This window comes from Brevundimonas huaxiensis (assembly GCF_014218725.1).
In the GTDB taxonomy this organism is placed as follows: Bacteria; Pseudomonadota; Alphaproteobacteria; order Caulobacterales; family Caulobacteraceae; genus Brevundimonas; species Brevundimonas huaxiensis.
The window spans coordinates 223,597-279,187 of sequence record NZ_JABBJE010000004.1; the positions used below are offsets into that span (position 1 = coordinate 223,597).

The following is a 55,591-nucleotide window of genomic DNA, read 5'->3' on the forward strand; positions in this document are numbered from 1 at the left end:
GGCCCGGCCCGCGATTGCGCGATCCCAGCCGTGTCGCGACCGCCGCCGAGGGCAGGTTCTCGGGCGCGATGCAGTGGATCACGTCGTCCCACCCCAGCACGTCGAAGGCGTAGTCCATCGTGGCTGCGGCCGCTTCGACCGCATAACCCTTGCCGGTGGCGTCGCGATGCAGGCTCCAGCCCACCTCGCGGCCGGGCCAGCCATAGGGGTGAAGCGGCCCGATGCGGCCGATCCACCGGCCGGTCTCCTTTTCCAGGATGGAGAACATCCCTTCGCCCGTCAGGGCCCACATGCCCGCGACGGTGCAGATCAGGCGCCAGACCTGGGGCGCGGGCTGGACCCCGCCGATGAAGCGGGCGGTCTCGGGATCGGCCATGAACTCAGCCCAGCGCGGAAAGTCCTCAACCGCCGGCGGACGCAGGATCAGTCGTTCCGTCTCCAGCGTCGGCCCCAAGGTCACATGGGGCGGCACGGCGTATGCGGCAGCGTTCACAGCAGATACTCCCGCTCCAGTTCGTAATGGCTGCCGCTGTCGGTCAGGACGCTGGAATACAGGCCGAAGCGGTCGATGCGGATCGGCGGCGAATGCAACAGATTGTGCCCTGACACCCAGGCGCCGAGACGGTCGGGATTGGTCTGGGTTTTCAGATACGCCAGGGTCACATGCGGTTTGTAGGCGCGCGCCTCCATGCCGATCCCGGCCCGTTCCCCCGCGGCCTTGCAGCGCCCGGCGAGAACCGACAGGCGCTCGTTGGGCGTTTCGACCCCAGCCCACAGCGTATGGCTGCGATGGTCGTCGCCGAAACAGCCGACGCCCTTCAGCGCGATCTCGAACGGACCGCCCGTCACGCGCGTCAGTTCCGACGCCAAATCGTCGGCGCGGCGTTCGTCGGTCTCGCCATAGAAGGCGAGCGTGACGTGCAGGGCGTCCAGCGGCCGCCACCGTGCGCCGGGCAGGCCCGATTGCCGTCGTTTCAGCGTCTCTGCGACGTCGGGCGGCAGGGTCAGGGCGGTGAACAGACGAAGCATGCGACCGAAAGTAGCGGCCGGAACACAAGCCTCCAAGTCCGGTTTTCCTTGCAGCGCGGGCCCCGGCTCACGATATTCAAAGCCTGTGACCGGAGAAGCCTCTCCGGCCAATCGGAGAAAGTTTGTCGCCATGAGCGATTTCAACAACGGCTACGCCCGTCCTCTGCCGCAGACGGCCGACATGTCGGTCGACGCCGGCCTGCGCAGCTTCATGCTGGGCGTCTACAACAAGCTGGCCCTGGGCCTCGTGGTCGCCGGCGCCCTGGCCTATGTCACCGGCAATGTGCCGGCGGTGCAGCAGCTGCTGTTCGGCGTGACGCCAGACGGCCGCGTTGGTCTGACGGTGCTGGGCATGATCGTCCAGTTCTCGCCGCTGGTGATGCTGTTCGGCTCGATGTTCTTCATGAAAAACCCGACGGCCAAGGGCGTGAACATGCTCTACTGGGCCGTGGTCGCCACGATCGGCGCGGGCCTGGGCATCCTGTTCCTGCGCTACACGGGCGGTTCGCTGGCCACCACCTTCCTGGTGACGGCGGCGGCCTTCGGCGGTCTTAGCTTGGTGGGCTACACGACCAAGAAGGACCTGACCGGCATGGGCACCTTTCTGATCATGGGCGTGATCGGCCTGATCATCGCCTCGATCGTAAACATGTTCCTGCAGTCCGGGACCTTCTACCTGATCATCTCGGGCCTGGGCGTGCTGATCTTCTCGGGTTTGATCGCCTACGACACCCAGCGTCTGAAGATGACCTACTACGCCTTGGGCGGCGACCAGAATGCGATGGGCGTGGCGACCGGCTTCGGCGCTCTGAGCCTGTTCATCAACTTCGTGAACCTGTTCCAATTCCTGCTGGCCTTCATGGGTGGCAACCGGAACTGACATCGGTCGAAAGACGGATACGGAAAGGGCCCCTCGCGGGGCCCTTTCTTTTTGCGCGCCGCTTGGTGATCCTGTGGGTGGGTTTGGGAGATGATCCGTGAAGGGATTTACGAAAGTCGTCGTCGCTCTGGCGGCTGCAATGCCTCTGACGAGTTGCCTGACTTTAGCGGCCTATCAAAGAGCGGCCGAAGAGCGGGCGTCCGATCGTTTCGGTGAGCCCGGAGCGGCGGAGAAGACCTGGTTTGAAGCCGAGGGATTTCCTGTTTCCGGCACGCTCTCGCTGACCACGCACCTGACTCGTCCCGTTACTGGCGGTATGGGCTACGGTGCGAAGGAAACGCTGACCTGCGAGGGACGAGCCATCCGGTTGATTCCCGATACGCCTCGCAATCGCTGGCTATTGTCGGAACGTCTTGGATGGCCTCTCAAGGCGGAAGGGGTTTGGCGCATAGGCTTTATGGCGCATTGGAATTGGCCGGAGTCGACGACCTTCATTCGAGAAGGAACGTGCGGCGCAGGCGGCGCCTTCCGCTTCGATCAGGCGCCCGATGGTCGCTACTTCGTCATGGCGAAGATTTCCCAGCCAGCCTACGAAACGGCTGACGTGAACATGGACTATGACGTTGTTCTCAAGCCGATCATCGTCGCCGGCGGACCTGCCCGTCCTCAGGTCGACGTCGTCTTGGACGGTGGTTCCTGGCTATCGCCCGTCTTGCGGGAGCAGTGAGACGATCACTCGACCACCTGGAACTTGCGGCCATCGAAGACGCGCAGCACCTGGGCCAGGTCGCGGCCGCGTTTCAGGATCTGGCCGCCCTCGCCGATGACGGCCCACTGGCCCTGGCGGGTCTGGAGGGCGGGGCGCTTTTCGATGCGGTAGAGCGGGGCGTCGCCGCTGCGGCGAAAGACGGCGAACTCGGCGAAGTCCTTGTGCCCGACCATGGCGTAGTCGCGCCATTCGCCCTGCGCGACCATGCGTCCATAGACCCTGAGAATCGGGTCCAGTTCGCGACGGTCGAAGAAGACGGGGCCGGGCGCCGGCGTCGTGTCGTGAGGGGTCAGGCTCATAAGTTCAACTTAGGCCGCTGGAGGCGCAACGCCAGAGGCGGCCAGGAAATCGACGCAGACACGAAATGGCCCCGTTTCGGTCCTTCGCCCGCCCGTATGCGCAACGAAATATCGATCATCGGCTCGTCGGAGTTCGGAAGCGTCCCGGATCCTGAACAGCCCCCCCAGCCCCCCTGGATGTTTCCAGTTTATGGGCTCCGGCGGCCGATGCTTCCTCCAAGCGAGCGCCCGCCCTGCCTTTCCCCTCCCCCTCCCTGGCAAGGCGGGCGTTTCGCTGTCTGGAGCCCGCCAGACAGCGCCACGTCGGCGTCTGACCCCGCCTTAGAGCGACAGGGTCAGGTTCAGGGTCTCTCCATTTCTGAGCACGGTCGCCTCAACCGATCCCGATGCGCTCTGCAGCGCGGTCGCGGCCGCGCGAGCGTCGGCGACGGGCGCGCCGGCGATGGCGGTGATCACATCGCCGGCCGTCAGCTCGGCCTGGGCGGCGGGCGAGCCGGCCGAGACGGCCGTGACCTGGGCGCCGCCGTCCTGGTCTCGCAGGGTCGCCCCATAGGCCAGTACAGACTGGGCGCCGACGATCACGGGCTGATCAGCAGGAGTCTCGACCGCCAGCGACGTGGTCGCCTCGCGGCCGCCGCGCAGATAGGAGACGCTGAGGTCCGAGCCCGGCGCGGCGATGCCGATGGTGGCGTTGACCGAGCCGGCGTTGGCGACGGGGCGGCCCTGGATTCGGGTGATGACGTCGTTGTGGCGCAGGCCGGCGCGCTCGGCCGGCGATCCCGGCGCGACATCGGCGACAACGGCCCCGCGCACGATGCCCAGATGCAGATCGCGCGCGCGTTCGGCGTTCAGCGAGCCGAAGATGGCGCCGGTCGCGCCGCGCTTGACCTCGCCGCTCTTCTTCAACTGGTCGGCGACGTAGAGCATGATCCGCGTCGGCACGGCGAAGGCGATGCCGTCGTTGCCGCCGCCCAGGCCGCCCGACAGGATCGAGGTGTTGATGCCGATCAGCCGGCCCCGGCTGTCCAGCAGCGGTCCGCCGGAGTTGCCCGAGTTCACGGCCGCGTCGGTCTGGATATAGTCCTCGACCGCATCGCCTAGCCCTGAGCGGTTCAGGCCCGAGATGACGCCCATGGTCAGGGTCTGGTCCAGGCCCAGCGGATAACCGACCGCGAAGGCCAGGTCGCCGGTGCGCAGGGTGTCGGAATCCACCGTCTGGACCTGTTTGAGGTTCAGCGGCCGACCGTCGGGCGTGATGCGCAGCACGGCGATGTCGGTCGCCTTGTCCGCCCCGACCAGCACGGCGTCGAACAGGCGGCCGTCCGTCAGATCGACGGTGAACTTTCGCCCGCCCTCGACGACGTGATTGTTGGTGATCACCAACCCCTCGGCCGCATCGACGATGACGCCGGAGCCGGAGGCGTAGGGTTTGGGGTCGGCCGCGTCCGAACTGGGACCACGCGACTGGCCCAGGGTCGTGACCTGAACGACCGCTGGAAGCGAGCCTTCCAGCCCCGACGAGAAGCTGAACACGCCGCGCCGGGCGTCGTAGGGCAGGCCTGCCGTGCCCGATTGCGCCAGCACCGGCGTCGCTGAGGCCAGCAGGGCCAGGGCGACGGCCATGGAAGAGGCGGGCGAAAGGCGGATCGGCATGGGCATTTCCTTGATCGAACGCCGACCCTAGACCGAGTTTTCGTTTCTGACGATGGGTCTGAAGCGAGCGGGGCGCGTGTCGGTCACGTCCAATGAACAGATCGCGATGGGGGTTGCGTCGTCGGCCGTCCGGCGTGACCATGAGGCGACGAAGCAGGGAAGGCCGCCGCCATGAGTCAGACGACGATCGACCGCCGCCGTTCGGGTTCGACCCCGTTCGACCGCCTGTTCCGCGACCACCCGCGCGAGGTCGACGAGACCTATCTGCAGCATATGGCCGCCTCGGCCGGCTTCGGCTTCAAGCTGCTGGGTCTAGCGGGCGCCGCCTTCGCCCACGCGATCGTGCCGGGCGTGCACAAGGCCACCGTCTCGACCGCGATCCGCAGCATGGCCAAGGACATGGGCGGCCGGGCCGAGGAGGCGCGCGAGACCCGGATGCGCGACGCCGGCGTCTGGGACGTGGGCCTCTAGGGCGGTCGAATCCGCCCCGGCCATGCAATCGCCGGGATCCGTGCTATATAGGCCGGCTCAACCTCACGCAGGATCGCCGCCTTGAGCATCACGCTCGATCTTTCGCGCGTCTCTAACGCGCCCGCCGTCAAGGCGCCCGTCAACCTCAGCGGTCTGACGCGCGCCGGCCTGCGCCAGGCCCTGATCGACGCGAACGTCTGTCCGCCCGAGAAGGCCAAGATGCGCGCCAGCCAGGTGTGGAGCTGGATCCACCACTATGGCGTGACCGAGTTTTCGGCCATGAGCAATGTCGCCAAGGACATGCAGGCCAAGCTGGCCGAGCATTTCACCCTGGGCCGCCCCGAGGTCGTCGAGCGCCAGGTGTCCAAGGACGGCACGCGCAAATGGCTGATCCGCACCGCGCCGGGCATCGAGATCGAGACCGTCTATATCCCCGACGTTGGCCGCGCCGGCGCCCTGTGCGTGTCCAGCCAGGTCGGTTGCACCCTGAACTGCACCTTCTGCCACACCGGCACGCAGAAGCTGGTGCGCAACCTGACCGCCGCCGAGATCGTGGCCCAGGTTCAGGTCGCGCGCGACGACCTGGAGGAATGGCCGTCGCCCAAGGAAGACCGGCGCCTGTCCAACATCGTCTTCATGGGCATGGGCGAGCCGCTCTACAATCTGGACCACGTCGCCGACGCCATCGACATCATCTCGGACAATGAGGGCATCGCCCTGTCGCGCCGTCGGATCACGGTCTCGACCTCGGGCGTGGTGCCCCAGCTTCAGGCCTTGGGCGACCGGACGGCGGCCATGCTGGCCATCAGCCTGCACGCCACCAACGATGCGCTTCGCGACGTGCTGGTGCCGCTGAACAAGAAGTATCCGCTGGACCAGTTGATGGCCGCGATCCGCGCCTATCCGGGCCTGTCGAACGCGCGGCGGGTGACGTTCGAATACGTCATGCTGAAGGGCGTCAACGACAGCCCCGAAGAGGCGCGGGCGCTGCTGAAGCTGATCGAGGGCATACCGGCCAAGATCAATCTGATCCCGTTCAATCCCTGGCCCGGCGTCGAATACGAATGCTCGGACTGGAAGACGATCGAACGCTTCGCCGCCATCCTGAACAAGGCCGGCTACGCCTCGCCCATCCGCACCCCCCGCGGCCGCGACATCCTGGCCGCGTGCGGTCAACTGAAGTCCGAAAGCGAGAAGATCAGAGCGTCTGCTCTGCGTAAGGCGGAACAGGCGGCGGCCTGATTCTCGTGTCCTCTCTTGATGAGAGGACACAACCTTCGGACACATAATGTCACGCAGTGTGTCCCCGGCGCGCTTGCGGATTGGGGCGACAATCGGGCAAGGCGTCTGGGCATGGACCCCTCCTTGTCGAACGTCCTTTCCAGCGCCGAGGTGCAGGCTTTCGCCTCGGGCTTCCCGGTCATGGTGATGCACCTGATCGTGACCCTGCTGCTGCTCGCGGCGGGGGCGACGGTCTATGCTCTGCTGACGCCGTGGAAGGAGGTCGCCCTGATCCGTCAGGGCAATGTCGCCGCCGCCATCGCCTTCGCCGGCATTCTGGTGGGGTTGGCGGTGCCGCTGGCGGTGTCGCTGGCGGTGTCGACCTCGGTGCGAGACATCGCCATCTGGGGCGTGGCGACCGTGGTGCTGCAGCTTCTGGCCTTCCGGGTCGTGGACCTGCTGCTGACGGGCCTGCCCGAGCGGATCCGCCACGGCGAGATTTCGGCGGCGGTGGTGCTGCTGGGCGCCAAGCTGGCGACGGCCGTCATCCTGTCCGCCGCGCTGACCGGCTGATTGGCCGGAGCGATGCAGTTTCCCCGCCTGCCGGACTGGGCCATCTACTCAGCGGTGGCGGCCGTGTTTCTGGCGGTGTCCCTGGGGCGACGCGAGAACGCCGATGCGCCGCCGGTCGCGCAGGCCGACGCCGATGTGGCCGAGGGCGCGCTGTTGGGCCCCATCACCCCCTTTGACGCCGCCGTAACCGTCGATGCGGGCGAGGCGCCGTTCAAGCCGTCGTCGGGCACGGCCTTCTCCATCGCAGGACGGGGGCGCTGGGTGACGGCGCGCCATGTCGTCGAAGGGTGCCGCAAGCCGGCGCTGGTGGTCGGCGAGGGGCGGGCGGTCGCAGCCGACGTCCGTCTGGCACCGCGCGCCGACGTCGCCTTGCTGATCACCGACGGCGGTCCCGCAGCGCTGCCGGTGGCGGTCGAGGCGCCGCTGCGCAAGGGTCAGCGCGCCTTCCATCCGGGCTTTCCTCAGGGGCGTCCGGGCGAGGTGACGTCACGCCTGTTGGGGCGCGAAACGCTGAAGGTCTTCGGGCGCGGCGCGCGCGACGAGCCGGTGCTGTCCTGGGCCGAGGTCGGGCGCACCAACGGGCTTGAGGGCACATTGTCGGGCCTGTCCGGCGCGCCGGCCCTTGATGCGCAGGGCCGCGTCGTGGGCGTCACCATCGCCGAGGCGCCGAGACGGGGCCGGATCTATACGACGGCGCCGGAGACGTTCGGGCCGGCCATTCGCGGCGAACAGACGCCGGCCGACGACGCGCGCGGCCAGACCATCACGACCGAGGATTACGGCCAGGTAGCCAACCGGCTGAGACGCGACCTGCGCGTGGCCCAAGTGGTGTGTCTGTCGGTCTAGCGGACGGAAATTGCACCCGACGAAAAGGGTGCAACGGCGTGCAATTCGGCGCCAGGAGACGGAAATCGAAGGGATAAATCTCCGCTCGAATTGCACGCGTGCAATTCTCGAGGCCGGTCGGGCCCGACCTTGAGAATCAAGGACTCGGCGTGGGGATCGCGATGTCAAAGATCGGGGATGGATCATATCCCCGTTCGACGCCCGTATGGATGATTGTCGACGATGGCCCGAAAGTCCCTGAAAAGAGACGACTTCGGTCCTGAAAATAGGACGGCTGGCGGCCGACCCCCTCCTTCGCCGCCAGGGGAAGGAGGGGGCTTGCCGATCCGGCCTTACTTCAGCGAGCCGGTGTTCAGGTTCAGGGCGCCCGCCTCGATGACTTCGAGGTTCGGGTGTTTGGCGCGCAGATCGTCCAGGAACTTGGAGCCGTCGCCGACGATGACCAGGCTGGCGCGGTTGACCGGCAGGTGTTCGGCGAAGGCGGCCTCGACCTGTTCCGGCGTGACGGCGCGGACCCGGCCGGCGTAGTCGGCGAGGTCGCTCATCGGCAGATCATAGAGCGCCAGGTTGGCGACCAAGGCGCCCAGGCCGTCGACCGTCTCCAGCGAGCGGCCGAAGCCGCCGATCAGGGTGGCGCGGCGCGGGGCCAGATCGGCCTGGGTCGGGGTCTCGGTTCCCAGCTTGGCGATCTCGGCCAGGATCAGATCGGCGACCTCGTCGGCGGTTTCGTTCTTGGTCTGGGTCGAGGCGGTGAACAGGCCCGAATCCGCCCGTGCGCCCAGCGACGACGAGGCGCCGTAGGACAGGCCGCGCTTGATGCGGATTTCCTGGTTCAGGCGCGACGAGAAGCCGCCGCCCAGCAGGGTGTTGCCGACCGTCAGCGGGAAGAAGTCCGCATCGGTGCGCGACACGCCGCGAACGGCGGCGACGACCGCGGCCTGACCGGCGCCGGGTTGGTTCACCACGACAATGCGCGGCGCCAGGGGCTGGCCGGCCGGATTGGTCGCAGCGGCCGGGGCCGCGCCGGCCGGACGCCAGTCGCCGAACGCCTGTTGCGCCAGGGCGCGGGCGGCGGCCGGCGTGATGTCGCCCGAGAAGACCAGGGTCGCGTCCGACGGCCGGTAGCGGGCGGCGTGGAAGGCGGCGACGTCGGCCGCCGTGATGGCCGGGACCGTCTGCTGGGTGATCGTCGCGCCATAGGGGGCGTCGCCGTAGATGACGCGGCCGACCGTCATGCCGGCGATGGACGCCGGCTGGCTGAGGGCGACGCGCAGGCCGTCCAGGGTCTGGGCCTGCTGACGTTCAAGCTCTTCGCCGGCGAAGGTGGGGTTCTTCACCAGATCCGCCATCAGGGCGACGGTTGCCGGGAAGGCGTTCGAGGGGGCGTTGGCGTAGACGTTCGAGAAGTCGACCCCGGCCGATGCGCCGACGCTGGCGCCCAGCTGTTCGATCTGGGTGGCGATTTCGGGCGCGGTCCTGGTCTTTGTGCCCTGGGTCAGAAGCGCGGCGGTCATGGCGGCGACGCCGGCCTTGTCCGTCGGGTCATCGGACGAACCGGCGTCGAAGCTGAGGCGGGCGGAAACCAGCGGCACGCCGTCGGTCGGGGCGACCAGGACGCGCAGGCCGTTATCGAGCCGGAAGTCGGCGACGGTCGGCGTCACGGGCGCGACCTCGGCGCCCGGCTGGGGCAGGGGCTTGCGCTCCGCCTCGGGCAGCAGGACGGCGGGCGGACCGGCGGGGGCCAGGTCGGCGACCTTCACGGGGGCGTCCACGTTCATCTTCTGGACCGAGGCGGGGTTCTGGTCGTCGGCGGCCAGGAAGGTGATCGTCGACTGGCGCTGCGGCGTCAGATATTTGCGGGCGACGCGCTGGATGTCGGCGACGGTGACGGCCTGGATCTGAGCGACCTCTTCGTCGGCGGCGGCGGCTGAGCCGGTGTTGATCAGCGAGAAACCCAGGGCGGTCGCGCGGTCATCCACCGTCTCGCGGCTGCGCAGGGCGTCGGCGACCAGTTCGTTCTTGGCCTCGGCCAGTTCCTCGGCGCTGACGGGCGTGTCGCGCAGCTTGCCGATCTCTTCGTTCAGGGCGGCGATGCCTTCCTCGGCCGTGTGACCTTGGGCCATGATCGCCAGGGCGGACAGATTGCCGGCCTGCTGCGAGAAGTCGGGGGTCGAGCCGATCTGGGCCGCGATCTGCTTGTCATAGACCAGCGAGCGATACAGGCGGCTGGATTCGCCGGTGGACAGGATGCCGTCCAGAACGGTCAGGGCGGCGCGGTCGGCGTCGGCGTATTTCACCGTCGGCCAGGCGACGACGGCGGCCGGCAGCGGCACGTTCGGCGCATAGTAGGTGACGTTGCGCGGGCCCGTCGGCTCGGGCTCGACGACATTGTTGGTCGGGATCGGCGTGGTCGGGTTCTTCAGCGGGCCGAAATACTGATCGACCCAGCGGTCCAGTTGGGCCTGATCGAAGTTGCCGGCCACGATCAGATAGGCCGCGTCGGGGCGATAATAGGTGGCGTGGAAGCGGCGCACGTCCTCCAGCGACGAGGCCTCCAGCTCCTCGATCGAGCCGATGCCCGGACGGCGATAGGGGCTGTCCTGATAGATGGTCTCGGGCACGAACAGGCCAAACAGGCGGCCGTAGGGGTTGGCGAGGATTCGCTGGCGATATTCCTCCTTCACCACGTCGCGCTCGGCGACGAAGGTCGGCTCGTCCACAACCAGCGAACCCATGCGGTCGGCCTCGGCGAACAGCATCCGCTCCAGATGGTTGGCGGGCACGGTCTCGAAATAGGCGGTGGTGTCGTCGGCGGTGAAGGCGTTGTTGGAGCCGCCCACGTCCTCGGTCAGCCGGTCGAAGGTCTCGGGCGGCAGGTTGGTGGTCGACTTGAACATCAGGTGTTCGAACAGGTGGGCGAAGCCCGAACGGCCGGCCGGATCGTCCTTGGAGCCGACCTTGTACCAGACCTGGACCGTGACGTTCGAGGTGTCGGCGTCACGCGCCGAATAGACCTCCAGCCCGTTCGCCAGAACGCGCTTGGTGAAGCCCAGCGGGGGCACGGTCACGCCCTGCGGCGCCTGCCCCGTCGATTGAGCGGCGGCCGCGGCGGGCGCGGCGCCCTCTGCGAAGGCGGGGGCGGCGAGGCCGAGAAGGAGGGCCGAGGCGGCGGCTGTGGCGATCAGGCGGGATTTCATGAAAGGCTCCGAAGCCCGGAACGCCGGGCGCCGAGACCGTATCAGCGATTGGGCGTCTTGCACCTTACCGAGCTGTAATGAACCGGATAAGGCGCGGGTCGTTGATGGACAAAACCCCGACGGCGCTCTATTCGCCAATAGGTCGCATCCCAGCGACGACCCAAGCCGAGGACGCGTGCCGAGACGAGCGAAAGCGACTTCTGTCTCCGACGAAAAGATCGCGGTCTGGGCCTTCGTCCTGCAAAATATGGTTACTCCGCCCGCCGTCCTCTACGGCAGCTGGGCGGCCGCCGGGCTGATCCTGGCGGCCCTCGGGCAGCCGTGGGTGGGGCTGGGGTTCGCCCTGGTCGGCATGGCGTTCGACGCCTGGGCGCAGGGGCGCGTCAGGCGATACCAGAAGGCTGAGGCGCCCGTCGCGGGCTGGCCCCCGTTGCTGATGGCCATCGTGGCGATCCGGTTCGCCCTGGGGGTATCCGGGCCGCTGATCGCCTGGCTGATGAACCCCCGCGCCGATGTGATGCTGGTGGTGGTGTTGATCCAGGTCTGGTCGATCGGCGTGGCCTTCGTTCAGTTCAGCGCGGCTCCTCGGCTGTTGGCGCTGGCGGCGGCGCCGATCTGCGCGACCGTGCTGGTCGTGATCTATCCCTCGCTGATCGGGCCGCACGGTCTGGCGGTGGCGGCGGCCTTCGTCATGCTGGCGACAATCCTGTTCATCATCTCGCGCGCGACCCACGCCCTGTGGTGCGACCTGTTCTCGGCGGACCAGCGCAACAAGGCGTTGCTGATGGACGTGCAGGCTGCGCATGAGGCGGCCGTGCGGGATCGCGACGCCGCGCGATGCGCTCGTCAGGAGGCCGACGAAGCCAATGCCGCCAAGTCCCGCTTCCTGGCCAATATGAGCCATGAAATCCGCACCCCTCTGAACGGCGTCATCGGCATGGCGCAGATCATGGCGGGCGACGCGCTGGAGGACCGGCAGAAGACGCGGCTGGAGACTCTGGATCGGTCGGCCCACACCCTGCTGGACCTGATCAACCAGATCCTGGACCTGTCGCGGATCGAGGAGGGGCGGTTGGAGATCGTGCCGCAGCCCATCGATGCGGACGCCCTGGTCCACGAAGTCACAGAGACGCTGCGGCCCTTGGCCGAAAGCAAGGACCTGGCCTTCCACGTCGTGTCGCCGGGCCTAGGCTGGGTCAGCGCCGATCCGGTTCGACTGCGCCAGATCCTGTTCAACCTCTTGTCCAACGCCATCAAGTTCACGACAGAGGGGCAGGTGGCGCTGGATGTCGCGCTGACGGGCGCCGGGGCGGTGTTTTGCGTGTCGGACACCGGGCGGGGCATACCGGCGGACCAGATCGGGCAGCTCTTTACGCGCTTCGCCCAGATCGAGGCGGCGGCCGTCGACCGGCGCGACGGGGCCGGGCTGGGCCTGTCGATCGTGGCGACCCTGGTGGAGCTGATGGGCGGTCGGATCGAGGTGGAGAGCGAGGCGGGCGAAGGGGCGACCTTCGTCGTCACGCTGCCGCTGACGCCAGCGCAGCCCGTGCAGGTCGGTGAGGATGCGCCGGACGCCGAGCCGGAGCGGGCGCTGCGGGTGCTGGTCGCGGAGGACCACCCGGTCAATCAGCAGGTGATCCGGGGCCTTCTGGGCCAGGTCGGGATCGAGGTCGAGATCGTCGATGATGGGCTTCAGGCGGTCGAAGCGACGCAAACGCGCGACTGGGACCTGATCCTGATGGATGTGCAGATGCCGAACATGGACGGACCGACGGCGACCCGGACGATCCGGCAGCGTGAGGCCGACCAGGGGCTGGTGCGTACGCCGATCATCGCCCTGACGGCCAATGCGATGGTGGAGCAGGTCGAGAGCTATCTGGCCGCGGGCATGGATGCCGTGGTCAGCAAGCCCATCGATCTGAAACGGCTGCTGACCACCATTTCCGACGTGATGTCCGCCAAGACCTAGTCGCGGAAGACCTGGACGCCGATCTCGCCGGCGGGCGTCAGCCAGGCGTGCTTCATGCCCTGGCTGTTGAACGGGGCGGCGATGTTTCCGGCGGCGTCCAGGGCGATCATTCCGCCGTCGCCGCCCATCTGACCGATCTCGTCGATGACGGCCTGGGTCGCCTCGGCCAGCGACTGACCGGCGGCGACGCGCCAGGCGACCTGGGCGGAGGCGGCGACGCGGATGAAATATTCGCCCTGGCCGGTGCAGGAGGTCGCGGCGTGGGCGTCGGCCCAGGTTCCGGCGGCGGGGATCGGCGTGTCGCCGACGCGGCCCGGCATCTTGCCGAACACCCCGGCGGTCGAGGTGGCGGCGGCGAGACGGCCCTGGCTGTCCAGCACGCAGGCGCCGACAGTGCCGTGGCTGAGGATGCCGGGCGGATGGTTGTCCTCGCCCTTGCCGGCGCCGGTGAACCAGGCGGCTTCGTCGGCGATGGGCTCCAGCCCCTGGTCGTGGGCGAACAGGGCCGCGCCGTCGCCCACCAGCATGACGTGGGGGGTGCGATCCATCACCGCGCGGGCGGCGACGACGGGATTGCGGAACCCTTGCAGGGCGGCGACGGCGCCGGCGCGTTTCGTCGATCCGTCCATGATGCTGGCGTCCAGCTCATAGGCGCCGGCGAGATTGGGGGACGCGCCCTTGCCGGCGACATAGAGGCCCGAATCCTCCAGCATGACGACGGCGGCGGTGGCGACATCCAGGGCGCTGTCGCCCGCGTCCAGCCGGACCTTCATGGCTTCCACCACTTCGCGCATGTGCACGACCTCGGCGTCGTAGTTGCGTTCGCGCCGGGCGCCGGCGCCGCCGTGGAGGATGAGGGCGGTCATGTCGTCTTCCTGAGCCTTGTCCTTATCGCCTCTTTCAAACGGGCGTGGCGCTCTTTAGCGTCGCGATGAAGGCCGCGCCATGTCGGTCCAAGGGAAAACGGCCTCAAGCAGCGCAAAGCGCGATAGGCCCAGAAAGGAAACTTTGATGCGCGCTGTTCTGTCCAAGACGCCTGGCGGCCCCGAAACCCTGGTCGTGGAGGACGTGCTCGACCCGACGCCCAAGGCGGGCGAGGTGATCATCGAGGTCAAGGCGGTGGGGATCAACTATCCCGACACCCTGATCATCGAGGACAAATACCAGTTCCGGCCCGAGCGGCCCTTCTCGCCGGGCGCCGAGGTCGCGGGCGTGGTCGAGGCGGTGGGCGAGGGCGTCAAGGGCGTACGCAAGGGCGACCGGGTCATCGCCGTGCCGGGCTGGGGCGGACTGGTCGAGCGGCTGGCGGTGCGGGCCGAGACGGTCATCCCCATCCCCGACGTCATGAGCTTCGAAGAGGCGGCGGCCCTGATCATGACCCATGGCACCAGCTACTATGCGCTGAAGGACCGGGCGCAGCTGAAGGCGGGCGAAACCCTCTTGGTGCTGGGCGCGGCCGGGGGCGTGGGCGCCGCCGCCGTCGAACTGGGCAAGGCTATGGGGGCCAAGGTGGTCGCCGCCGCCTCGACCAACGACAAGGTCGAGTTCGCGCTTGAACTGGGCGCCGACAACGGCCTGATCTATCCGTCGGGACCGATGGACAAGGCGGCGCAAAAAGAGCTGTCCGGCGAGTTCAAGCTGGCGACCGGCCGCGACGGGGCGGACGTGGTCTATGACGCGGTCGGCGGCGACTACGCCGATCCGGCGCTGAGGGCCATGGACTGGAACGGGCGCTATCTGGTGGTCGGCTTTCCGGCGGGCATTCCTTCCCTGCCGCTGAACCTGACGCTGCTGAAGTCGGTGTCGGTGATCGGCGTCTTCTGGGGTGCGGCGGTGATGCGCGATCCCAAGGCCCACGCCGCCAACATGGCCGAACTGATGCAGATGTACGCCGACGGCAAGATCAGGCCGCGGGTCTCGAAAACCTTCCCGCTGGAAAAGGCCGGCGAAGCGATCAAGGCGCTGGGCGACCGTCAGGCGCTGGGCAAGATCGTGGTGACAGTCGAGAGCTGAAGGATCAGGCCGACGGGCAGCGGAAGTCCTCGCGCGGAACGCCCGACACCGACGACAGGCGCTCCGCCGGCAGCTTGATCGTCAGGCCGGAACGCTCCAGGTGGAAGTCGTAAATAGCCCCCAAGAGGCCAGCCATCGGGCAGCCCGTGACCCGCGCGCCCTGGGCGTCAAGGCCCAGGGCCAGGCCCTCGCCCATGCTGCCGGTCCAGCGGCCGACCTTGACCCGAACCGCGCCTGAGTGATGGCGGCCGGGGCGGGGCAGCACTTCTTCGATCCACTGGCGCGGCACGCCGGTTTCGCGCTCTTCCGCCATCAGGCGGTGCACCTGATAGGCACGGGCTTCGCTCACGAACCAGCCCATGACCGCGCGTGCGACGACCGTGTTGCCGCCGCTGGGGGTGTCGGTCAGATCCAGGATGATCGTCTCGTTGCGGCGGGCTTGGGTCATGGCGGCGTCGAAGGCCGCGATGGTGCGGTCGTCGCCTAGGGAATCGTTGAAGGTGATCGTCAGGCCGTCCCTTCCGCGCGTGGTCGTGATCGGCCCGGCGCCGGGGCGCGGGGCCGCATAAAGGTTCGACAGCTCCAACTCCCGCTGCAGACCGTCGCCGCGCTGGAGCGTCAGGCGACGCGGGCGGTCGCGGCGTCCGGCCGCCAGCACGCGCACGGCGTAGCTGGCGTCGCCGCCCGACTCTAGGCCCAGATCGCGCCAATAGGCGGCGACGGCCTCGTCCGTCGGGACGCCGTCGATCCGGATCAGCCGGTCGCCCACCGTCACTCCGGCGCCCTGGGCCGGGGATCGGTCGCGTACGGCTGTGATGCGATAGAGGCCGCCCTCGGGTTCGATCCAAAGGTCGGCGTAGCTGGGGACGATGGCCCAGCTGTCGGAGAACGAACTGCCAGTGATGACATGGGCGTCCGCCAGCAGCGCCAGCCGCCGCTCGGCGTAGCGCAGCAAGGTGGCGCTGTCGTGAACCGCATCGGCTTCGGCGCGCAGACGCTCGGTCATGGGCGCCTGGCCAGACGGGAAGCGGTCCAGATAGGCGTAGTTCGCCGCGATCAGCCCGTCGATGGACCGGGCGTCGCTCCTAAAGTCTTCGGCTGTCGGCGCGCTTGTTTGGGACAGGGCGGCAAGCGGCAGGCCGAATGTGGTGAGGGCGACGAACGGCGCCAGGCGCTTCAACAAGGACAGGGCCAAAATTGAGTCTCGCCTGGTCACCAGACAACTGAATAATCGGTAAGCTGAGCTATTTCGCCTTCAGCCGCTGCACCGCGTCCTCGGCCTGGTCGCGGTGGCGGCGTTTGATGTTGGCGCCGACCAAGGCCAGCAGGGCGGTGATGACGGCCGCATCGTCGGTGTAACCGATGCCCGCGAAGATGTCGGGAATGGCGTCCACCGGCATGACGAAATAGGCCAGGCCCGCGAAGATCATGCCCTTGGCCGCCATCGGCGTCTGCGGATCGCGCGCGGCGTACCAGGCGGCCAGGGCCTGGTCCGCAAAGGGGATATGGGCGGCCGTGCGCTGGATCTTGGGCCAGAAGCCCTTGGTCACGCGGGCCTCGTTGATCTTCACGACCGACGGCACGAGCGCCTTTTTCGGGTCCAGGACATCCGACGGATCGGCGGGTTTGGCTTTGGCGGTCATGGCCGCTAAATCCTCAAACGAAACTCAGGTTCACGACAATATAGGAACGATCAGGATGAAACTCGACAACACCATCGCCGCAGTGGTCACCGGCGGCGCCTCGGGCCTGGGCGAAGGCACCGCGCGCGCCATCGCGGCGACGGGGGCCAAGGTCGCCCTGTTCGACCTAAACGCAGAAAAGGGCGAGGCTATCGCCGCCGAGATCGGCGGCGTCTTCTGCCAGGTGGACGTGACTGACGACGCCTCGGTCGCCGCCGCCTTCGAAAAGGCCCGCGCCGCCCATGGCCAGGAGCGCCTGACCGTCAACTGCGCTGGCATCGCCACGGGCCAGAAGACCGTCTCGCGCAAGAAGGACACCGGCGAGATCAAGGCCCACGACATGGCCCAGTTCGAACGGACCGTGCGGGTCAATCTGTTCGGCACCTTCCGCGTCCTGTCGCAGTCGGCGGCGGGCATGGTGACGCTGGAGCCGATGGCGGACGGCGAGCGCGGCCTGATCGTCAACACCGCCTCCGTCGCGGCTCAGGACGGCCAGATCGGCCAGGCGGCCTATTCGGCGTCCAAGGGCGGGGTCTATGCCATGACCCTGCCTATCGCGCGCGATCTGGCCCAGGAAGGGGTGCGCTGCAACACCATCCTGCCCGGCATCATGTGGACGCCGATGATGGCCGGCATGGATCAGAAGATTCAGGACGCCCTGGCCGCCGCCATCCCCTTCCCCAGTCGCCTGGGCACGCCGGCCGACTATGCGTCGCTGGTGCTGGAGCTGGCGCGAAACGTCTACATCAACGGTGAATGCATCCGTCTGGACGGCGCCATTCGTCTGGCGCCGCGCTGACGCGCGGAAGGGCGCTACGCTCGCGACGCGGTCGCTCGCTGCTTGAGCGCAAAAGCGCTTAGGCGGCGAGCAGCAAAGCGTTTCAGCGGCGACCGTAAAGGCAAATATCGGGCTCAAGCAGCGCGAACCGCTATAGCCCGAAAAAACCTCTTGCAGGACCGATCAACCCTCCGCTATACGCCCCCTCCTCGACGGGGAGCGCACCTAGCTCCTACGGAGTGCGGGCGTAGCTCAGTGGTAGAGCACAACCTTGCCAAGGTTGGGGTCGAGAGTTCGAATCTCTTCGCCCGCTCCAAGTCGAGACGAAAAAATCAGGGGTCTGTCGGTTGCGGCAGGCCCCGATTTTTTATCCGCTGCCTGAGATATTTTCAGATCAGCCCGGCGATGAGCGTCAGCACGCCCAGACCGATCGACAGCGGCGCGCGCAGCGCGAGCCAGCCCTCTGGCGTCAGACCGGCCGCCTTCAGCTTCAGATCGACCAGGACGCTGGCGGCGATGAAGACGCCCAGCACGACCAGCGACACGGCCGGATCGGAGCCCGCCGCCCAGACGACGCTGGTCGCCAGCGCGAGAAGCGAGGGCGCCACAGAGGCGATCCAGACCCATTTGGGCGCCTTCAGGCCCGTCGCAGCCGCCAGTCCCCACCAGACGCCGCCAAGGAAGCTGAAGATCAGGGCGGCGTAGGCGTAGGCCAGGCCGAGGGCGGCGGTCTGCTGGTCCGCGTCGCCTGCAACAAGGACGGCGACCGCCGCCGCCTGGGGCAGCAGGCCGGCGAAACCCAGGATGCGGGCGAGCGGCGGCAAGCGATGTCGGCCGGTGGGTTCAATCGTCATCGGACACCTGTCGAGGCGGGTTGCGATCCAGACTGTAGAGGACGCCCGTATAGGATGGCGAGCCCGTTCGCCGTCGCCGAGAGCCTTCGACCGTCATGACACCCTTGCTCGTCTGGTATGATGGCGGCTGTCCCCTGTGCCGACGCGAGATCGCCCTGATGCGTCGGCTGGATCGACGCGGCGCGATCCGCTTCGTCGATGTGTCGGATGGTCAGACAAGCTGCCCGCTGGATCGCGAGACGCTGCTGGCGCGATTCCACGCAACGGAGAACGGCAGGCTGCTGTCGGGCGCGGCGGCGTTCGCGGCGATGTGGCGGGCCATACCGCTGTTGCGCCCGCTAGGCCTGGCCGCACGCATCCCCTGGGTCCTTGCGGCGTTGGAGAGGGCGTACCGGGTGTTTCTGCGCCTGCGTCCTCGACTTCAGTCTCTCGCTCGCAAATGGGCCCGGTGATGGAAATAACGCATGTCCGTGCTTAGGCTGGTGCTGGGCGATCAGCTGTCGGACGACCTGTCGGCGCTGGAGGGGCTGAACCCAGACGTCGACACGGTTCTGATGGCCGAGGTTCGCGACGAGGCGACCTATGTCCGGCATCACAAGCAGAAGCTGGCCCTGGTCTTCGCCGCCATGCGCAATCACGCCGAGCGGCTGAAGGGGTGGGGCGTCAATGTGCGCTATGTGCGGATCGACGACGCGGACAACAGCGGCTCGATCACCGGCGAACTGGCCCGGGCGCTGGACGACGGCGCCTATGAAACGGTGGTGATGACCGAATGCGGCGAGTGGCGGTTGGCCGAGCATCTGGCCGCCTTTGCGGAAGGGGCGGGGCTGCCGGTCGAGATTCGCGAGGATCGCCGCTTCATCAGCGGCCACGAACGTTTTCGCCGCTGGGCCTCGGGCAAGTCGCAGCTGCGCATGGAGTTCTTCTATCGCGAGATGCGCCGCGCGACGGGCATACTGATGGACGGCGATCAGCCGGAGGGCGGGCGCTGGAACTATGACGCCGAGAACCGCAAGAAGCTGGCCAAGGGCGTGACGCCGCCCAATCGCCTGCGCATCCGGCCCAACGCCGTGGCGCGCGAGGCGATGGCGGATGTCGAGCGACTGTTCGGCGACCATTTCGGATCGCTGGACGGATTCGGCTGGGCCACGACGGCGGAGGATGCGGAAGCCTCGCTGAAGCACTTCCTGAAGGATGTCCTGCCCTCATTCGGGGACTGGCAGGACGCGATGGCGGAGAATGAGCCGTGGATGTGGCACGGGCTGATCTCGACCTCGATCAACCTGGGACTGCTTGACCCGCTGGATGTTTGCAAGCGCGCCGAGGCGGTCTATCGGGCGGGCAAAGCGCCGCTGAATGCGGTCGAAGGCTTCATCCGGCAAATCCTGGGATGGCGCGAGTTCGTGCGCGGCATCTACTGGCTGAAGGCGCCGGAGTATCGGGCGCGCAACTTCCTGGATGCGGACCGCAAGCTGCCGTGGTTCTACTGGTCCGGCGAGACCGACATGGCCTGTGTCGCCGACGTGGTGAAGACCACGCGCGACAACGCCTACGCTCACCATATCCAGCGGCTTATGGTGACCGGCAATCTGGCCTTGCTGCTGGGCGTGCATCCCGATCAGGTCGATGACTGGTATATGTGCGTCTATGCCGACGCCTATGAATGGGTCGAGATGCCGAATACGCGCGGCATGGCCCTGTTCGCCGATGGCGGCATCGTCGGGTCCAAGCCCTATGCGGCCTCGGGGGCCTATATCGACCGGATGAGCGACTACTGCGGGTCGTGTCGCTATGACGTGAAGAGCAAGAGCGGCGATGCCGCCTGCCCGTTCAACCGGCTGTACTGGGGCTTTCTAGAGCGCAATCGCGACCGGCTGCGGGACAATGTGCGGCTGGCCATGCCCTACCGCACGCTGGAGAAGTTCGGAGAGGCCAAGCGCAAGGCCCTGGCGGCCGAGGCGGAGGCGTGCCGGACCCTGCTGGGCGCGACGCCGATCGATTGACGGTGGAACCCCAGGCCCAGCGCGACCATTTGCCTTGCTGTTTCGTCCTGCTCGAAGAGGCCGCTCCGTGACCCTGCCCCGCCGTTCCGCCCTTGTCCTGGCCGCCGCCGTCGCAGCCTCGGCCCTGTCCGCCTGCGCCTATAACGAAGCGCTGGGCCGCAATCAGTTGCTGTTGGTGGACAACGCCGCCCTATCGCAGCAATCGACCGCGGCCTGGCGAGAAGCGATCGCCAAACCAGGCGTGATGACGACCGGCGCCCAGGTCGACCGGATCCGGCGCGTCGGCGACCGTCTGGTCCAGGCGGCGGGTCTGGGCGGTCGGACCTGGGACTATGCGGTGTTCACGGAGGCCAGCCCCAACGCCTTCGTTCTACCGTCCGGCCAGATCGGCGTGACGACCAGCCTGTTGGCCCTGGTTCAGAACGACGACCAGCTGGCCAGCGTGATCGGTCACGAAATCGGGCACGTCGTCGCCAACCATGCGGCCGAGCGCGCCTCGAACCAGACGGTGACCAGCGTCGGTCTGGCGGCCGTCGGGGGGGCTGCGGGTCGCTACGGGGATGCGGTCAATGCCTATGGCGGTCTGGCCGCCCAATACGGCCTGCTGCTGCCCTATTCGCGGCGCGACGAGCTGGAGGCCGACCGTCTGGGCGTGGACTATATGGCCGGGGCCGGGTTCAAGCCGTCGCAGGCGGTGGCGCTATGGCGACTGATGGCGGCTCAGCGTCAGACCCAGACGCCGCAGTTCGCCTCGACCCACCCGTCGGACGCGACCCGGATCGAGGCGCTGCAGCAGTATATCGCCAGCCGCGGCTGGAACTGATCAGACCCGGATGTCGAGGTAGGAGCCGGGACGCATGATCCGCGGCTCCTCGCGCTGGGCCGGGGCGGGGGGCGCCTCGACCGGCCGGGCCGGGTTGGCGGTGCGAATCGTGGACATGACGGCCGCGGCCGGGACCGGCGGCTTGGGCGCCGCAGTCTGATCCACCGCATTCTGATTCAGGGCGGCGCGGAAGAAGGCCGCCTGGGCGCTGCGGGCGCTCGGCAGATCAAGGCCCTGGGCGGGCGTGTTCAGCGGCAGGCCGGGACGAATCGCGCTCATGCCGACATGGTTAATGGAAACCCTCGAAAAAGGGTTAACGCAGCCTCACCGCTTGGTCGGCGCGGGACGAGGCGGGGCCTGCATGGAGGCGACCAGGCGGTCGATGTCGGCGTCGTCCAGCAGGGGGCCGGACTGTTTGGCGGTGATGCGGCCCATGGCGTCGACGGCTAAGGTCTCGGGCACGCCGGAGATGCCGAGGTCGAGGCCCGCACGACCTTCGCGGTCCACCAGCACCATCGAATAGGGATCGCCCAGTTCGTCGAGGAAGGCGCGGGTGGCGACCGGCTCGTCCTTGTAGGCGATGCCGACCACGGCGACGCCGCGCGCCTTCAGCGCCAGCAGCTTGGGGTGTTCGATCCGGCATGGCGCGCACCAGGAGGCGAACACATTGACCAGCATGGGCCGACCGACGCCGGCGGTCTTCAGGTCCAGATTGCCCGGTCCCGCCTGATCGCCCGACAGCAGGGGCAGGACCGTCTCGGGGATCGGCTGTCCGACCAGGGCGTCGGGCTTGAACGCCGGATCGCGCTTCAGCGACCAGCCGACGAACAGGGCCGCGAGCGCCACGATGACCGCCAGCGGGATCAGGGCCAGCCAACGGTTCATTTTTGTTGTCCTATCGCGCTTCGCGCTACTTGAGGACGGGCTGAGTCTGCCGCTTCAGACGGGAGAACTTGGTCTGCTTCCAGCCGGGCCAGTTCGCGCTTCCATTTGCGGGAGGCGACGACGGCGCGGATGGTCAGGACGATCAGCACCAGGGCGCTGACGCCCCAGGCGGGCCAGACGAATGCGGCGTAGGGGGTCATGTCGAGGTCGAGCATGGCTTCAGGCCTCCTGAGCCAGACGGGCGCGCAGGGTCGTGACGCGGCGGCGGCGGATCTCGGTGCGGATGGCGGTCAGCCACAGGGCCGCGAACAGCACGCCGTAGGCCGCCAGCATGGTCAGAAAGGGCGGCAGATAGACGGGGTCGAGGCCCGAGGAGCCAGGCGTCAGGAAGCTGGCGGGCTGATGCAGGGTGTTCCACCAATCGACCGAGAATTTCACGATCGGCAGATTGATCAGGCCGACCAGACCCAGGACGGCGGCGGCGCGCCCGGCCTTCTGCTCGTCGTCGATCGAGGCCCTCAGCGCCATATAGCCGAGGTAGAAGAGAAACAGCACCAGCACGCTGGTCAGGCGCGCGTCCCACACCCACCAGGTCCCCCACATCGGCTGGCCCCATAGCGAGCCGGTGAATAGGGCCAGGGCCGTGAAGGCGGCGCCCGGCAGGGCGGCGGCGCGGGCGGCGGCGTCGGCCAGGGCGTGGCGGAAGACCAGCGCAAAAAAGCTGGATACGCCCAGCGCCGCATAGGCGCCCAGGCCCAGGGTGGCGGCAGGCACGTGGACGAACATGATCCGCACCGTGTCGCCCTGCTGATAATCGGCCGGAACGGTGAAGCTGAGCCAGGCGCCGACGCCCAGCAGCACGGCGGCGAGCCCCCACAGAACGGGCGTCAACGGGCCGGTGAAGGCCATGAAGCGCTGCGGATTGGACAGGCCGAACATCAGTTCAGCGCTTACGCGGCGAAGGGACGGCGGGCAAGCTCACCCTTGCGCGTTGCGAACGGCGGCGGCCCCGGCGAAGGGCGCGACGACAGCGGCGAACAGGACGTAGGCGCAGAGCAGAGCCAGCGCCGGGCCGACCGGCTGGCCCGATCCGGCGCGCTCCAGGGCGCCCGCGCCGAAGACCACGGGCGGGATGAACAGCGGCAGGACGACGACGGCGATCAGCAGCCCGCCACGCTTGGCGCCCAGCGCAAGGGCGGCGCCCAGCGCGCCGGTGAAGGCAAAGCCCGCGCCGCCGATCAGGGCGGTCAAAGCGACCAGCGGCGTCAGCGAGGCGGGCAGGCCAAGCGCCAAGGCGGCGACCGGGGCGGTCAGGGCGAGCGGCAGACCGACGGCGATCCACTGGGCCAGGGCCTTGATCAAGACGACCTGCTCCAGCGCCAGATGGCCGAGGGCCAGCAGATCCAGCGCCCCGTCCTCCATGTCGCGCTCGAACAGCCGCTCCAGCGACAGCAGGGACGCCAGGGCGAGCGCCAACCACGCGACGCCGCCGGCGACAGGGCCGAGCGTGCGCGGATCGCCGCCGGCCGCCAGCGGCAGTATGGCGGTCAGGCAGGCGAAAAAGCCGCAGGCCAGCAAGGGGCCGCCGCCCCCGCCCCAGGCCAGATCCAGTTCGCGCTCCAGCAGCACGCGCGTCGCGCCGCGCAGGCCAGGCGGACGGGGTTCCTGATCGACATCGCGACGGCTCACTTCAGCGCCCCCAGATCGAGAGCGCGGGTCGGCAGCGGCAGGGGGTCGTGGACGGCGGCGACGATCAGGCCGTCGGCGTCCAGATGACGCTGCATCTGTTCGGCGAAGGCTTCGCGCCAACGCGTGTCCAGCGGCGCCATCGGTTCGTCCAGCAGCCACAGGGCGCGCGGCGATCCGACCAGCCGGCCCATGGCCAAGCGACGGCGCTGACCGGCCGAAAGACGCCGGACCTCCAGGTCCAGCAGGGGCTTCAAGCCGAAGGCCTCGACGGCTTGGTCGACGCCGTACTGGGTGTGGCCCAACCAGTCGCACTGAAACCCCAGCTCTTCGCGCGCGGTGCGGCCGCCCTTGAGCCCGTCCAGATGACCGAGAAAGTGGGTTTCGCGTCCACGCGCCTGTCGTTCGTCCAGCCGATTGCCGTCGCCGTCCTGGAAGGCGACCGTCCCGGCATCGGGGCGCAACAGGCCCGCGATCGCGCGCAGCAGACTGGTCTTGCCTGCCCCGTTTGCGCCCGTCAGGGCCAGCACCTCGCCGGCGCGCAAGGTCAGGTCGAGACCATCGAACAGTCGGCGCTCGCCGCGCGAGACGGTCAGGCCGGAGAGGGCGAGGGTGTGGATCATGAGGGCATCTCCCTCCCCGCTCCGGGGAGGGTGGCCGAGCACAGCGAGGTCGGGTGGGGGCGGCGGCGTGATACATCGCTGATCGCTCTCGCCACAAGCCGTGCGCCCCTGCCGGGCCGCCCCCACCCGGTCGCTGCGCGACCACCCTCCCCGTTCCGGGGAGGGAGAGGCAGGGCGTGTTTTCTGCGAACCCTTCTCAATGTCCACGTCAGGGGTGTGGACACATGGACGGTGCGGCGCGGCGGGGCTATAGGCACGGTCGCCGCAGCAGGCTTTCGCCGCGCGCGCAGGGGCCCTGTGAGCCGCTGCGTCTGCCGCGCGAAGGCGCAACCGGATTGTCGGGCGGCGCTGACCAGAGGAACTCTCCATGCCGTCGATCGACAGCTTCAAGACCCGCCAGGACCTTTCCGTCGGGCGTAAGAAATACGCCTATTACAGCCTTCCCGCCGCCGAGGAAGCCGGTCTGACCGGGATTTCCCGCCTGCCGCGCTCGATGAAGGTGCTGCTGGAGAACCTGCTGCGCAACGAGGACGGCGTTTCCGTCACCGAAGACGACCTGAAGGCTGTCGCCGCCTGGGTCGAGAACAAGGGCTCGGTCGAGCACGAGATCGCCTTCCGTCCGGCCCGCGTGCTGATGCAGGACTTCACCGGCGTGCCCGCCGTGGTCGATCTGGCCGCCATGCGCGACGCCATGAGCGCCCTCGGCGCCGACGCCGCCAAGATCAACCCGCTGGTGCCGGTCGATCTGGTCATCGACCACTCGGTCATGGTCGACAACTTCGGCACGTCCAAAGCCTTCGGCCAAAACGTCGAGCGTGAATACGAGCGCAACATCGAACGCTACAACTTCCTGCGCTGGGGTTCGTCGGCCTTCAACAACTTCCGCGTCGTGCCGCCCGGCACCGGCATCTGCCACCAGGTGAACCTGGAGAACCTCGCCCAGACCGTCTGGACTCTGGAAGAGGGCAAGAAGACAGTCGCCTATCCCGACACCGTCGTCGGCACCGACAGCCACACCACCATGATCAACGGCCTGGCCGTCCTGGGTTGGGGCGTGGGCGGCATCGAGGCCGAGGCGGCCATGCTGGGCCAGCCGATCCCGATGCTGATCCCCGAGGTCATCGGCTTCAAGCTGACGGGCACGATGCCCGAAGGCACGACGGCGACCGACCTGGTGCTGACCGTCACCCAGATGCTGCGCAAGAAGGGCGTGGTCGGCAAGTTCGTCGAGTTCTTCGGCGACGCCCTGCCCAACATGACCATCGAGGACCAGGCGACCATCGCCAACATGGCCCCGGAATACGGCGCGACCTGCGGCTTCTTCCCCGTCTCGGCCGCCACCATCGGCTATCTGACCGCCACGGGCCGCGACAAGGCGCGCGTCGCCCTGGTCGAAGCCTATGCCAAGGCGCAAGGCCTGTGGATCGACGAGAATTCGGAAGACCCGGTCTTCACCGACGTGCTGGAACTGGACATCTCGACCGTCGTGCCGTCGCTGGCGGGTCCGAAGCGTCCGCAGGACCGCGTCGAACTGACCACCGCCGCCCCGGCCTTTGAAACCGCCCTGACCGACGTCTTCGCGCGCCCGGCCGACGCCCCGCGCGCCGAGGTCGAGGGTGAGAAGTTCACCGTCGGCGACGGCGACGTGGTCATCGCGGCCATCACCTCCTGCACCAACACCTCCAACCCGTCGGTGCTGATCGCCGCCGGCCTGGTGGCGCGCAAGGCCAATGCGCTGGGTCTGAAGGCCAAGCCCTGGGTCAAGACCTCGCTGGCCCCCGGATCGCAGGTCGTGACCGACTATCTGACCGACGCCGGCCTGCAAAAGGACCTGGACGCCCTGGGCTTCAACCTGGTCGGCTATGGCTGCACCACCTGCATCGGCAACTCGGGTCCGCTGGATCCGGCCATCTCCAAGGCGATCAACGACAACGCCTTGGTCGCGACCTCGGTCCTGTCGGGCAACCGCAACTTCGAAGGTCGCGTGAACCCCGACGTCCAGGCCAACTATCTGGCCTCGCCGCCGCTGGTCGTGGCCTACGCCATCGCCGGCTCGATGCGGATCGACATCACCAAGGATCCGATCGGTCAGGACAAGAAGGGCAACGACGTCTTCCTGAAGGACGTCTGGCCGACCACGCAGGAAATCGCCGACATCCAGCGCAAGTCCGTCACCCCGGCCATGTTCGCCAAGCGCTACAAGGACGTGTTCAAGGGCGACAAGCACTGGCAGGCCATCAAGGTCACCGGCGGTCAGACCTATGAGTGGGACGACAGCTCGACCTACGTCGCCAACCCGCCCTATTTCGACGGCCTGTCGATGGACCTGACCCCGGTTCAGGACGTGGTCGAAGCGCGCGTTCTGGCCATCTTCGGCGACTCGATCACCACCGACCACATCAGCCCGGCCGGTTCGATCAAGAAGACCTCGCCCGCCGGCGTCTATCTGACCAACCACGGCGTCGAGGCGGCCGAGTTCAACAGCTACGGCGCCCGTCGCGGCAACCACGAAGTCATGATGCGCGGCACCTTCGCCAACATCCGCATCAAGAACCGCATCACGCCCGAGATCGAAGGCGGCGTGACCAAGCACTTCCCGTCGGGCGACACCATGTCGATCTATGACGCGGCCATGCGGTATCAGTCGGAAGGTCGCCCGCTGGTCGTCTTCGCCGGCAAGGAATACGGCACCGGCTCGTCGCGCGACTGGGCGGCGAAGGGCACGCGTCTGCTGGGCGTTCGCGCCGTCATCGCCGAAAGCTTCGAGCGCATCCACCGTTCGAACCTGGTCGGGATGGGCGTCGTGCCGCTGCAGTTCAAGCAGGACGGCTGGTTGAAACTGGGCCTGACGGGCGAAGAGATCGTCACGATCCGCGGCCTGTCGGACGCCAACATCGGCAAGCTGAAGCCGCGTCAGGACCTGTGGGTCGAGCTGTTCCGCCCGTCGGACGGCAAGATGGCCCGCTTCCCGGTCCGCTGCCGCATCGATAACCAGACCGAGCTGGACTATCTGCTGGCCGGCGGCGTCATGCCCTATGTGCTGCGCAACCTGGCGCGCGGTCCGGAAACCGAAGCGCCGATCGCCGCCGAATAGGTCGCGGTTCGTCCAGACAAGAAAGAGGGCCGGCGGAGCGATCCGCCGGCCCTTTTCCGTTTGACGAAAGGGCGGTGGTCAGTCGGCGCTGACGACCACCAGCTTGCGGTTCACGAACTCCTTGATGCCCACATCGCCCAACTCGCGGCCGAAGCCCGAGCGTTTGACGCCGCCGAACGGCAGCTCGGGCATAGAGGTCGTGGTGGTGTTGATGAAGACCATTCCGGTCTCGATGCGCGAGGCCAGTTTGCGGGCGCGGTCGGTGTCGCCCGAGAAGATCGAACCGCCCAGGCCGAAGTGGGAATCGTTGGCCAGGGCCACGACCGCGTCGTCGTCCTCGACCACGAAGACCTGGGCCACCGGGCCGAAGAACTCCTGATAGAAGGCCGGGTTGTCGCGCGCGACGTCGGTCAGGACGGTCGGCTCATAGAAGAAGCCGGTGCGGTCGGCGGGTTTGCCGCCGGTCACCGCCTTGGCGCCGTGCTGGATCGCCTCGTCCACCTGTTTGGTCAGGGTCTTCAGCGCATCCTCGGACGACAGCGGACCTAGGTCGGTGGCCTCGTCCAGCGGGTCGCCCATGACGGCGGTCTTCATGCCCTCGACGAAGCCGGTGATGAAGGGCTCGGAGACCGACTTCTGGACGATGAACCGCTTGGAGCCGGTGCAGACCTGTCCGGCGTTGGACAGGCGGCCCTCGACGCCTGCCGCGACCGCCTTTTCGATGTCGGCGTCGTCCAGCACCACGAAGACATCGCTGCCGCCCAGTTCCAGCGTGGACTTCTTCAGCATTTCCGAGGCGCGGGCCGAGACCTTGGCGCCGGCGCCCTCGGAACCCGTCAGGGCTACGCCCTGGATGCGGTCGTCGCCGATCAGTTCGGCGACCTTGTCCGAGGAAATGTAGAGGTTGGCGACGAAGCCTTCGGGCGCGCCGGCCTTGCGCACCAGTTCGGCGAACCGGGCGGCGCAGCGCGGCACGATGCCCGCGTGTTTGTAGAGCACGGGGTTGCCGACCGCGATGGCGGGAGCCACCACGCGGATTAGCTGATAGATCGGGAAGTTCCACGGCTCGACCGCCAGCAGCACGCCGATCGGGTGAAACTCGACCCAGGCCTCGCCCAGTTCGCTGTCGATCTTTTCAGGCTTGAGGAAGTCGGCGGCCTTGTCGGCGTAGTAGGCGGCGATGCCGGCGCACAGATCGATCTCGCCCTGCCCCTGAGCCAAGGGCTTGCCCATCTCCTCGGCCATGGTGCGGGCCAGGTCGTCTCGATTTTCGGTCAGAAGGCCCGACAGGGATTTCAGCACGGCCAGGCGCGGCTGGATGTCGCCCTTGGACCAATCCGAATGAAACAGTCCGTCGGCCTTCGCCAGGGCGGCCTCGACGGCGTCGTCAGTGTGTTCTGGATAGTCCTCGACCAGTTGTTCGGTGAAGGGATTGAGCGTGCGATAGGCCATGGGGCGTCCTGAGGCTTCGGTCGGACGCCCGGGGCGGCGCCGATCCGTTGTCAGGAAGGCAAACGCGACCTGTCGGGGCGGGTTGCCTGGCTGTCAGTCCGGATCGCTGAACGGCGGCGGGAGTTGGCCGGACGTGAAGAGGATGGTGGGCTCTTCGTCGTAGTCGCCCATTTCGGTGTCGGCCGATACGGCGAAGGCGACGACGCCCAGACGCAACGGCGCCAGACGTTCGGCCTTGCGACGCGCCTCTTCGGCATCCTTGCAGCCGACCTGGGGTTCGGCGCGCAGAGCCTTGCCCCGGCCCTGGACGTAGGCCTGGACGATGTAGACGGTTTCGGTTGCCATCCGCCTCCAAGCGACCTGTTCGGCGCTCAGGTCAATCGATCAATCAGGTGGCAGCTCTGTTTCATCCAAGCTTCAATCCAGCTTAAGGGCCTCGGCCAGCAGCCGGGCCTCGGCGGCGCGGCTGGAGCCGGCGCGCCAGGCGACGACGATCTCGCGATGGGGCGGGGCGCCGTCGGCCTGGTTTTCGAAGGCGCGAATGGCGACGGATGGGTTGTCGGCCAGACCGGCCTGCACCGCCATCTTCGGCAGGAAGGAGACGCCGAGGCCCGAGCCGACCATCTGAACCAGGGTGTGCAGGCTGGTGGCCGCAAAGACGTCGTCGCCGCGCGGGGCCTCGATATCCAACGCCGCCAGAGCGTGGTCGCGCAGGCAATGGCCGTCCTCCAGCAGGATCAGATCCTCGGCCCGCAGCGAGCCGGGACGGATGGGGCCGGGCGCGGCCAAGGCATGGTCGGCGGGGGCGGCGGCCATGATCTCGTCATCGCCGATGCGAGCGTGGGCGATGCCCGGCGCATCGTAAGGGAGGGCGATGACCGCCGCGTCGATCTGACCGGCCTTCAGCGCCGCGATCAGCCGAGGCGTCAGATCCTCGCGGATGAACAGCTTCAGGCTGGGATAGGCGGCCTTCACCGACGGGAGCTTGGCGGGCAGCAGAAAGGGGGCGACGGTGGGGATGACGCCCAGGCGGAAACGGCCGGATAGCAGACGCCCGGCGTTCTTGGCCGCCTCGACCAGATCCTCGGTGCGGGCCAGGACGTCCTCGGCGCGGCGAACGGCCTCCGCCCCGACGGCGGTCATGATCACGGCGCCGCGCGCGCGTTCGACCACCGGCGCGCCCAGAATGCGCTCAAGCTCCTGCACACCGGCGCTGAGGGCGGGCTGGCTGACATGGGCGGCCTCGGCGGCGCGCGAGAAGCTGCCGTGTTCGGCCAGGAGCTTGAGATACTGGAGCTGACGCAGGGTGGGGAGCATGGAAGCGGAATAGGCCTGTCCTATGCTGACGCCAAGGATAATCGATTGGCTTTATCTGTTTGACCCGTGTCGTATGACCCCATCATCTACAGGGCGATGGAAAATCGCTCGCCGTCGTGCGCCAGAGCAGCAGGGAGAAAACACCATGACCGACGAAGCCAAATGCCCCTTTTCCGGCCGGACGCCCCGGTCGGTCGCAGGCGGCGGCGTTCAGAACCGCGATTGGTGGCCCAACCAGCTGCGTGTCGATCTGCTGAACCAGCATTCGGCCAAGTCCGATCCGCTGGGCGAGTCGTTCAACTATCGCGAGGCCTTCTCCAAACTGGACTATGAGGCGCTGAAGGCCGATCTGCGCGCGCTGATGACGGACTCCAAGGATTGGTGGCCGGCGGACTTCGGCCATTACGGCCCGCAGTTCATCCGCATGGCCTGGCACAGCGCCGGCACCTATCGCGTCGGCGATGGTCGAGGCGGCGGCGGGCGGGGTCAGCAGCGGTTCGCGCCGCTGAACTCCTGGCCCGACAACGTCAATATCGACAAGTCGCGTCGCCTGCTGTGGCCCATCAAGCAGAAGTACGGCCAGGCCATCTCCTGGGCCGACCTGATGATCCTGACCGGGAACGTCGCACTGGAGACGATGGGGTTCCGCACCTTCGGCTTCTCGGGCGGCCGCGCCGACACCTGGGAGCCGGATCAGGACGTCTATTGGGGTCGCGAGACGACCTGGCTGGGCGGCGACGAACGCTATGCTCACGGCTCGGACGGGGTGGTGAAGCCTGGCGACGAGGCCGTGCTGGTTTCGGACGATGACGCCGACGGCGACGAGCATACGCGCGATCTGGAGAACCCGCTGGCGGCCGTGCAGATGGGCCTGATCTACGTCAATCCGGAGGGCCCCGACGGCAACCCCGATCCGATCGCGGCGGCGCGCGACATCCGCGACACCTTCGCCCGGATGGCGATGGACGACGAGGAGACGGTCGCCCTGATCGCGGGGGGCCATACCTTCGGCAAGACGCACGGCGCCGGCCCGGCCGATCACGTCGGCGCAGAGCCGGAAGGCGACGGCCTGGAGGCGCAAGGCCTGGGTTGGACCTCCACCTTCGGCACGGGGCACGGCGCCGACGCCATCACCAGCGGCCTGGAAGTCACCTGGACCCAGACGCCGGCCCAGTGGAGCAACTTCTATTTCGAGAACCTGTTCGGCTTCGAATGGGAGCTGGAGAAGTCCCCGGCGGGCGCGCATCAGTGGGTGGCCAAGGACGCGGGCGAGATCATCCCCGACGCCCACAATCCGGCCAGGAAGAAGCGGCCGACCATGCTGACGACCGACCTGTCGTTGCGGTTCGACCCGGAATATGAGAAGATCTCGCGCCGGTTCCTGAATGATCCGGAAGCGTTCGCCGACGCCTTTGCGCGGGCCTGGTTCAAGCTGACGCACCGCGATCTGGGGCCGCGTTCGCGCTACATCGGGCCGGAAGTCCCGAGCGAAGTTCTGTTGTGGCAGGATCCGGTGCCGGAGGTCGATCACCCGCTGATCGACGCGACGGACGCGGCGGCTCTGAAGGCCAAGGTGCTGGACTCGGGGCTGAGCACCGCCGAACTGGTCGGCACGGCCTGGGCCTCGGCCTCGACCTTCCGCGGCGGGGACAAGCGGGGCGGGGCCAACGGCGCCCGCATCCGTTTGGCGCCGCAGAAGGATTGGGCCGTCAATCAGCCCGAACAGCTGGACCGGGTGTTGAAGACGCTGGAGCGCATCCAGACCGAGTTTAATCAGGCGCAGACGGGCGGCAAGAAGGTCTCCCTGGCCGACCTGATCGTGCTGGCCGGCAATGTGGGCGTTGAGCAGGCGGCAAAGGCGGCGGGCCACGACGCCAGCGTGCCGTTCACGCCCGGCCGGACGGACGCCAGCCAGGCGGACACGGATGTCGAATCCTTCGGCTATCTGGAGCCGGTCGCCGACGGCTTCCGCAACTTCCAGAAGGCGCGCTATGCCGTGCCGGCCGAGTCGCTGCTGATCGATCAGGCGCAGCGGCTGACGCTGACGGCGCCGGAGATGACGGTGCTGATCGGCGGCCTGCGGGCGATCAACATCAATACGGGCGGCGCGACGCACGGCGTGCTGACTGAGCGGCCGGGCGTGCTATCCAACGATGTCTTCTTCAACCTGCTGGACATGGACGTGAAATGGGCGGCGACCTCGGACGCCAAGGACGTGTTCGAAGGCCGCGACCGCAAGACGGGCGAAGCCAAGTGGACCGGCACGCGCGTCGATCTGGTGTTCGGCTCCAACGCCGTGCTGCGCGCGCTGGCCGAGGTCTATGCCGGGGCCGACGCCGAAGGGAAGTTCGTCTCGGACTTCGTGGCGGCCTGGACCAAGGTGATGGAGCTGGACCGGTTCGACCTGCACGGCTGAGCCGCGGCAGAGGCGGAAAAGGAAGAGGGCCGGGCGCTGTCGCAGCGTCCGGCCTTTTCTTCGTGCGGATCAGCGCAACTTGATCTCGAACAGCTGCGGCCAGCGTTTGCCGGTGACGAACAGGCGCTTGCCCGCCGCATCCCAGGCGATGCCGTTCAGGACGTCGTCGTTGGGGTCGAGGTTCGCGCCTTTGGGGACCAGGGCGGTCAGGTCGATGAAGGCCCTGACCACGCCGGTCTCGGGATCGATGCGCGCGATGCGGTTGTCCTGCCAGATATTGGCGAAGACCTCGCCGTCGATCCATTCCAGTTCGTTGATCTGATCCAGCGGCCGGCCGTCGGCGGTGACCGCGACGCGGCCGGTCTCAGCCAGGGTTTCGGGGTCCAGAAAGCGCAGCTGATCGGTGCCGTCGCTCATGATCAGGCGGCGACCGTCGGTGGTCAGGGCCCAGCCCTCGCCCGGATAGGAGAAGCCGCCCAAGGGCGAGAAATCGTCCAGCTTCCAGATGAAGCCGATGTGGTTGCGCCAGGTCAGGCTGTAGAGCTTGCCGTTCAGCGTGGTCATGCCCTCGCCGAAATAGATGGTCGGCAAATCGCGCTGACGCTCTACGCGGCCGGTCTCCAGATCGACCTTGCGGATGAAGGACGGGTAAAGGCCCGTGCTCTCGTAAAGGCCGCCGTCATGGAAGAAGAGGCCTTCGGTAAAGGCGCGTGTGTCGTGCGGATAGGCCCGCACGACCTCGTAGGACTGGACCGGGACTTCGGCCCTGACCGGCAGGGCGACGCCTGTCGTCAGCAGCAGGCCGGCGACAAGGCCGGCGAGACGGGACGACAGGCGCATCATGAGCCTCAGCCCCGCTCGGCGGCGGCTTCGGCCTCGGCCTTCTGGGCGCGGGCCTCGGCGGCGTTCGCCTCGTTGCGTGCCAGTTCGGCCTTTTCCTTCTTGGATGCGGATTTGCGACCCAGCATGTTCAACGCCTCAACACCGGCCGAGAAGGCCATGGCCGCATAGATATAGCCCTTGGGCACATGATAGCCGAAGCCGTCGGCGATCAACACCATGCCGATCATCAGCAGGAAGCCGAGCGCCAGCATGACGACGCTGGGGTTCTTGTTGATGAAGTTGGCCAGCGGGTCAGCGGCCAGCAGCATGACGGTCACGGCGACCAAGACGGCGACGACCATGATCGGCAGGTGCTCGGTCATGCCGACGGCGGTCAGGATCGAGTCGATCGAGAAGACGATGTCCAACAGGATGATCTGGAAGATGGCCGCGCCGGCGTTGGCGATGACCACGTCCTTCTTGTCCATGACATCGTGGCTGGGCGTGGGATCGACCGTGTGGTGGATCTCCTTGGTCGCCTTCCAGACCAGGAACAGACCACCCGCGATAAGGATCAGGTCCTTCCAGGAGAATTCATTGCCCATGACGGTGAAGACCGGCTGCACCAGACCGACCAGCCAGGCGATGATCGACAGCAGGGCCAGGCGCATGATCAAAGCCAGGCCGATACCGATGCGCCGCACCTTCTGGCGCTGATTTTCGGGCAGCTTGTTCGACAGGATCGAGATGAAGATCAGGTTGTCGATGCCGAGCACGACTTCCATCACGATGAGGGTCACCAATGCGGCCCAGGCGGCCGGATCGGAGAGCAGGGGGGTTATGCTGTCGAGCATCGGGGTTCCAGATGTGGATAAAGCTTGAGCGGAAATCGCTAGGGCCGACGCGGGTTCCGATCAAGCGACGGGGTGCGGCGTCATGGTCGCACCCCCCCTTTGGCGCAGTCGCCCTTCCCACGCTGTGTGGAAGGAAACGGCGGCGCGCTCTCGCCCTGCGGCATCGGCGCGCCTTCACGCAATGTTGCGAGCGGCGAAACCCCGTGCTATCAGGCGCCCGGCTTGAAGGGGGCGTATTTACGGATACGGCCTCCGTCGTGCTTTGCGTAAGCATTTCAAGCTTTTGACCGTTGCGAGCCTCGCATTCGGTTGCGACCCTGACACAACGACCTCGGACCCTAATCAGTGGCTGATGATTTCAGAACGACGGAAGTCGGCGATCGCTACGCACAGGCGCTGTTCGACCTGGCGCTGGAAACCGGCCGCCTGGACGCCGTCCGCGCCGACCTGAAGTCGCTGAAGGCGGCCTGGACCGAAAGCGCCGACCTGCGTCGCCTGGCCACATCGCCCGTCATCGCCGCGCCCGATCAGGCCAAGGGTCTGGTCGCCATCGCCGCCAAGGCCAAGTTCGAGCAGACCACCACGAACTTCCTGGGCCTGCTGTCGCAGAACGGCCGCGCCAAGGACCTGCCGGCCGTGATCGCCGGGTTCGAGGCCCGCTACGCCAAACACGCCGGCGTCGTCGCCGCCGAGGTCGTCTCGGCCCAGCCGCTGGACGCCAAACAGGTCGCCGCCATCACCGCCGCCCTGTCCAAGAGCCTGGGCAAGGCGCCGGAACTAACCGCGCGCGTCGATCCGTCGATCCTGGGCGGCCTGAAAGTCAAGGTCGGCTCGAAACTGTTCGACGCCTCGCTGAAGACCAAGCTCGACCAGATGAAGTTCGCCCTGAAACGAGCCTAGACTCGTTTCAGAAACCAAAATGTTGCGCGCCTAAACGCGCTCCCGCCACCCAGAATGCGCGCCTGAACGGCGCACCCGCAGAAGACTGAAGAACAGAGAGCCCGTCATGGACATCCGCGCCGCTGAAATCTCGGCCATCCTCAAGTCGCAGATCGCTAACTTCGGCGTCGAAGCCGATGTCTCCGACGTCGGCAGCGTGCTGTCGGTCGGCGACGGCATCGCCCGCATCCACGGTCTGGACAATGTCCAGGCCGGTGAAATGGTCGAGTTCACCAAGGCCGGCGTGAAGGGCATGGCCCTGAACCTGGAACGCGACAATGTGGGCGCCGTGATCTTCGGCGCCGACGCCGCCATCGCCGAGGGCGACGACGTGCGCCGCCTGGGCGAGATCGTGGACGTGCCGGTCGGCCGCGGCCTGCTGGGCCGCGTCGTCAACCCGCTGGGCGAGCCGATCGACGGCAAGGGCCCGATCGAATTCACCGAGCGCCGCCGCGTGGACGTCAAGGCGCCCGGCATCATCCCGCGCAAGTCGGTTCACGAGCCGATGCAGACCGGCCTGAAGGCCATCGACACCCTGATCCCCGTCGGCCGCGGCCAGCGCGAGCTGATCATCGGCGACCGTCAGGTCGGCAAGACCGCCGTCGCCATCGACACCATCCTGAACCAGAAGAGCGTCAACAAGACCGACGACGAGAGCGCCAAGCTCTACTGCATCTACGTCGCCATTGGTCAGAAGCGTTCGACGGTCGCCCAGATCGTCAAGACCCTCGAAGAGTCCGGCGCGCTGGAATACACGATCGTCGTGGCCTGCACCGCCTCGGAGCCCGCCCCGCTGCAGTTCCTCGCCCCGTTCGCCGGCACCGCCATGGGCGAGTTCTTCCGCGACAACGGCATGCACGCCCTGATCGTCTATGACGATCTGTCGAAACAGGCCGTCGCCTATCGCCAGATGTCGCTGCTGCTGCGCCGTCCGCCCGGCCGTGAAGCCTATCCGGGCGACGTCTTCTACCTGCACAGCCGCCTGCTGGAGCGTTCGGCCAAGCTGAACGAGGACTACGGTTCGGGCTCGATGACCGCCCTGCCGATCATCGAAACCCAGGCCAACGACGTTTCGGCCTACATCCCCACCAACGTGATCTCGATCACCGACGGCCAGATTTTCCTGGAATCGGACCTGTTCTATCAGGGCATCCGTCCGGCCGTGAACGTCGGCATCTCGGTGTCGCGCGTCGGCTCGTCGGCCCAGACCAAGGCGATGAAGAAGGTCGCCGGTTCGATCAAGGGCGAGCTGGCCCAGTATCGCGAGATGGCCGCCTTCGCCAAGTTCGGCTCGGACCTGGACGCCTCGACCCAGAAGCTGCTGGCGCGCGGCGCCCGCCTGACGGAACTGCTGAAGCAGCCGCAGTATTCGCCGCTGGCGATGGAAGAGCAGGTCGTCTCGGTCTACGCCGGCACGCGCGGCTATATCGACGGCATCGCAGTCGGCGACGTCGGCCGCTTCGAGAAGGAGCTGCTGGCGCGCATCCATGCGAACCACGCGTCGCTGCTGGAAGGCATCCGCACCAAGAAGGACCTGACCTCGGACCTCGAAGCCGAGCTGAAGGACATCCTGGCCGCCTTCGTCAAGACCTTCGCCTGAGCCCCTCCGGACAGCTGAGAGAGTAGCGCCGGATGGCCAGCCTTAAGGAAATGCGCAATCGGATCGGAAGCGTGAAAGCCACGCAGAAGATCACGAAAGCCATGCAGATGGTCGCCGCGGCCAAGCTGAAGCGCGCCCAGGATCAGGCCGAGAGCGCCCGGCCCTATGCGCAGAAGATGGCCTCGGTCATCGCCAATCTGGCCGCCGGCATCTCGGGCGCCGACGCGCCCAAGATGCTGTCGGGCACGGGCCAGGACCAGCGTCACCTGATCGTGGTGGCGACGGCGGACAAGGGTCTGGCGGGCGGTTTCTCGACCAACGTCATCCGCGCCGCGCGCGAGCGGATCAACAGCCTGATCAACGCCGGCAAGGACGTGAAGATCATCGCCGTCGGCAAGAAGTCGCGCGATCAGCTGGCGCGTCTGTACGGCGACAAGGTGGTCCACACCTTCGAACTGTCGGACCACAAGACGATCGGCCTGCCGTCGGCCCAGCCGGTCGCCGAAATGATCGCCACGGCGTTCGAAGAGGGGCAGGCCGATGTGGTCACCCTATTCTACAGCCAGTTCAAGTCGGTGATCCAACAGGTCCCCACGGCCAAGCAGCTGATCCCGGCCGTGGTCGAGGGCGATGCGGCGCCGATCGACCTGAACGGCGCGGTCTATGAGTACGAGCCCTCGGAAGAGGAAATCCTGGAAACTCTGCTGCCGCGCGCGCTGACGACCCAGATCCTGGCCGCGCTGTACGAGAACCAGGCCGGCTTCTTCGGTTCGCAGATGGCGGCGATGGACAACGCGACGCGAAACGCGGGCGACCTCATCAACGCCCTGACGCTGCAGTACAACCGCAAGCGCCAAGCCCAGATCACCACCGAGCTGATCGAGATCATCGCCGGCGCCGAAGCCCTCTGATCCCGACCGAACAGACATTCCGATACGGACCCTGACCATGACCGACACCGTCGCCGCCAAGAAACCCGCAGCCCGCAAGCCCGCCGCCAAGAAGGCCGCTCCGGACGCCGCTCCCGTCAACGCCGCCGGCACGGGCAAGATCGCCCAGGTCATCGGCGCCGTCGTGGACGTCGAGTTCGACGGCCACCTGCCGGCGATCCTGAACGCCCTGCACACCCAGAACGTCGACCAGAAGACGGGCGAGCCCTTCACCCTGGTTCTGGAAGTCGCCCAGCACCTGGGTGAGAACATGGTCCGCGCCATCTCGATGGACACGACCGAAGGCCTGACGCGCGGCCAGCCCGTGACAGACACCGGCTCGTCGATCCAGGCGCCGGTCGGCCCGGGCACCCTGGGCCGCATCATGAACGTCGTCGGCCAGCCGATCGACGAAGCCGGCCCGATCGCCACCACCGAATACCGCCCGATCCACAAGGAAGCGCCCAGCTTCGAAGAGCAGTCGACCTCTTCTGAAATCCTGGTCACGGGCATCAAGGTCATCGACCTGATGTGCCCCTACACCAAGGGCGGCAAGATCGGCCTGTTCGGCGGCGCCGGCGTGGGCAAGACCGTGACCATGCAGGAGCTGATCAACAACATCGCCAAGGCGTACGGCGGTTATTCGGTTCTGGCCGGCGTGGGCGAGCGCACCCGCGAAGGCAACGACCTGTATCACGAGATGATCGAGTCCAACGTGAACGTGGACCCGTCCAAGAACGGCGGCTCGACCGAGGGCTCCAAGTGCGCCTTGGTCTACGGCCAGATGAACGAGCCCCCCGGCGCCCGCGCCCGCGTCGCCCTGACCGGCCTGTCGATCGCGGAATACTTCCGTGACGAAGAAGGCAAGGACGTGCTGCTGTTCGTCGACAACATCTTCCGCTTCACGCAAGCCGGTTCGGAAGTGTCGGCTCTGCTGGGCCGCATCCCCTCGGCCGTGGGCTATCAGCCGACGCTGGCCACCGAGATGGGCAACCTGCAAGAGCGGATCACCTCGACCAAGAAGGGTTCGATCACGTCGGTCCAGGCCATCTACGTGCCCGCCGACGACCTGACCGACCCGGCGCCCGCCGCCTCGTTCGCCCACTTGGACGCCACGACCGTTCTGTCGCGTGACATCGCCGCCCAGGCCATCTTCCCGGCCGTCGATCCGCTGGACTCGACCTCGCGGATCATGGACCCGCTGGTCATCGGCGACGAACACTACAACGTCGCCCGTTCGGTTCAGGAAGTGCTGCAGCAGTACAAGGGCCTGAAGGACATCATCGCCATCCTGGGCATGGACGAGCTGTCGGAAGAGGACAAGCTGGTCGTCTCGCGCGCCCGCAAGATCCAGCGCTTCCTGTCGCAGCCCTTCTTCGTGGCCGAACAGTTCACCAACTCGCCCGGCAAGTTCGTCGAGCTGGCCGACACGATCCGCTCGTTCAAGGGCATCGTCGCCGGTGAATACGACCACCTGCCGGAAGCCGCCTTCTACATGGTCGGCTCCATCGAAGAGGCCGTCGCCAAGGCCGAGAAGATGGCGTCGGAAGCCTGATCATGGCCGGCAAGCTGAACTTCTCCCTCGTCTCGCCGGAACGCGAGGTCTTCTCGGGCCTCGTGGACCAGGTCGATGCACCGGGCGTCGAGGGCGACTTCGGCGTTCTGCCGGATCATGCGCCCTTCATGACCGCCCTGCGCGAGGGTCTGGTGACCGTCTATAACAACGGCTCAAAGACCCAGTACGACGTCCACGGCGGCTTCGCCGACGTCAACGGCGAAGGTCTGACCATCCTGGCCGAACAGGCCACCGAGGTCGTCGCGGCCTGATCCTAATTATTTCAGTTGACGCAAACGACCCCGCCGTGATCGCGTCGGGGTCGTTTTCATTTCAGCATTGGCGATCATGAAGCGCGTCCTGACACTCATCGCCATTCCGGTGCTGCTCGGCGCCACGTCCGGCTGCGCGGCCCTGGACGAGCCGAATCTGGACGCCAATGGGTGCCGGCCGGCCATGGCGATCTATCAACCGCCGGTGCGTATGGGCGGCGCAGGCCAGGTGATCAATATTCCAGCGTCCTGTCCCTCCGACTCGATGTTGCAGGCACGGATCGCGCGGGCCGACGCCCAGATCGTCACGGGGCAGACGCCGGTCAGCGCGCCCGCTGCGGCCGCAGCCACAGCCCGGCCCGCGCCGCCGCGTCCGGTCGAGCCTGTCGCCGCCATTCTGAACGGCGTCGACGCGTTCTGCGGCTGGTTCCTGGGCGATAAGCCCTATTCGCTGGAGGGCCTGCGTCAGGCGGCCTTCGACGCCGGCTACGGTCGCGGAGCGCCTGTGCAGATGATCCCGCTGCCGGAAATGCGCGAAGCGCTGTCCTACAGCACGATGGGTTTCACCGCCGTCATCGCCAATCCGCCCAGCGACGGGCACGGCATGGCCGCCTTCGTGACTTTCCATGACCCGGCGTGTCAGGTGCTGGTTTATGGCTATGCCGAGGCGGCGCAAATCGCGCTGACGCGACTGGAGAAGGAAGGGTGGCGCAAGGAGGGCGGGCCGATCTCCCTGCCGGAGATGACGGCGCAACGTTATCGCGGCCACGGCATGACCCTGACGGCGCACCGCCCAAGCGCGCCGACGGAGGGCGCACGGCTTGAGCTGATCCTGAACCTGACGCCCGGCGAAACCTCCACGCGGGGACTGCTGGATTAGGCGCGGTCGGCTGACAGATCGACGGCGGACGGCTAAGACCGGTCCATGACCGATCTCATCGACATCCACGGCGTCTGCGCACCCGGTTTTGAGGCCGTGCGCGAGACGTTCGCCGCCAACTTCGCCGACGCGCCCGAGGGGCTGAACGAGCAGGCGGCGCGGTTCAGCGTGCTGGTCGAGGGCGAGGCGGTCGTCGATCTGTGGGCGGGCCATGCGGATACGGCCAGGACGACGCCGTTCACCGACACCACCCTGACCTCGGTGTTTTCGACCGGCAAGGCGGTGATGGCCATCCTGATGGCGAGCGCGGTCGAGGCCGGGCAGATCGACTATGACCAGCCGGTCGCCTCGCTGTGGCCCGAGTTCGGCGCGGCGGGCAAGGCGGAGGTCACCGTCGCCCAGTTGATGAGCCACCAGTCGGGGCTGCCAGGTTTTTCAGAGGCGGTCGATCCGACGATCTGGTTCGATGTGTCCGCAGTTCTGTCGCGTCTGGCGGCGCAGGCGCCGATGTGGGCGCCGGGTTCGGCCTCGGGCTATCACCCGATCACCGTCGGCTATCTGGCCAATGAGGTCTATCGCCGCGCGACCGGACGGACAATGGGCCAGGCGCTGCGCCAGGACTTCCCAGAGCTGGACCTGTGGATCGGCCTGCCCGAAAGCGAGCATGGACGGGTGGCGCAGATGCGCAAACCCACGGCGGCGCCCAGCCTGGGGGCCATCGATCCGATCAAACAGGCGGCCTTCCTGGATCGCGGCTCGGCGCCGGGCGGGCGCGGTTCGGCGGCCTGGCGCGAGATGGAGGTTCCGTCGGCCAATCTGCACGGCACGGCCCTGGGTCTGGCGAAGATGCTGGGCGTGGTCGCCAATGGCGGCGTGCTGGACGGCCGGTCGGTGCTGTCGGCGGGAACGCTGAATCAGCTGACGCGCGAGCGCATCCACGGGCCGGACAAGGTACTGCCCTATACGATCAGCTGGGCGGCCGGGCTGATGCGCAATGACGGGCTGAAGGTCTTCGGGCCGAACGACGCTTTCGGCCATTACGGCTGGGGTGGGTCCATGGCCATGGCGGATCCGTCGCGGAAGCTGTCGGCGGCCTATGTGATGACGCGCCAGTCGCCGCACCTGATCGGCGACCCCCGCCCCAAACGGTTGCTGGACGCGCTTTACGCCGCTTTCTGAGCCGGGCCGGGCGCGGTCAGCAGACCGATCAAGCCGGCCAAGCCCGCGCAGGCGGCGCACGTCAGGATCACGGCCCGGAACGCTGCATGGAAGGCGTCGCGGGCGACGGGCGTGATCTCGCCGCCCGACATGACATAGGCCAGCTGGGCGCGCGCGTCAGGCAGGTCAGCGACCCCGGCGAAGACCGCAGACAGCACCAGGCCCAAAAGGGCGACGGCCAGAAGGCTGGCCACGCGCGCCACCGCATTGTTGACGCCCGAGGCCACGCCGGTGTGGCCCGCCTTGACCGCTCCCATGACCGTCGCCGTCAGCGGCCCGACCGCCAGGGTCATGCCGATCGCCAGCACCGTCATACCCGCCAGCGGTCCGTCGATATAGCCCGCGCCCGGCGCAGGCACCGCGAGGAGCGCCAGTCCGATCCCGGCCAGGGCCGGCCCGACGCTGAGCGACAGGCGCGCGCCGAACCGATCGGCGATCCGTCCAGCGAGGCCGGAGAACAGGCCCATGACGGCGGCGAAGGGCAGCATGGCGGCCCCGGCCTCGGTCGCGCTCCAGCCGTGAACGCGGATCAGATCGAAGGGCAGGAAGAACATCGCCCCGCCCAGGGCGAAATAGAGCAGCAGGGTCAGCAGATTGATTCCGCTGAACACCGAGGACGAAAACAGGCCCAGCGGCATCATCGGGTGGCTCTGGCGCGCCTCGGCCCAGACGAAGGCGGCCAGCAGCGCCGCGCCCACGGCCAGTCCGGCCAGGATCACGGGCGATGCGAACCCCAGGTCGGGCGCGGCGGTCAGGGCCCAGGTCAGGGCGCCCAGCCCGGCGACGGCCAGAACCGCGCCCAGACCATCCAGACCGCGCGCGTCGGGATCGCGGCTCTCGGGCGTGGCGGCCAGGGTCACGACGGCGGTCAGGATCGCCAGCGGGACATTGATCCAGAAGATGGCGCGCCAGTCGGCGGCGTCGGCCAGCCATCCCCCGATCAGCGGCCCGACCATGCCGGTCAGGGCCCCGAACCCGGCCCAGGTGCCAAAGGCCTTGCCGCGCTCCTCGGGCGGGAAGGTCGCGCCGATGACCGCCAGGGCGCCGGGCGTCAGCAGGGCCGCACCGATCCCCTGGATCGCTCGGCCGGCGACCAGGGCTTGGACGGTGGGCGCCAGGGCGCAGCCGATGGAGGCCAGGGCGAAGATCGCGACCCCAATCAGAAAGACCCGCCGACGGCCGAACCGATCGCCGGCCGCTCCGCCGATCAAAACCAGGGCGCCAAGCGTCAGCAGATAGGCGTTCGACACCCACTGCACCGCCGCCGTGCCGGCCGCGAGATCCCGCTGCACGGCGGGCAGGGCGACGCCCAGGGCGGAGCCGTCGATGAAGGTCAGGCTGGAGCCCAGCACCGTCGCGGCCAGCACCCAGCGTTTGCGCGCCGCCGACAGCGGATGGGCCGGTTCGGCGGCGGCGTGGACCTGTCCGCCTTCGCAAGGGCCCGGTTGGGCGGTCGTCATGGCCTCGCCTCCGTGTGGGCGAAGGCTACGCCGGTTCCGCCGTGGTCTTCAACGCCTCGCGTGCGGCGCGGCTGCGATTGAAGGCGGCCAGGGCGAAGACGCCGGCGCCGGCCCAGATGAAGACGAAGGAGACGATCCGCAGCAGGGTTAGAGGCTCGCCGGTCGCGACGCCGCAGGCGAACTGCAGCGTCGGGGCCAGGAACTGGATGAAGCCGACCGTGGACAGGGGCAGACGCCGCGCCGACCAGGCGAACAGCGCCAGCGGGATCACGGTCGCCGGGCCATTCGCCAGCGCCCAGATCAGGCCGGAGGGCGAGGCGAACCCGACCGCCTGACCGTGTGTGGTCAGCCAGGCCAGGAAGACCGCGCCGATGGGCAGCAGCACCAGACATTCCACGAACAGACCGGTCTGGGCCGAGGCGGGCACGCGCTTTCGGATCACCGCATAGGCGCAGAAGGTGACCGCCAGGGTCAGGCCGATGATCGGCACATGCCCGAGGGCGATCGTCTGGATCACGACCCCAATGGCGGCCAGACCGATGGCGAGCGCGCTCCAGCGGTCGATCTTCTCGCGGAACAGGACGGCGCCGGCCGCCATGTTGAGCAGGGGATTGATATAGTAGCCGAGGCTAGCCTCCAGCGTCGCATGATGGGTGGTGGCGAAGACGTAGAGGCTCCAGTTGGTGCCGATCAACAGCGCGGACAGGGCCAGCCAGGCCAGGGTGCGCGGCGTGGCCAGCACCCGGCGCGCCTCGCCCCATTGCCCGGCCAGCAGCAGGACCAGGCCCGCCACGAAGACCGACCAGACCGCCCGGTGCGCCAGGATTTCTGGCGCGCCGAAGCCGTGCGCCGACATCGCCATGAACAACAGCGGCAGCAACCCCCACAGGGTGTAGCAGGCGATAGCCGTGCCGACGGCGCGCGGGTCGTTGGGAGAGGGGGAGGCGGTCATGGGGTCCTTCATCCCCGCCATCATCCTCGGGTTTGACCCGAGGATCGGGCGCGGCGGGCGCCTGTGCGTCGCTCGTTCGCACCAGCGGCGGAGCATCCGGTCCTCGGGTCAAGCCCGAGGATGACGGGGTGGAGCGTCAGACCGTGATCGAACGATATCCCGACGACGACTTGATCACGCCCGTCTCGTCCAGAAGCTGGGCGATCTGGACGGCGTTCAAGGCGGCGCCCTTGCGCAGGTTGTCGGACACGACCCAAAGGTTCAGGCCGTTCTCGACGGTCGGGTCCTTGCGGATGCGGCTGACATAGACGGCGTGTTCGCTGGCGGCGTCGACGGGGGTGATGTAGCCGTCGTGCTCCTGCTTATCGATGACCAGCACGCCGGGCGCCTCGCGCAGGATGGCGCGGGCCTCGTCGGGTTCGATGGGGCGGTCGAACTGGACGTTCACGGCCTCGGAGTGACCCACGAAGACCGGCACGCGCACGCAGGTGACGGTGACCTGGATGTCGGGGTCCAGCATCTTGTGCGTCTCGTCCGACATCTTCTTCTCCTCGTCGGTGGAGCCGTCCTCGAGGAAGGAACCGATGTAGGGGATGACGTTGAAGGCGATCTGTTTGGGGAACTTCTTGGGCGTGGCGTCGCCCAGGCCGTAGATGGCCTTGGTCTGGTTCCACAGCTCGTCCATGCCTTCCTTGCCGGCGCCGGACACCGACTGATAGGTCGAGACGACCACCCGCTTGATCTTGGCCGCATCGTGCAGCGGCTTCAGCGCCGTCACCAGCTGAATGGTCGAGCAGTTGGGGTTGGCGATGATGTTCTTCTTGGTCGCGTCCTTGATGGCGTCCGGGTTCACCTCGGGCACGATCAGCGGCACGTCGGGGTCCTTGCGGAAGGCCGAGGAGTTGTCGATCACGATGGGGCCGGCCTTGCCGATCTTCTCGGACCATTCCTTGGACACCGCGCCGCCGGCGGACATCAGGACGATATCGACCTTTGAGAAGTCGAACTGCTCGATGTCCTGGCATTTGACGGTCTTGTCGCCGAAGGAGACCTCGACGCCCTTGGACTTGCGCGAGGCGATGGCGTGGATTTCATCGACGGGGAATTCCAGCTCCTCGAGGATGTTCAGCATTTCGCGGCCCACATTGCCCGTGGCCCCGACGATGGCGACGCGATAACCCATGTTTCTTGTCCTTCGGACGCGCTACCGCTCCGCCCACGGGGCCTCGCTGCTTGAGCGCATTGTAGTGATGGCCTTGCAAATAGGCGTTCAGGGCCGTGAAGCAATCGCTTTTCGCTGGAGGGAGCGTTAAGCACCGCTCCCATGACCTCCCGTATCCGCAACGCCTACGACATCCGCGTGGAAGAGGGCGTGCTGACGCCCGATCCGGCGCAGGATAGCGTGATCACGGCGCTGGAGCGCCTGGAGGTCGATCTGGCCAAACGCGGCCTGTTCGGCAAGGCGCCGGAGGTGCGGGGCGTCTATCTCTACGGCCCGCCCGGACGCGGCAAGTCGATGCTGATGGACCTGTTCTATTCGGCGACGCCGGAGCCGCGAAAGACGCGCGCGCACTTTCACGCCTTCATGGCCCGTATCCACGACCTGGTGAAACAGTGGCGCGAAGGGGATGCGAAGACCCGCAAGGCCGTGTTCGGAACCCACAGGGGCGACGATCCTATCCCGCCGATCGCGAAGCTGATCGCGTCGGAAGCCCGGCTGCTGTGTTTCGACGAACTGCAGGTCACCGACATCGCCGACGCCATGATCCTGGGCCGGCTGTTCGAAGCCCTGTTCGAGGATCGGGTGGTGCTGGCCATCACTTCGAACCGCGCGCCGGAGGACCTCTACAAGAACGGCATCAACCGCCAGCTCTTCCTGCCCTTCATCGACATCATCCGCGAGCGTTGCATGGTCGTGGAGACGGCCGGGGCGCGGGACTGGCGGTTGGACCGGATGACCTCGGCCCAGGTCTGGCACACGCCGGACGACCGCGCGGCGTTCGAGGCGTTATGGCGCGAGCTGAAGGGGGGCGAACCGGAGGAGCCGGCGCACCTGAGCGTGTTGGGCCGCGATGTGGTGGTGCAGCGCACCGTGGGATCGATGGCGCGGGCGACGTTTGCCGAGCTGTGCGCCAGGCCGCTGGGGCCGCAGGACTATCTGGCCATCGCCCAGCGGTTCCACACCCTGTTCCTGGAAGACGTGCCGATCCTGAGCTCGGCCAACCACCACGAAGCGCGGCGTCTGGTGACCCTGGTGGACGCCCTCTATGAGGCCAAGACCAAGCTGATTGTGCTGGCGGCGGCCAAGCCGGAGGCCCTCTATACCGAAGGGGTGGGGGCGTTCGAGTTCGAGCGCACCGTGTCGCGCTTCAACGAAATGCAGAGCAAGGACTGGCTGGCGCACGTCCGCGAGTGATGGCTAGGGTGTCGGCTGACCTTCGGAGTGTTTTCATGCGCCGTCTCGCCCTCGCCGCCGCCCTTGCTTTGACCTTATCGCCGCTGACGGCGGCAGGAGCGTTCGCCCAGACGGCGCCGGCTGCGGCCAGTCGCGGGCTGACGCCGGCCGAGGTTGCGACTTGGATCACCGGGTTGGGCGGGCGGGTCGGGCCTGTGCAGACCGAGAACGGCCTGACCTTCTTCACCGTGACCAATGCGGGCCTGACCTGGGCGGTCTTCTTCTATGGCTGCGAGGCGTCTGGCTGCGGCGAGGTTCAGTTCAGCGCCGTTGTGCCGGGCGCCGGCGCGACGCTGGATGCGGTCAACGCCTGGAACCGCGACAACCGCTATCTGAAAGCCTTCCACACCGCCGCCGAAACGCCGACGGCGACGGTGCAGTACGATGTCGTCGTGCTGTCGGGCGAAGGCGTGGCGCAACTGGCGGACCCGCTGACGGTCTGGCTGCAACTGCTGCCCAAGTTTGCGGCAGGCATGGGCTACGTCGCGCCGCGATGAGCTGCCTCCCCCAACGGGAGAAGGGAAAAGAAAAAGGGCCTGCGGATCGCTCCGCAGGCCCTTCGTCATTCGATGGTCGCGCGGCTTAAGCCAGCGAGGCGTCGATGTCCTTGCAGGCTTGCAGCAGGCCCTGGACCGAGGCGACGGACTTTTCGAACATCGCCTTTTCTTCGTCGTTGGTGGTGAACTCGACGATCTTCTCGACGCCGCCGGCGCCGATCAGGGCGGGGACGCCGACGTAGAGGTCCGACAGGCCGTATTCGCCCGACAGCCAGACGGCGCAGGGCAGGACGCGCTTCTGGTCCAGCAGGTAGGACTTGGCCATGGCGATGGCGGATTCCGCCGGGGCGTAGAAGGCAGAGCCGGTCTTCAAGAGAGCCACGATCTCGCCGCCGCCCTTGCGGGTGCGCTCGACGATGGCGTCCAGTTCGTCCTGCGACAGGAAGCCGGCGGCGACGGCGTCCGGCAGGGGCAGGCCGCCGACGGTCGAGTGGCGCACCATCGGCACCATGTCGTCGCCGTGACCGCCCAGGGTCCAGGCGTGGATGTCCTGCACCGACACGCCGGTCTTTTCAGCCAGGAAGTAGGCGAAGCGGGCGGAGTCCAGAACGCCGGCCATGCCGACGACCTTCTCCTTGGGCAGGCCCGAGAACTTCTGCAGGGCCCAGACCATGGCGTCGAGCGGGTTGGTGATGCAGATGACGAAGGCGTTGGGGGCGTGGGCCTTGATGCCTTCGCCGACGGCCTTCATGACCTTCAGATTGATTCCGATCAGGTCGTCGCGGCTCATGCCCGGCTTGCGCGGCACGCCGGCGGTGACGATGCAGACGTCGGCGCCCGCGATGTCGGCATAGTCGTTGGCGCCCTTCAGGGCCACGTCCTGGCCGAAGACGGCCGAGGCCTCGGCGATGTCCAGCGCCTTGCCCTGCGGGGTGCCTTCAGCGATGTCGAACAGGATCACGTCGCCCAGGGCTTCGCGCGCGGCCACGTGGGCCAGGGTTCCGCCGATCATGCCGGCGCCGATAAGGGCGATCTTCGCGCGAGCCATGGATGTCTCCGTTTATTGCGTGTGCGAAAGGGGATTAATCGTGCGGGCGGTCTAGACCCCTCGCGCGGCTGTCGCAAGAACCTCGCTTTACGGCCTTGGTCAGGCTTGCGAAGGTCCGGCGAAAACCGGAGGATTTCGATGCGCCGTTCATTCGCTTTCGCCCTGCTGCTGGCGTCGGTCGCCACGCCTGTGCTGGCCCAGACGCCGCCCGCGACGATCGGCGACCGCTATATCCCCGCACCCTGGTGGATGCGCGATCCGGTGATCGCGTCGCTCGGCCAAGTCCGGGTGGAAATTCCCGCCAACCGCGCCTTCGTCTCGGCCAGCTTCCAGTCGGTGGACCGCAGCGTCGCCGAGGCCTCGCGCGCCGCCGCCGATCAGGTGCGGGCGCTGAGCCAGGCCTTGTCGGCCTATGGCGCGGACAAGGTGCGGGTCGAGACCAGCGTGACCACCCGGCCGCTCTATGACCAGTACCGCGACGAAAACGGGGTCATGCGCGACAACATCCGCGCTGACCGCGTGGCTCGCTATCAGGCCGACGCCTCTGTCAATGTGACGGTGCGCGACGTGCGCCTGATCGAGCGGGTCTATGCGACCATCGTGGCCTCGCGTCCGACCGCGATCGGACAGGTGAACTTCAATCTGGAGCCGGACAACAGCTGGAAGGCCAATCTGCAGGCCGAGGCGATGAAGGATGCGCGCCGCCGGGCCGAGGCGGCGGCGACCAATGCGGGCGCGACCCTGGGCCGGGTCAAGATCATCGATCCGTCGGGGCGGGTCTGTCAGACGGACGTGCTGGCGGGGTGGCCTTCGTACGGCGCAGGCGGCGGGCACGAGACGACGGTGGACGACATCGTCGTGACGGGGTCGCGCATGGCCTATGCACCCCCGCCTCCGCCGCCACCACCGCCGCCGCCCCCGCCTCCAGCGCCCGGCGGCGGGGCGCCGAGCGAGGCTCAGATCGAGGCGGCGCGGCTGGCGCTGCAACCCCCGTTGCAGGTGATGACCGACAGCGCCTGCGTCATTTACGGACTGAACTGATGGGGTTTGAGGTCGCGCCCGCCTTCGAGGTGGGATCGGTCGCCGTCGCCGAATGGCCGCTGTGCCATGTGCGGCTTCAGGACGACGCCCGCTTTCCCTGGCTGATCTTGATTCCGCGCGTCGAGGGCGCGGTGGAGCTGGAGGACCTGAGCGTCGAACAGCGGGCCACATTGATGGAGGAGACGGTGCGGGCCGGGGCCCTGGTTCGTCGGCTGGGCGCGGTCGAAAAGCTGAACGTCGGCGCCATCGGCAATGTGACGGCGCAACTGCATGTCCATGTGGTCGGCCGCCGCCGCGACGACGGTCTTTGGCCCGATCCGGTCTGGGGTCGCGGGCCGGTTGTTCCGTATGCGGATGATGAGCGGGCGCGGCGGCTGGCGATCGCCGCCGGAAGCTAGATAATATCCAGCGGTACGGCGTGTTTTGGGGGCGGGAAGGCCGCATCCAGCCGTTCCAGATCCTCCAGATCGAACTGGATCTCCAGGGCGTCGGCGTTGGCCTCGACGTGTTCGACGGAACTGGCCTTGGGGATGGCGATGACGCCGTCGTGGCGCAGGACGGCGGCCAAGGCCACTTGGGCCGGGCTGGCGGAATGGCGATTGGCGATGTCGCGGATCAGGGGCTGTTCCAGCAGTTCGCCCCTTCCAAGCGGCGAATAGGCCATCATCGGCATGTCGCGCGCCTGCATCCAAGGGAAGAGGTCGAACTCCACCCCGCGTGAGCCGAGATTATAGAGCAACTGATTGGCGGCGCAGTCCTCGCCCCCCTCGATCTCGATCAACTGCTCCATAGCGCGCAGGTCCAGGTTCGACACGCCCCAGCGGGCGATCATCCCTTCGTCGACCAGATCGCGGAAGGCCTCGACGGTCTCTTCCAGCGGAACATGGCCTTCCCAGTGCAGCAGGTAGAGGTCCAGCCGCTCGACGCCGAGCCGTTCCAGCGACTTCTCGCAGGCCAGCATCATCTTCATCTCGGACGCGTTCTCGGGCCGGACCTTGGAGACCACGAAGACCTCATCGCGGCGTCCGGCGATGACCTCGCCCACCAGCCGCTCCGAGCGGCCGTCGCCGTATAGTTCGGCCGTGTCGATCAGGGTCATGCCCAGATCGATGCCGCGCGCCAGGGCCTGCTGCTCCTCATCGCGCCAGGCCGGGTCGTCGCCCAACTCCCAGGTGCCTTGGCCGAGGGCGGGAACGGTCGTACCGTCCGCAAAGGTGACGAGGCGGGTCATGTCCGTCCTGACGATAATGAGCGGCGAAGACGCCGTCGGAGGAAGCGATGCGAACCCGGCATATCAAGCCCGACGGTCTGGTCCAACAGGTTCTGGAGGCCGGGTTCGAGCATGATAACGCGCCTCTGGTCCTGCTGATCCACGGCTTTCCCGAACTGGGGATCAGCTGGCGCGCCCAGGTCCAGGCGATCGCGCAGGCGGGCTATCATGTCGTCGCCCCGGACATGCGGGGCTATGGCGGAACAGAGAAGCCGGAGGGAGTGGAGGCCTATTCCATCCTGCATCTGGTCGGTGACATGGTTGATCTGGTCCGCGCGCTGGGCAAGGCGTCCTGCATCGTCGTCGGGCATGACTGGGGCGCGCCGGTGGCCTGGCATTGCGCCCTGTTGCGGCCCGATCTGTTCACGGCGGTCGCGGGCCTGTCGGTGCCGTTCCAGCCGCGCCGACCCACGGGACCGCCCACCGCCGCCATGGCCGCCATCTCGAAACGGGCCGGTCTGGGCGACCTCTATATAAGCCGGTTCCAGGCGCCGGATGCGCACCGCGCGCTGGACGCCGATCCGGCGATGGCGTTGAGGAAACTGTTCTACGCCTACGACGGTGCGACTCCCGCCGATCGCAGATCGACCGGCTTCATGCCCGAAGGCGTGGCCCTGCTCGACACCATCGCCGACGATGCGACCCTGCCGCCGTGGATGAGCGAGGCGCATTTCGATGAATATGTGCAGGCCTTTTCGGACGGCGGGTTCGAAGGACCCCTGAACTGGTATCGGGCGATGGACCTGAACTGGTCGCTGACGGCCTTCGTGCAGGACAAGAAGATCACCCCGCCCGCCCTGTTCATCGTCGGCGAGGACGACCCGGTGCGCCACTACGCCGGCGGGCACGAGGCGGGCCTGAAGGACTGGGCGCCGAACCTGATCCGCTCGGTGGTCGTGTCGGGCGCGGGTCACTGGATCCAGCAGGAACGGGCGGACGAGATCAACCGCCTGCTGCTGGATTTCCTGAAGGGCCTCTAGGCCGCCTGCTTCGTGGTCATCTGATCCCGCGCCTCGGCGACGATCTCCAGGCTGCGGATGCGGGCGGTGTTGTCGAACATCATGCCGGTGACCATCAGTTCGTCCACGCCGGTCAGGGCGATGAAGTCGGTCAGTTGGCGCTTGACGGTTTCCGGGCCGCCGATGGCGGAATAGAGCAGCCGGCCCTTGGCGCCGGCGATCTGCTGCGGCGTCAGGATCGCGGTGATGTCATCGACGGGCGGCGGCAGCTTGCCCGGCTTGCCGGTCGAGAGGCGGGCGAAGCTCTGCTGCATCGACGTGGACAGACGCACGCCCTCGGCGTCCGTATCGGCGGCGAAGACGTTGATCGCGGCCATAGCGTGGGGCTTGGCCAGGCGGTCCGACGGGACGAACTCGCGACGGTACAGGGCCAGGGCCTCCAGCAGCAGTTCGGGAGCGAAATGGCTGGCGAAGGCGTAGGGCAGGCCGAGCTGGCCGGCGAGCTGGGCGCTGAACAGGCTGGAGCCCAGAAGCCAGATCGGCACGCGCAGGCCGGCGCCCGGGACGGCGCGGACGGGCTGGTGCTCAGACGCCGGCTCGAACCACTGGATTAGCTCGACCACATCGCGCGGGAACTGGTCTGCGCCTTCGAAATAGCGCCGCAGCGCACGGGCGGTGGCGCCGTCCGTGCCGGGCGCGCGGCCCAGGCCGAGATCGATGCGGCCCGGAAACAGGGTCTCAAGCGTGCCGAACTGTTCGGCGACGACCAGGGGCGCATGGTTGGGCAGCATGACGCCGCCGGAGCCGACGCGAATGCGCTCGGTCCCCGCCGCGACATGGCCGATGACGATGGCGGTGGCGGCGCTGGCGATGCCGGGCATATTGTGGTGTTCGGCCAGCCAGAACCGCTCATAGCCGAGCCGATCGGCGGCCTGGGCCAGGGCCAGGGTTTCATCCAAGCCGCGTCGGGCGTCGCCGCCTTCGACGATGGGAGAGAGGTCGAGAACTGAAAACGGGATCATGACGCCTAGATCGGGTCTGTCCCTCGGGGTTCAAGGGCGAGGGTCTGGAACCGCAACCGGATCAGACGATTTAGACTGATCTCGACAAGCGGAGACTGCGTCATGACCGACACCGATTCCCCGAAGCCCGAAGCGGATTGCGACGACGCGCGCGAGGCCGCCGACATGGGCGAAAAGCCGGACCTGGGTCACAAGGCGGATACGCTGATCGAGGCCCTGGACGGCAGCGATTCGGGATCGGACACGCGGGCAGGCTCGCTGCGCGGCGGATCGGCAAGCGGTTCGGACGACGACCCCGACTCCGCCGAGATCAACGACCGACTGGCGAAGGAAGGCTCGGCCGGTCGAGACGGCGCCGCCGGCTGAGTGGGCACCTTGTCGCCGCCGCAACCATGCGCCACGGTGGCGCTCTGACCCTCTCGGTCCAAGGACGATCTCTCGATGACGCTTCGCTTGGCGGCCTCCGCCGTCGTGGTTCTGTTTTGCCTCGCAGGATGTGATCGCTCGGCCCAACCGGTCGAGGCCAAGGCTGCGCCTGAAGCGTCGGCGCCGGCCGTCGCTGGTTCGACGCCTCCAGCAGCCGAAGCGCCCGCCGTCGTAGGGGGGACTGCACCCGCAGCCGCCGACGGGCCGCCGTCCTTCGCCGTCGTGTATCCCGGCGCACAGGTGGACGGCCAGCCTCTGGCCGCCGGCGGCGAGGCCGGGCCGGGCGGCCTGGTGACCTTCACCACCAGCGCCTCGCCGGACGATGTCGTCGCCTTCTATCGCGAGCGCGCCGAGAAGGCAGGCCTGCGGTCCGTCGCCGGAATGAACCAGGGCGAAACACGCGCCTATGGCGCGGCGGCGGACGCTGTGAACGGCGCCTCGCTGCAGGTCGTCGCCACGCCGACCGAGACCGGCGAGACCTCGGTCCAGCTGGGCTGGAGCGCCGGTCAGTGAGGCGGGGCGCCGCCTGGAGCGCGGCGACGGCGATCCTGCTGGTCGGTGGATGCGCCGGCGCGCCCAAGCCGGACGGCGCGATGCTGACGGCGGGCTTCCTGAGCGATGAAACGATCGCCCAGCTGACGGATGCGGTCCCGCCGGCGCCGGCTCCGGGGTCCGTCGCGGATCTGGCGGACAAGGCGGCTTCGGCGCGGCTTGCAGCGCTGGAAGACGGCGACCGTTGGCTATTGGCGATTGCCCATGCCGAGCTGCGTCCGCCCCTGGCCCTGCAACATTTCGACTGCGCCCTGGGCGTACGGCTGGGGTCGGCCGAGACGCCGGCGCTGGACCGGGTGATGGCGCGGATTTTCCACGATGCGAACAGTGCGGCCGAACGCGTCAAGGCGCGCCAGGCGCGGCTGCGGCCGGTCGGCGACGATCCCGATCGCCGCACCTGCCAGACCCTGACGCCGGCGGCGCGACGCAGCGCCTCCTATCCGTCCGGCAGCGCGGCGGTCGCGACGGCCTATGGCGAGGCCTTTGCGGCTCTTGAGCCGGAGCGGGCCGAGGCCGTGCGCCGGATCGGCCACGAGATCGGGGTCAGCCGCCTGGTCTGCGCCATGCATTATCCGACCGATGTCGCGGTCGGCGAACAGATCGGGCGGTATGTCGCGGCCAGAGCCGTCGCCACCCCGGCCTTTCAGGCGGACATGGCGGCGGCGAGGGGCGAGTTGGCGGCCGCGCGTCGCAGTGGCCTGACCAATCCCGGCTGCGCGGCAGAGCGCGCGGCCCTGGCGATTCTTCTGCCCTGATGACGGCGGCGCTGGCTCTGGCCTTGCTGACCTTTCAGGCGCCGGCCGACCGGGCCTGTACGGCGCAAGAGGTGGCGGCGCTGACGGCGCCATCGACCCAGCCGTATCGCCTGACGTGCCAAGCCGACCTGTCGGGCGTCGACATCCGCCGCCGCGTGCTGATCGAGGGCGCGGAAGGTTCAGGAGCGTCGCTGGATTGCGGCGGTGGGACCATCCGCGCGCCGGGCCCGGCGACGACCGCCGCCCCGACCGTCGCCGTTTGGTCTCGCCGCGAGGGCGATCGGTGGTCGCGGCCGGTCGATGTGACGATCAGAAACTGCACCGTCGTCGGCAATGTGCGGATCTGGGGCATGGGGGCGGGCGGATCGATGCGCGACCTGCTGGCCTCGTCACGCACCGCCGGACACACGCAAGCGGCCCAGTCCGCTGCGCCGATCCGCGTCACCCTGGACCGGGTTCGGTTCGAGGGCGTGGGGACCATTCCCCTATATGTCGGACCCGGAGTGACGCGCACCACAGTGACGCAATCCCGTTTTGTGGGCCGTTCGACCTCGACCGCCGTCTATCTGGACGCCGAGAGCGCGGGCGCGCTGATCCAGGACAACGATTTCGATATCCGCACCGGACGCGAGCAGATCGCGGTGGACGGGTCGGGCGCCAACCGCATCGTCGGCAACCGGCTGGCGTTGCACGGCAAGGGCGGGGTGTTTCTGTACCGCAACTGCGGCGAAGACGGCGTGATCCGCCACCAGACGCCGTCCTATAATCAGATTACGGACAATCTGTTCACCGGTGCGGGCTGGCTGAGGCCGCGCGCGGTGGTGATCGGGTCGCGCGAGGGCGGACGACGCTACTGCGGCGACGACAGGGGCTGGCCGTTCGGGTCCAGCGCGGACGACGGCGACGGGGCCACGGGCAATCTGACGGCGCGGAACGTCGTGCGACGCTGATCGAGGCCTTGCACGCACCGGCGGTTCGGGGATGATTGCGGGACAGGCGATCGGGGGATTGGATATGCGTTGGGTGTTGTTTCTGGCCTCCCTTGCGGCGGCCCTGGGCTTGGCGGTGCTGACCGCGCAGACGCCCAAACCCCTGCCCGCCTCGGCGCCTGCGGTTCAGTTCTCGGCCGCGCGCGCCATGATGGACGTGAACCGGATCGCACGAGCGCCGCATCCGGTCGGCTCGGCCGAGCATCGGCAGGTTCAGACCTATCTGGTCCAAAGGCTGACGGCGCTGGGGCTTCAGCCCAGCCTGCAGACCGGCGCCCTGTCGCCCGCCGCCGTCGCGCGGCTCGAGCGGGAGGGTGGAAATGCGGGCGGCGTCCAGGCGGTCAATATCGTCGGCGTCCTGCCGGGTCGGAATCCGGCCCTGCCTGCCGTCGCCCTGATGGCGCATTACGACACCTCGCCGACCTCGCCGGGCGCCGCCGACGACACGTCCGGCGTGGCCGCCATTCTGGAGGCCGTGCGCGCGATCAAGACGCGGGGCGGGGCCGAGCGGACGCTGGTGGTCCTGTTCACCGACGCCGAGGAGCTGAATCTGGACGGGGCGC

Annotated in this window: 57 protein-coding genes and 1 tRNA gene (2 of these 58 running past the window's edge); 32 read left to right on the plus strand and 26 right to left on the minus strand. The window is 67.7% G+C overall.

Annotated features, from left to right (window positions below):
- Both HF680_RS10125 and thpR read right to left on the minus strand, forming a co-directional pair.
- Positions 1–493, minus strand: the 5' portion of a protein-coding gene (locus tag HF680_RS10125; RefSeq protein WP_185224980.1) for a GNAT family N-acetyltransferase. The gene continues 92 nt to the left of window position 1, outside the view; only the first 493 of its 585 coding nucleotides appear in the window; its start codon is at positions 491–493; its stop codon lies beyond the left edge, outside the window.
- On the minus strand, positions 490–1,029 hold the full coding sequence (gene thpR, locus HF680_RS10130) for an RNA 2',3'-cyclic phosphodiesterase (RefSeq protein ID WP_137720574.1): 540 nt from the start codon (positions 1,027–1,029) through the stop codon (positions 490–492). Before thpR ends, HF680_RS10125 begins: the two co-directional genes overlap by 4 nt.
- A gap of 130 nt (positions 1,030–1,159) precedes the next feature.
- On the opposite strand from thpR, the gene HF680_RS10135 reads away from it, so the two are divergent.
- Entirely contained in the window at positions 1,160–1,909 is a 750-nt protein-coding gene (locus tag HF680_RS10135; RefSeq protein WP_185224981.1) for a Bax inhibitor-1/YccA family protein, read from the plus strand.
- A gap of 97 nt (positions 1,910–2,006) precedes the next feature.
- The gene (locus tag HF680_RS10140) at positions 2,007–2,636 is read left to right on the plus strand and encodes a hypothetical protein (RefSeq protein ID WP_157004406.1); all 630 of its coding nucleotides are present in this window, start codon (positions 2,007–2,009) and stop codon (positions 2,634–2,636) included.
- A gap of 5 nt (positions 2,637–2,641) precedes the next feature.
- On the opposite strand, the gene HF680_RS10145 is transcribed toward HF680_RS10140, so the two are convergent.
- Both HF680_RS10145 and HF680_RS10150 read right to left on the minus strand, forming a co-directional pair.
- Positions 2,642–2,977, minus strand: coding sequence for a DUF2794 domain-containing protein (locus tag HF680_RS10145; protein WP_039243825.1), 336 nt, complete (start codon positions 2,975–2,977; stop codon positions 2,642–2,644).
- A gap of 321 nt (positions 2,978–3,298) precedes the next feature.
- Positions 3,299–4,630 (minus strand): trypsin-like peptidase domain-containing protein, encoded by a 1,332-nt coding sequence (locus HF680_RS10150; RefSeq protein WP_205196202.1) that lies wholly within the window; start codon positions 4,628–4,630, stop codon positions 3,299–3,301.
- 171 nt (positions 4,631–4,801) lie between these two features.
- On the opposite strand from HF680_RS10150, the gene HF680_RS10155 reads away from it, so the two are divergent.
- From HF680_RS10155 to HF680_RS10170, 4 genes are all read left to right on the plus strand, one after another.
- The gene (locus HF680_RS10155) at positions 4,802–5,101 is read left to right on the plus strand and encodes a DUF6356 family protein (RefSeq protein ID WP_185224983.1); all 300 of its coding nucleotides are present in this window, start codon (positions 4,802–4,804) and stop codon (positions 5,099–5,101) included.
- Positions 5,102–5,182: 81 nt separating this feature from the next.
- The gene (gene rlmN, locus HF680_RS10160; protein WP_185224984.1) at positions 5,183–6,343 is read left to right on the plus strand and encodes a 23S rRNA (adenine(2503)-C(2))-methyltransferase RlmN; all 1,161 of its coding nucleotides are present in this window, start codon (positions 5,183–5,185) and stop codon (positions 6,341–6,343) included.
- 111 nt (positions 6,344–6,454) lie between these two features.
- Positions 6,455–6,895 (plus strand): DUF350 domain-containing protein, encoded by a 441-nt coding sequence (locus HF680_RS10165; RefSeq protein ID WP_091751531.1) that lies wholly within the window; start codon positions 6,455–6,457, stop codon positions 6,893–6,895.
- Between the two features lie 12 nt (positions 6,896–6,907).
- A complete protein-coding gene (locus tag HF680_RS10170; RefSeq protein ID WP_185224985.1) occupies positions 6,908–7,741 on the plus strand; it encodes a S1 family peptidase in 834 nt (277 codons plus the stop codon).
- Between the two features lie 332 nt (positions 7,742–8,073).
- Here HF680_RS10170 and HF680_RS10175 read toward each other — a convergent pair whose 3' ends face one another.
- Positions 8,074–10,938, minus strand: coding sequence for a M16 family metallopeptidase (locus HF680_RS10175; protein WP_185224986.1), 2,865 nt, complete (start codon positions 10,936–10,938; stop codon positions 8,074–8,076).
- A 247-nt stretch (positions 10,939–11,185) separates the two neighbouring features.
- Here HF680_RS10175 and HF680_RS10180 point away from each other — a divergent pair, with 247 nt between their 5' ends.
- Positions 11,186–12,907 (plus strand): ATP-binding protein, encoded by a 1,722-nt coding sequence (locus HF680_RS10180; RefSeq protein WP_185224987.1) that lies wholly within the window; start codon positions 11,186–11,188, stop codon positions 12,905–12,907.
- Here the strand turns inward: HF680_RS10180 and HF680_RS10185 are convergent.
- Entirely contained in the window at positions 12,904–13,773 is an 870-nt protein-coding gene (locus HF680_RS10185) for an isoaspartyl peptidase/L-asparaginase family protein (RefSeq protein WP_045809998.1), read from the minus strand. The genes HF680_RS10180 and HF680_RS10185 overlap by 4 nt on opposite strands.
- 145 nt (positions 13,774–13,918) lie before the next feature.
- On the opposite strand from HF680_RS10185, the gene HF680_RS10190 reads away from it, so the two are divergent.
- Complete coding sequence (locus HF680_RS10190; RefSeq protein WP_185224988.1) at positions 13,919–14,920, plus strand: NADPH:quinone oxidoreductase family protein; 1,002 nt, start codon at positions 13,919–13,921, stop codon at positions 14,918–14,920.
- A gap of 4 nt (positions 14,921–14,924) precedes the next feature.
- On the opposite strand, the gene HF680_RS10195 is transcribed toward HF680_RS10190, so the two are convergent.
- The gene (locus HF680_RS10195) at positions 14,925–16,115 is read right to left on the minus strand and encodes a S41 family peptidase (protein WP_205196203.1); all 1,191 of its coding nucleotides are present in this window, start codon (positions 16,113–16,115) and stop codon (positions 14,925–14,927) included.
- 49 nt (positions 16,116–16,164) lie between these two features.
- Positions 16,165–16,563, minus strand: coding sequence for a YkvA family protein (locus tag HF680_RS10200; protein ID WP_185224989.1), 399 nt, complete (start codon positions 16,561–16,563; stop codon positions 16,165–16,167).
- 55 nt (positions 16,564–16,618) lie between these two features.
- On the opposite strand from HF680_RS10200, the gene HF680_RS10205 reads away from it, so the two are divergent.
- Both HF680_RS10205 and HF680_RS10210 read left to right on the plus strand, forming a co-directional pair.
- A complete protein-coding gene (locus HF680_RS10205) occupies positions 16,619–17,401 on the plus strand; it encodes an SDR family NAD(P)-dependent oxidoreductase (RefSeq protein ID WP_039243834.1) in 783 nt (260 codons plus the stop codon).
- Positions 17,402–17,621: 220 nt separating this feature from the next.
- Positions 17,622–17,696, plus strand: a tRNA-Gly gene (locus HF680_RS10210).
- 73 nt (positions 17,697–17,769) lie between these two features.
- Here HF680_RS10210 and HF680_RS10215 read toward each other — a convergent pair.
- A complete protein-coding gene (locus tag HF680_RS10215) occupies positions 17,770–18,234 on the minus strand; it encodes a DUF3429 domain-containing protein (RefSeq protein WP_185224990.1) in 465 nt (154 codons plus the stop codon).
- 95 nt (positions 18,235–18,329) lie between these two features.
- Here HF680_RS10215 and HF680_RS10220 point away from each other — a divergent pair, with 95 nt between their 5' ends.
- From HF680_RS10220 to HF680_RS10230, 3 genes are all read left to right on the plus strand, one after another.
- The gene (locus HF680_RS10220; RefSeq protein WP_161639833.1) at positions 18,330–18,686 is read left to right on the plus strand and encodes a thiol-disulfide oxidoreductase DCC family protein; all 357 of its coding nucleotides are present in this window, start codon (positions 18,330–18,332) and stop codon (positions 18,684–18,686) included.
- Positions 18,687–18,698: 12 nt separating this feature from the next.
- Complete coding sequence (locus tag HF680_RS10225) at positions 18,699–20,237, plus strand: cryptochrome/photolyase family protein (RefSeq protein WP_185224991.1); 1,539 nt, start codon at positions 18,699–18,701, stop codon at positions 20,235–20,237.
- A 67-nt stretch (positions 20,238–20,304) separates the two neighbouring features.
- Complete coding sequence (locus HF680_RS10230; RefSeq protein WP_185224992.1) at positions 20,305–21,060, plus strand: M48 family metallopeptidase; 756 nt, start codon at positions 20,305–20,307, stop codon at positions 21,058–21,060.
- On the opposite strand, the gene HF680_RS10235 is transcribed toward HF680_RS10230, so the two are convergent.
- Genes HF680_RS10235 through ccmA form a run of 6 tightly spaced genes read right to left on the minus strand, consistent with a single transcriptional unit; the run spans position 21,061 to position 24,254 of the window.
- Positions 21,061–21,339: a hypothetical protein gene (locus HF680_RS10235; RefSeq protein ID WP_039243838.1), complete on the minus strand. Its 279-nt coding sequence runs from the start codon at positions 21,337–21,339 to the stop codon at positions 21,061–21,063. It abuts the gene before it with no gap.
- 45 nt (positions 21,340–21,384) lie between these two features.
- On the minus strand, positions 21,385–21,945 hold the full coding sequence (locus HF680_RS10240) for a DsbE family thiol:disulfide interchange protein (protein ID WP_185224993.1): 561 nt from the start codon (positions 21,943–21,945) through the stop codon (positions 21,385–21,387).
- Complete coding sequence (gene ccmD, locus HF680_RS10245) at positions 21,942–22,160, minus strand: heme exporter protein CcmD (protein ID WP_185224994.1); 219 nt, start codon at positions 22,158–22,160, stop codon at positions 21,942–21,944. The genes HF680_RS10240 and ccmD overlap by 4 nt, the downstream gene beginning before the upstream one ends.
- Positions 22,161–22,164: 4 nt before the next feature.
- Entirely contained in the window at positions 22,165–22,884 is a 720-nt protein-coding gene (locus tag HF680_RS10250; RefSeq protein WP_185224995.1) for a heme ABC transporter permease, read from the minus strand.
- A 39-nt stretch (positions 22,885–22,923) separates the two neighbouring features.
- Entirely contained in the window at positions 22,924–23,634 is a 711-nt protein-coding gene (gene ccmB / locus HF680_RS10255; protein ID WP_137720592.1) for a heme exporter protein CcmB, read from the minus strand.
- A complete protein-coding gene (gene ccmA / locus HF680_RS10260; RefSeq protein ID WP_185224996.1) occupies positions 23,631–24,254 on the minus strand; it encodes a heme ABC exporter ATP-binding protein CcmA in 624 nt (207 codons plus the stop codon). The genes ccmB and ccmA overlap by 4 nt, the downstream gene beginning before the upstream one ends.
- Before the next feature lie 367 nt (positions 24,255–24,621).
- Between ccmA and acnA the strand changes: the two genes are divergently transcribed.
- On the plus strand, positions 24,622–27,348 hold the full coding sequence (acnA, locus tag HF680_RS10265) for an aconitate hydratase AcnA (protein WP_185224997.1): 2,727 nt from the start codon (positions 24,622–24,624) through the stop codon (positions 27,346–27,348).
- 78 nt (positions 27,349–27,426) lie between these two features.
- On the opposite strand, the gene HF680_RS10270 is transcribed toward acnA, so the two are convergent.
- The 3 genes from HF680_RS10270 to HF680_RS10280 form a co-directional block, all read right to left on the minus strand.
- Entirely contained in the window at positions 27,427–28,800 is a 1,374-nt protein-coding gene (locus tag HF680_RS10270) for an NAD-dependent succinate-semialdehyde dehydrogenase (RefSeq protein WP_185224998.1), read from the minus strand.
- Positions 28,801–28,893: 93 nt separating this feature from the next.
- On the minus strand, positions 28,894–29,145 hold the full coding sequence (locus HF680_RS10275) for a hypothetical protein (protein ID WP_165114962.1): 252 nt from the start codon (positions 29,143–29,145) through the stop codon (positions 28,894–28,896).
- 72 nt (positions 29,146–29,217) lie between these two features.
- A complete protein-coding gene (locus HF680_RS10280; protein ID WP_017506284.1) occupies positions 29,218–30,117 on the minus strand; it encodes a hydrogen peroxide-inducible genes activator in 900 nt (299 codons plus the stop codon).
- A 145-nt stretch (positions 30,118–30,262) separates the two neighbouring features.
- Between HF680_RS10280 and katG the strand changes: the two genes are divergently transcribed.
- Positions 30,263–32,533 (plus strand): catalase/peroxidase HPI, encoded by a 2,271-nt coding sequence (katG, locus tag HF680_RS10285; protein ID WP_185224999.1) that lies wholly within the window; start codon positions 30,263–30,265, stop codon positions 32,531–32,533.
- Between the two features lie 69 nt (positions 32,534–32,602).
- Here katG and HF680_RS10290 read toward each other — a convergent pair whose 3' ends face one another.
- Positions 32,603–33,376, minus strand: a complete 774-nt coding sequence (locus HF680_RS10290; RefSeq protein ID WP_185225000.1) for a glutaminyl-peptide cyclotransferase — start codon at positions 33,374–33,376, stop codon at positions 32,603–32,605.
- Between the two features lie 5 nt (positions 33,377–33,381).
- Positions 33,382–34,209 (minus strand): TerC family protein, encoded by an 828-nt coding sequence (locus tag HF680_RS10295; RefSeq protein ID WP_185225001.1) that lies wholly within the window; start codon positions 34,207–34,209, stop codon positions 33,382–33,384.
- A 345-nt stretch (positions 34,210–34,554) separates the two neighbouring features.
- Between HF680_RS10295 and HF680_RS10300 the strand changes: the two genes are divergently transcribed.
- From HF680_RS10300 to HF680_RS10330, 7 genes are all read left to right on the plus strand, one after another.
- Positions 34,555–35,109: a F0F1 ATP synthase subunit delta gene (locus HF680_RS10300; protein WP_185225002.1), complete on the plus strand. Its 555-nt coding sequence runs from the start codon at positions 34,555–34,557 to the stop codon at positions 35,107–35,109.
- Between the two features lie 106 nt (positions 35,110–35,215).
- The gene (gene atpA / locus HF680_RS10305) at positions 35,216–36,748 is read left to right on the plus strand and encodes a F0F1 ATP synthase subunit alpha (RefSeq protein WP_017506807.1); all 1,533 of its coding nucleotides are present in this window, start codon (positions 35,216–35,218) and stop codon (positions 36,746–36,748) included.
- Between the two features lie 32 nt (positions 36,749–36,780).
- Positions 36,781–37,659, plus strand: a complete 879-nt coding sequence (locus HF680_RS10310; protein WP_185225003.1) for a F0F1 ATP synthase subunit gamma — start codon at positions 36,781–36,783, stop codon at positions 37,657–37,659.
- Positions 37,660–37,696: 37 nt separating this feature from the next.
- A complete protein-coding gene (gene atpD / locus HF680_RS10315) occupies positions 37,697–39,232 on the plus strand; it encodes a F0F1 ATP synthase subunit beta (RefSeq protein WP_045809979.1) in 1,536 nt (511 codons plus the stop codon).
- Positions 39,233–39,234: 2 nt separating this feature from the next.
- Positions 39,235–39,504, plus strand: coding sequence for an ATP synthase F1 subunit epsilon (locus HF680_RS10320; RefSeq protein ID WP_039243854.1), 270 nt, complete (start codon positions 39,235–39,237; stop codon positions 39,502–39,504).
- 76 nt (positions 39,505–39,580) lie between these two features.
- Positions 39,581–40,384: a hypothetical protein gene (locus HF680_RS10325; RefSeq protein ID WP_185225004.1), complete on the plus strand. Its 804-nt coding sequence runs from the start codon at positions 39,581–39,583 to the stop codon at positions 40,382–40,384.
- A gap of 45 nt (positions 40,385–40,429) precedes the next feature.
- On the plus strand, positions 40,430–41,563 hold the full coding sequence (locus HF680_RS10330) for a serine hydrolase domain-containing protein (RefSeq protein WP_185225005.1): 1,134 nt from the start codon (positions 40,430–40,432) through the stop codon (positions 41,561–41,563).
- Here HF680_RS10330 and HF680_RS10335 read toward each other — a convergent pair.
- From HF680_RS10335 to HF680_RS10345, 3 genes are all read right to left on the minus strand, one after another.
- Positions 41,548–43,062 (minus strand): MFS transporter, encoded by a 1,515-nt coding sequence (locus HF680_RS10335; protein ID WP_185225006.1) that lies wholly within the window; start codon positions 43,060–43,062, stop codon positions 41,548–41,550. The two genes, HF680_RS10330 and HF680_RS10335, sit on opposite strands and share 16 nt — an antisense overlap.
- 25 nt (positions 43,063–43,087) lie before the next feature.
- On the minus strand, positions 43,088–44,014 hold the full coding sequence (rarD, locus tag HF680_RS10340; RefSeq protein WP_205196204.1) for an EamA family transporter RarD: 927 nt from the start codon (positions 44,012–44,014) through the stop codon (positions 43,088–43,090).
- A gap of 136 nt (positions 44,015–44,150) precedes the next feature.
- Positions 44,151–45,197: an aspartate-semialdehyde dehydrogenase gene (locus HF680_RS10345; RefSeq protein WP_137720605.1), complete on the minus strand. Its 1,047-nt coding sequence runs from the start codon at positions 45,195–45,197 to the stop codon at positions 44,151–44,153.
- A 141-nt stretch (positions 45,198–45,338) separates the two neighbouring features.
- Here HF680_RS10345 and zapE point away from each other — a divergent pair, with 141 nt between their 5' ends.
- Entirely contained in the window at positions 45,339–46,430 is a 1,092-nt protein-coding gene (gene zapE / locus HF680_RS10350; protein WP_137720606.1) for a cell division protein ZapE, read from the plus strand.
- Positions 46,431–46,465: 35 nt separating this feature from the next.
- Positions 46,466–46,966 (plus strand): YbjN domain-containing protein, encoded by a 501-nt coding sequence (locus HF680_RS10355; RefSeq protein WP_168189871.1) that lies wholly within the window; start codon positions 46,466–46,468, stop codon positions 46,964–46,966.
- 85 nt (positions 46,967–47,051) lie between these two features.
- Here HF680_RS10355 and mdh read toward each other — a convergent pair whose 3' ends face one another.
- On the minus strand, positions 47,052–48,014 hold the full coding sequence (gene mdh / locus HF680_RS10360; RefSeq protein WP_137720608.1) for a malate dehydrogenase: 963 nt from the start codon (positions 48,012–48,014) through the stop codon (positions 47,052–47,054).
- A 138-nt stretch (positions 48,015–48,152) separates the two neighbouring features.
- On the opposite strand from mdh, the gene HF680_RS10365 reads away from it, so the two are divergent.
- Positions 48,153–49,055: an SIMPL domain-containing protein gene (locus tag HF680_RS10365; RefSeq protein ID WP_045809971.1), complete on the plus strand. Its 903-nt coding sequence runs from the start codon at positions 48,153–48,155 to the stop codon at positions 49,053–49,055.
- Entirely contained in the window at positions 49,052–49,453 is a 402-nt protein-coding gene (locus HF680_RS10370; RefSeq protein ID WP_369796254.1) for an HIT domain-containing protein, read from the plus strand. The genes HF680_RS10365 and HF680_RS10370 overlap by 4 nt, the downstream gene beginning before the upstream one ends.
- On the opposite strand, the gene HF680_RS10375 is transcribed toward HF680_RS10370, so the two are convergent.
- The gene (locus tag HF680_RS10375; RefSeq protein ID WP_045809969.1) at positions 49,450–50,286 is read right to left on the minus strand and encodes an aldo/keto reductase; all 837 of its coding nucleotides are present in this window, start codon (positions 50,284–50,286) and stop codon (positions 49,450–49,452) included. The two genes, HF680_RS10370 and HF680_RS10375, sit on opposite strands and share 4 nt — an antisense overlap.
- 47 nt (positions 50,287–50,333) lie before the next feature.
- Between HF680_RS10375 and HF680_RS10380 the strand changes: the two genes are divergently transcribed.
- A complete protein-coding gene (locus HF680_RS10380) occupies positions 50,334–51,305 on the plus strand; it encodes an alpha/beta fold hydrolase (RefSeq protein ID WP_045809968.1) in 972 nt (323 codons plus the stop codon).
- Here HF680_RS10380 and HF680_RS10385 read toward each other — a convergent pair.
- Positions 51,302–52,306 (minus strand): LLM class flavin-dependent oxidoreductase, encoded by a 1,005-nt coding sequence (locus HF680_RS10385; RefSeq protein ID WP_045809967.1) that lies wholly within the window; start codon positions 52,304–52,306, stop codon positions 51,302–51,304. The two genes, HF680_RS10380 and HF680_RS10385, sit on opposite strands and share 4 nt — an antisense overlap.
- 102 nt (positions 52,307–52,408) lie before the next feature.
- Here HF680_RS10385 and HF680_RS10390 point away from each other — a divergent pair, with 102 nt between their 5' ends.
- From HF680_RS10390 to HF680_RS10410, 5 genes are all read left to right on the plus strand, one after another.
- Positions 52,409–52,672 carry a hypothetical protein gene (locus HF680_RS10390; protein ID WP_045809966.1) on the plus strand — a complete coding sequence of 88 codons (264 nt, stop codon included), beginning with the start codon at positions 52,409–52,411 and terminating at the stop codon, positions 52,670–52,672.
- Between the two features lie 75 nt (positions 52,673–52,747).
- On the plus strand, positions 52,748–53,245 hold the full coding sequence (locus HF680_RS10395) for a hypothetical protein (RefSeq protein ID WP_185225008.1): 498 nt from the start codon (positions 52,748–52,750) through the stop codon (positions 53,243–53,245).
- Positions 53,242–54,039, plus strand: a complete 798-nt coding sequence (locus tag HF680_RS10400; RefSeq protein ID WP_185225009.1) for a phosphatase PAP2 family protein — start codon at positions 53,242–53,244, stop codon at positions 54,037–54,039. Before HF680_RS10395 ends, HF680_RS10400 begins: the two co-directional genes overlap by 4 nt.
- Entirely contained in the window at positions 54,039–54,989 is a 951-nt protein-coding gene (locus HF680_RS10405) for a right-handed parallel beta-helix repeat-containing protein (RefSeq protein ID WP_185225010.1), read from the plus strand. The genes HF680_RS10400 and HF680_RS10405 overlap by 1 nt, the downstream gene beginning before the upstream one ends.
- Before the next feature lie 64 nt (positions 54,990–55,053).
- On the plus strand, positions 55,054–55,591 hold the beginning of the coding sequence (locus HF680_RS10410; RefSeq protein ID WP_185225057.1) for a M20/M25/M40 family metallo-hydrolase. Its footprint extends 1,313 nt past the window's final position; the window shows 538 of its 1,851 coding nt (coding positions 1–538); its start codon is at positions 55,054–55,056; its stop codon lies off the right edge, out of view.

Coding starts and splice junctions, on each gene's coding strand:
- thpR (WP_137720574.1), bottom strand. CDS start 1,029: ATGCTTCGTCTGTTCACCGCCCTGACCCTGCCGCCCGACGTCGCAGAG.
- HF680_RS10135 (WP_185224981.1), top strand. CDS start 1,160: ATGAGCGATTTCAACAACGGCTACGCCCGTCCTCTGCCGCAGACGGCC.
- HF680_RS10145 (WP_039243825.1), bottom strand. CDS start 2,977: ATGAGCCTGACCCCTCACGACACGACGCCGGCGCCCGGCCCCGTCTTC.
- HF680_RS10150 (WP_205196202.1), bottom strand. CDS start 4,630: ATGCCGATCCGCCTTTCGCCCGCCTCTTCCATGGCCGTCGCCCTGGCC.
- HF680_RS10155 (WP_185224983.1), top strand. CDS start 4,802: ATGAGTCAGACGACGATCGACCGCCGCCGTTCGGGTTCGACCCCGTTC.
- HF680_RS10165 (WP_091751531.1), top strand. CDS start 6,455: ATGGACCCCTCCTTGTCGAACGTCCTTTCCAGCGCCGAGGTGCAGGCT.
- HF680_RS10170 (WP_185224985.1), top strand. CDS start 6,908: ATGCAGTTTCCCCGCCTGCCGGACTGGGCCATCTACTCAGCGGTGGCG.
- HF680_RS10175 (WP_185224986.1), bottom strand. CDS start 10,938: ATGAAATCCCGCCTGATCGCCACAGCCGCCGCCTCGGCCCTCCTTCTC.
- HF680_RS10180 (WP_185224987.1), top strand. CDS start 11,186: ATGGTTACTCCGCCCGCCGTCCTCTACGGCAGCTGGGCGGCCGCCGGG.
- HF680_RS10185 (WP_045809998.1), bottom strand. CDS start 13,773: ATGACCGCCCTCATCCTCCACGGCGGCGCCGGCGCCCGGCGCGAACGC.
- HF680_RS10190 (WP_185224988.1), top strand. CDS start 13,919: ATGCGCGCTGTTCTGTCCAAGACGCCTGGCGGCCCCGAAACCCTGGTC.
- HF680_RS10200 (WP_185224989.1), bottom strand. CDS start 16,563: ATGACCGCCAAAGCCAAACCCGCCGATCCGTCGGATGTCCTGGACCCG.
- HF680_RS10205 (WP_039243834.1), top strand. CDS start 16,619: ATGAAACTCGACAACACCATCGCCGCAGTGGTCACCGGCGGCGCCTCG.
- HF680_RS10215 (WP_185224990.1), bottom strand. CDS start 18,234: ATGACGATTGAACCCACCGGCCGACATCGCTTGCCGCCGCTCGCCCGC.
- HF680_RS10220 (WP_161639833.1), top strand. CDS start 18,330: ATGACACCCTTGCTCGTCTGGTATGATGGCGGCTGTCCCCTGTGCCGA.
- HF680_RS10225 (WP_185224991.1), top strand. CDS start 18,699: ATGTCCGTGCTTAGGCTGGTGCTGGGCGATCAGCTGTCGGACGACCTG.
- HF680_RS10235 (WP_039243838.1), bottom strand. CDS start 21,339: ATGAGCGCGATTCGTCCCGGCCTGCCGCTGAACACGCCCGCCCAGGGC.
- HF680_RS10240 (WP_185224993.1), bottom strand. CDS start 21,945: ATGAACCGTTGGCTGGCCCTGATCCCGCTGGCGGTCATCGTGGCGCTC.
- ccmD (WP_185224994.1), bottom strand. CDS start 22,160: ATGCTCGACCTCGACATGACCCCCTACGCCGCATTCGTCTGGCCCGCC.
- HF680_RS10250 (WP_185224995.1), bottom strand. CDS start 22,884: ATGTTCGGCCTGTCCAATCCGCAGCGCTTCATGGCCTTCACCGGCCCG.
- ccmA (WP_185224996.1), bottom strand. CDS start 24,254: ATGATCCACACCCTCGCCCTCTCCGGCCTGACCGTCTCGCGCGGCGAG.
- acnA (WP_185224997.1), top strand. CDS start 24,622: ATGCCGTCGATCGACAGCTTCAAGACCCGCCAGGACCTTTCCGTCGGG.
- HF680_RS10270 (WP_185224998.1), bottom strand. CDS start 28,800: ATGGCCTATCGCACGCTCAATCCCTTCACCGAACAACTGGTCGAGGAC.
- HF680_RS10275 (WP_165114962.1), bottom strand. CDS start 29,145: ATGGCAACCGAAACCGTCTACATCGTCCAGGCCTACGTCCAGGGCCGG.
- HF680_RS10280 (WP_017506284.1), bottom strand. CDS start 30,117: ATGCTCCCCACCCTGCGTCAGCTCCAGTATCTCAAGCTCCTGGCCGAA.
- katG (WP_185224999.1), top strand. CDS start 30,263: ATGACCGACGAAGCCAAATGCCCCTTTTCCGGCCGGACGCCCCGGTCG.
- HF680_RS10290 (WP_185225000.1), bottom strand. CDS start 33,376: ATGATGCGCCTGTCGTCCCGTCTCGCCGGCCTTGTCGCCGGCCTGCTG.
- HF680_RS10295 (WP_185225001.1), bottom strand. CDS start 34,209: ATGCTCGACAGCATAACCCCCCTGCTCTCCGATCCGGCCGCCTGGGCC.
- atpA (WP_017506807.1), top strand. CDS start 35,216: ATGGACATCCGCGCCGCTGAAATCTCGGCCATCCTCAAGTCGCAGATC.
- HF680_RS10310 (WP_185225003.1), top strand. CDS start 36,781: ATGGCCAGCCTTAAGGAAATGCGCAATCGGATCGGAAGCGTGAAAGCC.
- atpD (WP_045809979.1), top strand. CDS start 37,697: ATGACCGACACCGTCGCCGCCAAGAAACCCGCAGCCCGCAAGCCCGCC.
- HF680_RS10320 (WP_039243854.1), top strand. CDS start 39,235: ATGGCCGGCAAGCTGAACTTCTCCCTCGTCTCGCCGGAACGCGAGGTC.
- HF680_RS10325 (WP_185225004.1), top strand. CDS start 39,581: ATGAAGCGCGTCCTGACACTCATCGCCATTCCGGTGCTGCTCGGCGCC.
- HF680_RS10330 (WP_185225005.1), top strand. CDS start 40,430: ATGACCGATCTCATCGACATCCACGGCGTCTGCGCACCCGGTTTTGAG.
- HF680_RS10335 (WP_185225006.1), bottom strand. CDS start 43,062: ATGACGACCGCCCAACCGGGCCCTTGCGAAGGCGGACAGGTCCACGCC.
- rarD (WP_205196204.1), bottom strand. CDS start 44,014: ATGACCGCCTCCCCCTCTCCCAACGACCCGCGCGCCGTCGGCACGGCT.
- HF680_RS10345 (WP_137720605.1), bottom strand. CDS start 45,197: ATGGGTTATCGCGTCGCCATCGTCGGGGCCACGGGCAATGTGGGCCGC.
- zapE (WP_137720606.1), top strand. CDS start 45,339: ATGACCTCCCGTATCCGCAACGCCTACGACATCCGCGTGGAAGAGGGC.
- HF680_RS10355 (WP_168189871.1), top strand. CDS start 46,466: ATGCGCCGTCTCGCCCTCGCCGCCGCCCTTGCTTTGACCTTATCGCCG.
- mdh (WP_137720608.1), bottom strand. CDS start 48,014: ATGGCTCGCGCGAAGATCGCCCTTATCGGCGCCGGCATGATCGGCGGA.
- HF680_RS10365 (WP_045809971.1), top strand. CDS start 48,153: ATGCGCCGTTCATTCGCTTTCGCCCTGCTGCTGGCGTCGGTCGCCACG.
- HF680_RS10375 (WP_045809969.1), bottom strand. CDS start 50,286: ATGACCCGCCTCGTCACCTTTGCGGACGGTACGACCGTTCCCGCCCTC.
- HF680_RS10380 (WP_045809968.1), top strand. CDS start 50,334: ATGCGAACCCGGCATATCAAGCCCGACGGTCTGGTCCAACAGGTTCTG.
- HF680_RS10385 (WP_045809967.1), bottom strand. CDS start 52,306: ATGATCCCGTTTTCAGTTCTCGACCTCTCTCCCATCGTCGAAGGCGGC.
- HF680_RS10390 (WP_045809966.1), top strand. CDS start 52,409: ATGACCGACACCGATTCCCCGAAGCCCGAAGCGGATTGCGACGACGCG.
- HF680_RS10395 (WP_185225008.1), top strand. CDS start 52,748: ATGACGCTTCGCTTGGCGGCCTCCGCCGTCGTGGTTCTGTTTTGCCTC.
- HF680_RS10405 (WP_185225010.1), top strand. CDS start 54,039: ATGACGGCGGCGCTGGCTCTGGCCTTGCTGACCTTTCAGGCGCCGGCC.